Origin of the sequence: Citrobacter braakii (assembly GCF_002075345.1) — a bacterium.
Lineage (GTDB): Bacteria > Pseudomonadota > Gammaproteobacteria > Enterobacterales > Enterobacteriaceae > Citrobacter > Citrobacter braakii.
This window is the reverse complement of record NZ_NAEW01000020.1, coordinates 1-57,671: the sequence shown is the minus strand read 5'-3', so window position 1 is coordinate 57,671 and position 57,671 is coordinate 1. Positions and strand designations below refer to the sequence as shown.

The window sequence follows — 57,671 nt, the reverse complement described above, 5'->3', positions numbered from 1 at the left end:
CGTAAGCTGATGGCGAAAGCCGAAGGTTTTACATCCCGTTTTGATTTTTCCATACATGTGGCGTTTATGCGATCGCTGGGTAAGCGGCAGCGTATGCCGCCGGTACTGCGTCGTCGGGCCATCGATGCGCTGATGCAGGGGTTATGCTTCCACTACGACCCCCTGGCTAATCGCGTTCAGCGCTCCATTACCAATCTGGCCATCGAGTGCGGCCTGGCCACGGAATCGAAAAGCGGTAATCTGTCCATCACCCGTGCCACACGCGCACTGAAGTTTATGTCGGAGCTGGGGCTGATAACGTACCAGACAGAATATGACCCGCAGATTGGCTGCAATATTCCGACCGATATCACCTTTACGCCGGCGTTGTTTTCCGCGCTCGATGTTTCTGACGTGGCTGTACTGGCCGCACGCCGCAGCCGCGTTGAGTGGGAAAACAAGCTGCGTAAAAAGCAGAGCCTGGAACCGCTGCAGATGGATGAACTGATAGCGAAGGCCTGGCGGTTTGTACGCGAGCGATTCCGCTGCTATCAGTCGGAACGTAAACAGCACGGACTTAAACGTGCCCGTGCTCGACGTGATGTCGACAGAACCCGCAAGGATATTGAAACTCTGGTGAAGCAGCAACTGACGCGAGAACTCGCCAGTGGTCGCTTTACCGGAGGCGGCGATGCGATAAAACGGGAACTTGAGCGGCGTGTCACAGAGCGCATGCTGATGTCACGCGGCAATAACTACACGCGACTGGCCACCGTTCCCATATAACACTTCCTGACCGAAAAATCCGGCTGACGCCGGAGGATTTCTCACGTCTGTACCTCTCTCCTGCCTGTTAATCTACCCAATCCGCGATGTTTTAACTTCAAAAATGCACTGAAATTCACCTGCAGTGGCCCGAGATTCATCCGTCGACTCTGTTTTCGGTCGCAAGATTGAGTTATCAACATATAACTGCAAGGGAAATTTCCATTGGGCTACAACCGTTATGCTTACAGAGCGCCAGCCGCTGTGATTTCAATGTGCGTGGTTTCCTTTAAAAACCTGCTCTGTACTTCTTTTAAATACATAATCTTTCTCTCTTATAAATATATAACCTGTTCGTCGCCCGCCCTGTGGACAGGCTCATGAGAATGACCGCCCTTGCAGCGGACTTACGTCCGCGCCGGTTCGGAAAAAACAGAGGTACCTCCCGCCAGCAAGTGGCGGGCAAAAAACATCATAAATTAGTTACAACATCCAAAATATTTAGCCAAAAACCCGTGCCCACCCAACCATCCAGCCCCTCCCCACCACTGAAAAGCGCCGCCGCCCCGGCCGAAGGCCGGGAACAACATCGCTTTTAATGCTGGATGATGTAACTAAACTTTTGAGTCGCTGTTAGTAGTCATCGCTGGAAGTTTTATATAACACGCCCGTAAGCGGTCCTAACGGCCCGCTAACGCGGAGATACGCCCCGACTGCGGCTACGCCTTGTCGTGACCACTCCGACGACGCATAAATACTTCTTCGCTGCGATTAGCTGGTTAAGGCTTAACAGGATGGTGGGGGATTGGTGGTACCTGTTTAAATCGTACCCGCTACGCGGGGCTTCGGCGGTTCTACTAATGTGCCATATGCATACAACCGTATGCCGCCTTATATGCGCTGACGCGCATAACTACCTGTCATCGTCTCTGCCTGACCGTCCACAACAACGTTCTGTGAACCGCTTACCCGCTCTGTAAACGAGCGGGTGTGAGAATCGTCGGGGTCTGACACAATGCCCTGACTGGCAGGGCTTAAATTAGTAGGGGTGACCTTATAACAATACCGATGAATATGAGAGATAGTGAAGGTAAAGGGCCACAATGTTCTGGCTTAGCGACTGTATCTCTTCAATTTTTCTCGAAAAGTTGCCGGGGTCGATATCATACTTAGTGCATGCTTCACGCCGGGTTTTACCTTCGACAAAAAAAGCCTGTAGTGCGGAGGTGATTTTCTTTCCGCGGATACTGGAGATGTTCATCAGCAGGTGGAAATGTTCCTCACTGACTTCTCCGGAATTTAAGTGGCTGATGCTCTGGTAGCGTTTATTCTCTAACTTTAAGAATCTTTTGAACTTCCCTTGTGGACTGACCCCATAACAGTAGACATTTCCTGTCCTCACGACGAGGCCTGTCCGAAGGCCTCCGGACTGACGCTGCCGAGGTGATTGTGGCGCCGGGCCCGGTTGTAGGACACTTCAATGTAATCGAAGATATCCGCCCGGGCCAGATCCCGGGTTTTGTATATTATCTTCATGATGCGTTCTTTTTTCAGTGAACTGAAGAACGATTCGGCCACCGCATTATCCCAGCAGTTACCACGCCGGCTCATGCTCGGTGCCAGGTTACTGGCCCGGCAGAAGCGCTGCCAGGTGCGGATATAAGTAATATCGGTGACCCAGACCTGGTTTGCCCGGACAACGGTGAGCTGCCGCTGCACACGATTAGGAGCAACGACTGAAGGCCTGCCAGCGATACGACGTGGTGCTTTATAGCCGCGCACAGCTTTAATCCGGTTCAGTTGCATGATCCGCCCCACCCGATTTTTACCGCAAGTTTCCCCGATTTCGTTCAGATCGCCATGAACCCGCCGGTAACCGTATACGCCTCCGCTAAGGGAATATGAGTCGCGGATAAGCATCAGCAGGCGCTGGTTATCTTTATCACGCGCCGAGACAGGGTTATGCAACCACGCATAGAACCCGGCCCGGGCGACATTCAGTACCCGACACATCGTCATCACACCCCATACAGTGCGGTGCTCATTGATAAAGCGGTACTTCAGTCGGGCTTCCTTGTAAAGTACCGCGCGGCCTTTTTCAGGATATCCCGTTCTTCTTCAGTGCGTTTTAGCTGCGCCCGGAGTTTCAGGATCTCACTTTTAGCTCTGGGCATGCTGCTCGCTGTTATCAGGTTTGATAGCCCGTAGCCACTTGTAGAGGATGTGTGTAGAGATGTCCAGCCGGTCAGATACTTCAGCGACGGAATAACCGCCTTCCGTTATCTGACGGACGGCTTCTTCCTTAAATTCAGGTGTAAATCGTGGTGTACCCATACGCTCCTCCTTGTATCTTGAAAGTGGATTACTATGTTCTGGCTTAGATTTTAGTCCGATTCCTCCTGGGGTTATTGAAGCCCGCAGCATAGCGACTGACGCACAGGCTGAGTCGTTCATCTGAAGCCCGAACAGTTGTCTGAACTTCAAATCGTATTTGCAAGGAGAGGTATAGATGAGCGTGTCAAATCAACGTTGTGCAAGCATTGATGTTTCGAAAAGCACTCTGGATATTGCAATCAGCAATATTGCCCAGTCATTCACTGTGCCAAATGAAGATGGCGGTTTTAATCAGATACTCAAAGAGTTAAAGCGAAATGAAACTCAACTGATCCTAATGGAAGCCACCGGGGGAATTGAGTCTGGTGTGGCTGGCTATCTTCAGTCTGAAGGTTTTGATGTGGTTGTTATCAATCCCCGACAGGCGCGAGATTTTGTCCGCGCAATGGACTATCTGGCTAAGACCGACCAAATAGATGCCAGAGTCCTGCTACAAATGGCAAAAGTTATTAACCAGCATCCTGAGCGGGAAAAATATATTCGTCCCTGACCTGATGCTCACAGGCAGTTGCTGGCAGCAATGGTGGTCAGACGCCGACAATTAACGATAATGCTTACAGCTGAGCGAAACAGATTGCATCCATCGCATCCTCAGAATAATGAAAGTATCAGATTTATTATATAGAAGCTGAAATGTCAGCCTATATTTCGAAAAATTTCAGTGAATTGTCTGCATTATTGAGCGCCGTTAAAGGTGTTGGTACAACGACTGTTGCCGTGCTGCTGGCTGAGGTTCCGGAACTTGGAACGTTGTCACGACGTGAAATTAGTGCGCTTATTGGGGTTGCTCCAATAAACAGAGATTCCGGCACAATGCGCGGTCGCCGAACGGTATTTGGAGGGCGAGCCTCCGTCCGAACAGCTTTCTATATGTCCGCACTGGTCGGGACGAGGCACAACCCAGTAATTAAAGAATTCTATACACGCCTCGTTGCCGCAGGAAAACCAAAAAAGGTTGCACTGACCGCCTGCATCAGAAAACTACTGACCATCCTGAACGCAATGCTGAAAAATAATGAAGCATGGGAGCCGTTGTATCACCAACATGCTTCGTAATCGGGTTCGAAGACAGTTGCTATGCTCAAACTATAGGGCAGGATCGTCTACCGGGGTGGGGTCAGTCCAGTTATCAGCCGTGATAGCCACTGAAGATCCGAGGCAGCCTATTCCCCGGCTGCTCACGGAACCGTACATAACACTCTCAAGATATACAGTCCTTGATTACTCATACAATGCTCGTACTAAATTCCAGTGAACAAACCGTCTGGAATATATCACTTGGATACTGGATATCAGAAATTTAACGCTCACGTAAACTTTCTGTTACTGATTCTTCCAAAGGACTAAGAAGATAGCTTATTACACTTCGCATGCCTGTTTTAATTTCAGCCGTTACGGCCATACCTGAGCTTAATGGAATATTTCTATTTGAAGTTGATAAATTATTCTCTTCAATAGAAATAATGACATTAAAAACAAGTCCTGATTTAGAGTCTTCTATTGCATCCAAGTTAATATTTTTTACCTTTCCACTCAAATAGCCATATCGTGTATAAGGAAAAGCTTCTACTTTAATAATGGCATTTTGCCCAACATTAATAAAGCCAATGTCTTTATTTTGTACCAATGCGGTGATTTCCAGCGTATCATTTTCTGGCACAATTATCATTAATGTCTCTGCTGTTGTAACAACACCACCTTTAGTATGGACTTTCAATTGCTGGACTTTTCCTGAAACCGGGGACCTGATTACCGAAGCCTGTTGACGTTCTTCATTTTTTTCCAACTCGAGTGTTAATAACTTAATATTATCTGTTGTCTGACGTATTTTATCTAAAATTTCATTTTTAAATGCCTGGGTGACAAATTTATACTCTTCTTTGGCTAAAAGAATTTCACTGTCAACTTGCTCTAATTGTGTTTTAAGGACATGTAACTCATTCTCAGCCTCAAGATACTTATTCTCTTGATCAAGTACGGTGTGTTTTGGAATTGCTCGCTTTTGTAATAAATTCATGAAATCATCTAAACGACTTTTCTCAAGTCTCGATAATTTTTCATAACGTTTTATACGCGTAAGTATAGTTAATCGTTCTGCTCTCTTCTTGTCCAGATTCAGTTCTTTATGATACTTTTGATTTTGCCACGTAGAAAATTGCTCTTCTACCAAAGAGGTAAAGCGAGAAATTTCATCTTCAGAAATATTCTGAAAATGAGGATCATCAGACAATTTTAGTTCAGGCAGTCTATTTTGCTCAATTGATTTGTTAAGTATTTGATAGCGAACTTGCTCTAACTTTGCCTGTGACAATGATGACTGCGTCTTTAAAGTATCGGCTTCAACCCCTAATGCCGCAAGCTTTAATAGTACCTGACCTTTCTTAACTAACTCACCCTCTGTTACCAAAATATCTTTAACTATTGAGTTTTCAATAGGTTTAATTTCCTTACTGCGTCCGCTTAGTGTTAACTTCCCATTTGCAGTGGCGACGATTTCAACTTTGCCTAAAACAGATAAAACAATAGCAATGACTAAAAAAGCCATAATTAAATAAGCAACTAATCGTGGAAGCTTAGATACAGGTGTTTCAATTAGTTCAAGATGAGCTGGTAAAAATTCATTTTCATCCTTTTCACGTGCTGGCACATCTAATTGCTTACGAACTTTCCATGTTTCGCTCCAGACAACTTTATAACGCAAAAAAAATTCATAAAACCCTGTTAACCATATTTTCATATTATTCTTTTCTTTCTCTTAGTTTGACTGTAACTGATATAAGTAATTGTATAACCCTTCTGAATTAGAGAGAAGTTCCTTATGTTTACCTTCCTCAACAATCTTTCCTTTTTCCAATACAATTATGCGATCTGCATTTTTTACTGTAGACAGACGATGAGCAATAATAATAACTGTTCTGCCTTGACAAATTTTATGCATATTACGCATGATAACATGCTCAGATTCATAATCTAAAGCACTGGTAGCTTCATCAAAAATCAATATTTTAGGGTTGTTAACTAACGCCCTGGCAATTGCAATTCGTTGACGTTGGCCACCTGATAAGCCTGCACCTTGTTCTCCCACGATAGTGTTATAGCCCTCACGCAACTCAGAAATAAAATCATGAGCACCAGCCAACTTCGCAGCATGAATAACTTTTTCAACAGGCATTCCAGGATCAGTCAATGCAATATTGTCAATAATACTGCGGTTAAGTAGTACATTATCCTGTAATACAACCCCCACCTGGCGACGCAACCAATTAGGATCAGCCAGTGCAAGATCATGGCCATCAATTAACACCTGACCATTTTCTGGAATATAAAAACGTTGTATTAATTTAGTTAATGTACTTTTTCCTGAACCTGAACGCCCCACAATACCAATGATTTCACCTTGTTTAATATTAATATTTATATCATTTAAAATTATTGGGGCATCAGGTTTATAACGAAATCGAATATTGCGAAATATAATATTCCCTTTAATTTCAGGCAATGCCAACTTTCCCTGATAGCTTTCAGTAGGAGTATTCAGAACATCGCCAAGGCGAGTTACAGATATACTTACTTGTTGAAAATCTTGCCAAAGTTGAGCAAGGCGAATGACTGGTGCGACAATTTGTCCAGCAAGCATATTAAAGGCAATTAACTGACCAATGCTTAATCCCCCTGAAATAACCAAGTGAGCCCCTAACCACAGGTTAATTATCATCACGATTTTTTGTATTAATTGTATTCCTTGTTGGCCTACAGTTGCTAATACTGTCACTTTAAACCCTGCAGCGACATAACCAGCTAATAACTTATCCCATATATTTGTCATTTGGGGTGTTACAGCCATTGCTTTAATGGTATTAATAGCCGTTACTGATTCTACCAGAAAAGATTGATTGTCTGCATTTCTGGCAAATTTATCATCTAAACGACTACGTAATACGGGACTAACAAAATAAGACCATGCAGCATAACAAGGCAATGAAAATAAAATAACTAAAGTAAGTTTAGGGCTATAATGCCACATAACAACGAAAAATATAAACGAAAATAATAAATCCAATACAGAAGTTAATGCTTGCCCTGTCAGGAAATTACGAATTTGTTCTAATTCTCTAACTCTGGCAACAGTATCACCAACACGGCGACATTCAAAATAAGAAACAGGTAATGCTAATAAATGACGAAAAACTTTTGCCCCAAGCTCAACATCAATACGGCTAGTGCTATGTGCAAAAATATAAGTTCGCAAACCACTGAGTATAATTTCAAACACCACCACAACAGACAACGCAATAGTAATAATATTAAGAGTTGAAAAACCTCTGTGTACTAATACCTTGTCCATAACCACTTGAAAAAAAAGTGGTGTCATTAAGGCAAGTAATTGTAAAAACACAGACAAAACCAGTGTTTCAATGAATATCTTTCTATATTTAACAATAGCAGGAATAAACCATGTGAAATCAAATTTTGATAATTTACCTATAACAGTAGCACGAGAAGTAATTAGAATGACATTACCCTGATATAACTTTTCAAACTCGCATTGTTGAAGAATACGGGGATTACGCTGTTCTAAATCATAAATAAGATAATTGTTTGACTCTTTGCTCACTTTAGTAAGAATAAAATGATGGCCATCCTCTCGCCAAACTAATGCAGGAAGATAAATAAAATTTAATCTTTCAATTGTTTTTTTTACTGGTTTTACTTTTAGTTCCAGAGATTTAGCGGCAAGCAACCATGAAGTTAAATCCAACCCACTCCCATTTAGGTCAAACTTATGTTTAATTTCTTCGGGATTAATAGAAACATTATGGTATTGGGCTAATATCTCCAGTGCATATAACCCATAATCATTTTTATGAATAAAATCCATCGTGACTCCCAAAAAAATAGCAATCCTATATAAAGCATTCCTATAAGATTGCTATTAAGTGAATTAACATATTATACCGACGAGGTTAAACTTGGTAAGTTATTACCATGCAAAAAATTACTGACATTATCGGCTGCCTGCAGTAAAGATGCCGCCGATCTTTCCTCATTAACATCAAAATTACCAGCTGAGGAAATTATCTTACTAATATCATTTATTAATGTCGCAAGATTTTCTTTATTTGTATGAGTTGATGCATGATGCCCATACACAAAGCTGGACTGGTTATTTTGTTGTTGGTACTCAAATGCTTTATTAAGAGACTCTGGTGTAATTACTCTACCATTCTTATCAAAAATCTGCTCTATCTGGTGATTAGAACTATCATTTGACTGTTTTTCAAACCAATTCTTAAAAGTAATACCATTTTTATGATTAAGTGACAGAAGATTATCTTCGACTTTATACATAATGAGATCATTATCTTCTCGCTTAAATGCTACGTCCTTAAAATCAATATCCGCTAAACTGAGCTTATCATTTTTCCCTCCATCATCATCAATAATATGATGACCATACTTGGAAAGGTAGCGATAAATATCGTCGCCATATCCACCTTTCAAAGTGTCATTTCCTTCACCGCCATCAAGCAGATCCATTCCCTCACTACCGTACAGCATATCATTCCCTTTTCCACCCAATAACACATTTTTAGTAAATGAATTACCCTGAACCTGAAGCTCATCATCACCATCACCACCGTTAAGGTAGTTATTACCAATTCCACCAATTAACTTATCGTTACCTTCACCTCCATAAAGTTGATCATCCCCACCGCCGCCAATTAAAACATCATTACCTTTATCACCATATAAGCGGTCATTACCATCATTACCTTCTATATGATCATCACCATCCGCGCCATGGAAGATGTCACTGAATTTACTACCTAAAAATTTATCAGCTCGATCAGTACCGATAATTTCCTCCACTGAATTTAAATTATCAATCGCGGTTAACCCCTCACCATTAATATGTTTAAAATCATAATCGCGATATTTTATTTTTTCAGTTCTTTTTCCGACAGAAACCTCTTGCTCCTTCACAACCTCCTGTAAAATTTTAACATCACCACCAAGCACACGCGTAACCGTGTAATTACCCGCTTCTGCTGCTTTTGTTCCATCAATTGTCAAATAACCGACATCTGCCTTATCATAATAAACAACATCATGGCCGCCCCCCGCATAAACATTAGAAGAACCTGCTGCTAAAAATATTTTATCATCACCGTCTCCTAGTTGTGACTCAATGTGAATTTCACGATACTGGTTATGACCAACTAATGCATGCTGAATTAAATTAGAGTAATCATATACAGCCCCCTTATTCTTAACACCTTTTACAGTCCATTTATCAACACCTTTAACTAATAATTCAGTCATATACTCATATTTTCCAGACTGCTTCCTGTTACGTATTTCCTCACCAGGCGTAAACAATGGTGTAATAAACTTTAGTAATACAGATGATTTACTTTCAGAAAGGTCAACATTACCTTTCAATGGCTCAAAAACTTGCTGTTGAAATTCATTTGGTTTTTTCTCCAGACGTTTGCCTTCTTCATAGTAGTCAATATAGCTTTTACCACTAAGTGTTTTGTCTCCATTTTTAGTGATTCCAGCTAATTCACCAATCAGATTATCCCAATGTTGTTGTGTAATAATGACCGCTCTCTCAACTGAATACTCTTTATTATATTGTGATAATAATTTAAGATTATCCTCTAAAAATGCAGAATGGCGCGCATCATATCCATTTTCAAAATAGTTTTTGCCGTATTTTTTCTCCCACTCAGCAATTGTAGTAGCCATTTTATTGGCTATATGTTCAAATATTGATTGATTTGAAGCCTCCAGAATACCTGAAATAATCCCTGTAACAGCACCAACTAATGCACTTACAGGAGCACCAACCAGGGATGCTGTTGCTGCTGCACTAATACCTGAAGATACAGTGGATAATACGGTATTAAGCGTTTTTAAAGAGGCATCAATAGCCCCTGTTTCTTTATGGAAAGCTGCAAGCAAGCTGTCGCCGTCGTATCCAAATTTTTTGAAACGTTGCGAATACTCTTCTATTTCATTTGCACGTTTAAACTGATCAGCAATGGACAAAAATGACAGCGGGCTAATTGCTAATGCCACTGTAGAAGTAATTAAACCAGCAGCTGCAGCTGAAGTAGATAAACCCTGTGCAGCACGCTGTGCGATTATATATTGAGAAATTCCTTTTCCCACATTACCCAATACTTTTGTTGTTAATTCAACCCCTGCAGCAACTTTGGTTCCAGTATCGGTATCTGTATTGTTTAAAATAAAACTTGCTGAAATTGCTGATAAAATGCCAGAAACAGCATCTAATCCTGCCCCAAGATTATCAAGATTAGGTAAATTCTGTAATTTATTACCAACATTGTTTAGATGTTTTGTATTAGATAAAACATTTCCTAATTTATTGAGTTGTTCAGAAAAGGAACTTATATTCTTGTTCAAACCAGAAACAGTATTAACGAGTTGATTGATGAGATCAATACTCGCCTTCGCTAATTCATCAGAACTAACACCACCATTATTTTGTTTTATTTTAATTAATTCATTAATCTTCATTGAAGAAAGAGCGGAACCTAAAAATTTTTGAACGGTTGATAATACACCGCCAGCCTTCCCTAAAGTATTTCCTATATTTTCAGCACCCCCTCCTAATTTATTACCTGCCTTCTGATATTTTTGTATAAGTTTGTCTAATTGCGGTGCGAATATAGCCACACCTCGCTCAGTGAGCCCAATTAATTTCTCTGCAGTACCGAATACCTGTTGAGTAATAGCAGTACCATTTCTTTGGTCATATTGAACTTCAATTCCCAATTCATCAGCCGTTTTAACAAGCTCATTCAGGTCAGAACCCTGTCCGATATAATCATTAGGAATCAATAGGATAAGTTTAGTTCCAGCATGTTGTGTCTTCTCAGCAGCTTTTTTTAACACATCTTTGGTGGATTTATCCGCAGATTGCAATTTATTTGCAGCTGTTTCTTTTGCAGACTTGAATGAGTTTTTAAGTTGTGTTGTGGTTAATGTAGGCATGCAATCCACCCTTTAATCTGTTAATGAAAAATTGAAATCTGATTTCTTTTTTACTTCAGTTATTAGCTCATGGTGATATTGCTTAAAGATTTTATTTGCTAATTGTTTATCGATTTTACCTCCGTGAAATTCAGACACTTTGCCAACTTTAGTTTTTAGATCTACTCTGATAGCTCTAAATAAATCATTAGGATAGTTTTTTCTCATATATTTATACAGAGCACCGTTATCCCCGAAAGGGGCTATCCAATCAATAAACCACTTACGATTTCCAGAGTTCCAGTCATCCTTAATTAAAGAGGTTACATCATTAAGATATTTTATTTCATTATCTAAATTTAGATTTGCCCAACTACAAAAAGCCACTGGGAAATCACCCTTTGTTAAAAGCACATACTGATTTAACTCAATAGCTGGTAATGTATTAATCGCTAATAAAGATACGGGCCAATTTCTATGCAAAGGAGAACTGGCCCATAACCATGACACTTTACCAAGAACCTGAAAATGATCCTGCATTCTTATAAGATACCTGAATTAATCATTCCAAACTTCCAATGTTTATTTTTAGACATTTATTTGGTCATGTATTCTTTAAATAACTATATCATTTACTCCCCGTTCATCGGTTAAATTCATTTTATTAAAATTCATCCATTTATCTTACAATGATATTTCTCAGTGCAAACTTAAGCTCACTCATGCTAACTCCTCTCGGATACAATCCCTGCTCACTTTTTTGCTTTACCTTAAATATCTCCTCAAACACATCTTAAAACATAATTATTCCGAGTTATCTATCATGATTTGGCTATCTCATTTTTACGCAGTTCTACGTAATCGCATACATCTTCCTATAGTAAAGCCTTACATTCAGAGAAGGAGCCATATCCTCCCACCAATTGCACTTGCGGACTCAAAACCAACCAAGGCACGCTCCCTACTGATAACTCATTTAGTGAAATATTTAACGGATGCCTACGAAAAAAATCTTAAACTCACATAGGTTTCAGAGCGCATAACAAACTCAACAAGTAACGCAGAACTATAATTATGAAAGAGCACGCCCAACATCAAATGGCATGGCTTCTGCTGAGTTCATCCGAAGCGAAATGATTTTAAGCAGGGATTAAAATCAGTTATGAGAATAACAGTTCTAAATTAGTTATAACTAACATCCCTTAGCTTTCACCATTAGTTGTGCGCCAAAACATGCTCCAGCAACTCCATCTCTACTACCTAAAAAACCTTTCTTGCAATTCTCTTTAGCAATTTGTCTGTATTTGATGATGGAAAATTTAATTGGAGCAGTGCATAACGATTAAAAGCAATAGTCGATGCAACTACAATTGTGATTTAAATATACTTATTCATATATTAACTCCTCTCACTCTCTTATCAGTCATTTATTTTATAACAGCGTGATATTTTCTCAGTCAACACGTTTATTGTGATCTACATACCATTTTTTGAGAAAACAATTTATTATAAAAGCATCAAAAAGTAGCTTGCTATTTAATAATAACCAATGAAAGTAGTTCACGATATTCGAGATCATTAAGGAATCGACTGGAAAATCAAATCTATGCCCCCCATTTATTTCAACCCCCGAGTTTCGACGATATCATTTTATTATCTTTTAAACTTAAGAAACGAACATCTGCTGTAACGTTGTAAGTACCCGATTACTCTTCCTGGCTTGTTTTTAATGCACATACCTAACAAAGTTACTTTTCCTGCGCAGCAATTCCTAACTCAGTCTAAAATTTACCTTTCTGATATCCTGTGCGGGTTACAGGTGAAACCGCATCTATGGGATTTACTGGCAGAAGGCCTGAGCAGCGTCGAACCTGTGGCGTGGGAAAAAGGATGTGTTCCTGAAACAAGTTAAAGCTGGCACGAGAGCAGTCGGTGAAAGCCGTTAAACTCACACCCAAAGCTAGTCAGAATCTGGAGGATATCTGACATTTTTCTGGTTATAAGCAACCATAATATCGGAACTCCCCGTCCTGAACCGGGGGAATACACATTCTCATTACCCGTTGAACAGCATATGCTTTATTTTCTGCAGACTGATACTGAAATTATTATTATCCGTATATTAAGTCAGCATCAGGATGACGGTCGTCATCTCAACTGGCAGTAGTCATCAACCACATTGCGCTGCGTGAAAACTGTCAGGGTTACAGGGGTGTACCAGGCCAGAATTCACGTAGCGCATCCCTCTTCTTCCCCGTTTCCTTTCCTTTTGGTGCGATCCTGTCTGTCCTGGCATTACCCCATTTCTCCCAAATGCCCAGTACTGGACGCGCTGTTAAGTATCTAATAAACTGATTGTAAGATTTAAACTTACAACCTTGAGGCTTGAATATGGCCAGAACAATGACAGTGGATCTCGGGGATGAACTCCGGGAGTTCATAGAATCCCTCATCGAATCAGGTGATTACCGTACACAGAGTGAAGTAATTCGCGAGTCACTTCGTCTCCTGCGCGAAAAACAGGCAGAGTCACGTCTCCTGGCCCTGCGGGATTTACTGGCAGAAGGCCTGAGCAGCGGCGAACCTGTGGCGTGGGAAAAGGACGCGTTCCTGAAAAAAGTTAAAGCTGGTAAGTGGGGGGTTGGTGAAAACCGTTAAACTCACGCCGAAAGCCAGTCAGGATCTGGAGGATATCTGGTATTACGGGCAGCACCATTTCGGTGAACAGCAGACCGACAGATATATTAATCAGCTATCCGACATTTTTCAGGTTATGAGTGCTCATAGTTCCGGATCTTCTTCAGATGCACCGGCGCGCAGCGACCCGATAACACAAGATGTAGCGGTATCGGCATCTGAATAAGACGCTAATATGTTGTGCCCCTCCCCTGCCCCGTGACCGCCCGCTCGCTACCGGAAAAGGGCGGTGTGGTTATTCCGTGTGCGTGGCACACTTCCGGAAACTTTGTTATACGTGAAAAGTCGGATCCGGCCGGAACAGCCGTCCGGTAGCCGCGAAGAAAAAGCTGCGTCGTCCAGACGTCAGGCTGAGCTGTATTTTATTTCTACGGAGCTGGTCTTTTGTCTCGAGCGTTTCGCTCAAGAATGTGCTGATGTCGTCAAAGACGAAGGTCAGGAAGATGATAAGGGATACACAAGGACGACCATAAGCGCAGAGGCATTTTCTGCCGATGATATTGACGGCGACTGGCGGGTGCTACCGGCCAGAATCATGTACCGCATCCGGGAACTGACAGTACTGATTCCTGAAGCCAACCGGTATATAAGCGTTATCTACGAGTTTGATGCCCCACCTGACTGGCAAATGACATTCAGGGAACGCAGATATCAGTATTCACGGCTTGGGATGCGTGCCGTTTTACTGGCCAAACGATTGAGGAAACTTAATGGTATGCCTTCCTCACATCTTGATAATGGCAGTTGCTGGTCTGTAAAACATGTATTGTGGACTGAGTGGCGGAAACAACGAAAATCCAGAGCCAGAATGGCATGCCCGGACAACAACATCGCAGAGAACGCCTTACGGGGTGTGGGCGTAGGCCGAAAAAACTGGTTGTTCGCGGGTTCCGACAGTGGTGGAGAACATGCAGCGGTGCTGTACTCGCTGATCGGCACATGCTGTCTGAACAATGTGGAACCAGAAAAATGGCTGCGCTACGTCATCGAATATATCCAAGACTGGCCGGCAAACCGGGTACGCGATCTGTTGCCCTGGAAAGTTGATCTGACCCCTCAGTAAATATCAATACGGTTCTGGCGAACCGCTTACGGAAGGTATTCCGTCACCGTTCATCTCTGAATGCTCCATCGACTGGGATTTTATTGCCACCTACAAACGCTCATAAGAAGAGGGCAAGGAGGCTGCTTTCATCGCCTGGCGGAGTATACCGGCGAGTGTGACTATGACTCGTTTGACGATGCGTACCGTGGTGAGGCGGAAAGCGAGGAAGCCTACGCACAGGAGATGGTGGAGGACAACGGTCTGTTAAATGAGGTGCCGGAGCCGCTGCGCGCGACCTGTTCAGCAGCGGCTAAGTACGACGTACCACGCCAGCAAAGTCGTGTACTGCCTGAATCAGAACAGGCTGTGTACGGCCCTGGCAAAAAACGAGGCTTGAGGGGCAAGGCGGTATGCACACTCTGTGTCTATCCGTCCCTTCTTATTTGCGGGACTCTGCCTGTAATTCACTGATAAACGGGACCAACTGCCGGTTAAATTCGCTGCATTTTATTTGCTCCAGTGTGCTGTCCCTGTTCAGACGTTCAGAAATTACGTCGCTGTGTTTACGTATCCCCTCACGAGTTAAGGAGATCCACCCTTTCTCAATGGCGACACGGGTTGCGACGTTGAGGATCACCTGCTCATCAGGCAAATCGCTGCGGTTGCATCCGGATTTAAGATACCTGGTCGCCGCTACCAGAGAAGCCGTCTGTTCCAGCTGAGCGCTCAGGGAAACGGCTGTCTGTTTACTGGGTGAGGGAGACTGCTGGCAACCGGCGATGGCCAGCATTAGCAGTAAGGAAGTGATACGCTTCACTCTGTTTAACTTATTAATCATCGTAATTCTAACCCCGGGTTGTTTAACCCGATTTAAGTTCACTACTGTCCCGTTTTCACCTGAGCTGTTTTTATTTACGGCTCCGGTAACTGGACCCTACAACAATAAAAAATGACACACCCCGCCCAAGGCGAGCCACGGACCAAAAGGCAATGGCCGGGTAAGGTCCGTGGCTGCCAAAGAACGCATCAGGACCGTAATAACGAACCCGCTCACTGAGGCTAATAGGAGAACGGAGGGTAATGCCTGCCATCCAAGCCAGGCGCCCAGTGCCGCTGATAATTTAAAATCACCGTAACCGAGCCCTTCCCTGCCGGTGGCGAAACGAAAAAGCCAGTATAGTCCCCACAGAAAGAGATATCCTGAGACCGCCCCCATCACAGCCTCCTCTAGGGGGACAATCCCTCCTTGTAAACTGAATAACAGGCCAAGCCAGAGCAGCGGTAACGTCAGCACATCCGGCATTAGCGCCGTTCGGTAGTCAATGACCGCCAGGGCCAATAACATGGAAAAAAAAAGCCAAGCAGCAGTTAATGACAGCCCCGGCGCAAACCTGCCCGCGGCCAGAATAAATAACACTGAACAAGCTATCTCGACCAGCGGGTAGTGACAGGGAATACGTTCACCACAGCAGCGTGATCTTCCCTTTAAAAGGAGATAGCTGACTAAGGGTATGTTATCCCGGATCCTGAGCGGATAAGAGCAGCTGGGACAATGTGACCGCGGTAATATCAGATTAAAGGTCTGCGCATACACAGGCAAAGGTTGTGCCAGCTGTAGCAAAGCTTCACGCTGCCAGCGTCTTTCCAGTATGACCGGTAAACGGTAAATCACGACGTTAAGAAAACTGCCGATAATGCCCCCCAGCATTCCAGTACAGATGAACCATAACAACGGAAAATCAGCCGCAAATTCCGGCAACCTGCTCACACATCCTCCTACTTATCAGTCCGTATTCAGGCGTTAACCTGTCAAATCGCAACGTCAGTACCCCGGCGAAGCATTCCTCTTTGTGTCATCCCGGGACAGAAGCAACCGGTTAACCGTTACCTGTCCGGAAGGGTTACTTTGTGCCGACACATCAAATACTACGGTACGGATACGGTGCCGGCGCTCCAGTTGCGTAAGCCACTGCATCAGCGCATTAAATTCAACGGGAGCTAGGGTGACGGCCAGACGCTCTCCCTGAGGCTGCAGTCGGGAGACCGACACACCGTATGCGGTTGAAGTACGTGTCACAGCCGCAGATAAACTTAACGGCTCCCCTTGTTGTGGTATACCGGGCTCCTGTCTCTTTATGTTGGGGGCCTGCTGTTTCATCCACTCCACAGTGCTTTTTTCACGGGCAGCCGTAGCCCGCCACTTATCTTCCCGTAACAGCCAGGGCTGCCAGAGGCCATAATAGATAAAAATGACAGTAAGTAAGGCAACACATCCGGTAAGCAGACTTCCCTCAAGGAATCTGATTTGCTGCAGTCGTTTTCTAAGCTCGTTCATTGTTCACTCTCAGGATCAGACGACTTTCCACACCGTGCGGCTGCTGCCGTATCTCGCTAGGCTGGAGAAGGTATACTTCCTCGGCGCGTTGCTGAAATTGTTCCAGCGCCTGAAAAGAGGCTGCCTGCAGATCAATTTTCAGTGTCTGGCTGCTGCTGTCCCAGGCCAGTGCCTGTACACGAACAGTTGAGTTTTCTGACAGCAATTGCTGAAGCTGGCGCACTACACTGCCGAGTTCCGGCGTATTATCTCCCGGTGACTGTTGCAGATGTTTCAGCAACTGCCGACGGGGATCCTGCGCCGCCTTTTCGCCCGGAAACAGGTGCTGATAAACGCGTACACTCTCCTGCCGCCAGAATTCAGCCTGCTGCCAGAGCCGGTAATGAGCCAGGCTCGCGTTGGCTCCTGCCAGAAGCACGCAGACCATCATTACCCCTGCGACATACCGCCACGGACGGAATCCCGCGTACCATGTTCCCTGGCGGGCAAATTCTCCCTGCCGCAGATCTGCACCATCATACCCGTCACCTTCGGCTGCCAGCTGCAGCAGATCACGCTCTTCCTGACTTCGCCACTCAGTGATATCCGTCCCCGGGTATTGCGCTGGCGGCACGGAGTAAGACTCAATCACCGGTGGCGCAGTAAGAGACAGGAACAAGTCTAGCCACGACGACTCTACCACCATACCGGCATAACGGTCCCGGCGAAACAGCCACTGATCGGCAAACCTTACGGCACTCCATCCTTCAGCAACCAGTGGCAGCATCAGCACGTCAGGCAGCAGCCTCGCGTTCCGGACCCCCAACTGGTCACAGTACGCCAGCCAGCGCTGCATAACCGATTTTTCGACCACCGCCACGTCACACATATCAACCGTTTGATGCAGAATAGCGAAGTGCAGCTTGTCAATGTCTGTCGCTAGGTGTTCTTCCAGAAGAAAGGGAAGTACATGCAGACGCTGACGCCGCGTACGCTGTGGCAGCCTCACATGATGGAAGGCAATTTTGCCTGCAGGTACTAGGACCCTAGCGGGATACCGGGACAGTAAACCGGCCAACCGTGGATCCGTTGCTCCGGCCGCTACGCTGCCGGAGCCTTTCTCCTCCGACGAAGCCAGCCGCCACCATACAGGCTGTGTCTCATCCTCCGGCAAACGCAGAAAAAGCAGGCCGGCCTCGTCGTGCTTTTTATCCCTTTTCAAGCTCCCTCACTCACCGTTAATCCATGCTGTCGCTGAACGCTCCAGAAACGCTCCTCCCTCCACTGCATTAAATTCTGCTGACTGAATAGGTGTTCTCCGGAATGCACACGTAGCCGTACCAGAAAATAGTTGCTGTTGACTGCCAGTACAGGTATGGCCGCCGCAGTGTCGGTATCCTTAAGTTGTGGCACCGCCAGAAATGCCGCCACGCTGTCCCACCCGGTACGGGGCCGCTGCTGCAGTAATTTCGTCACCGGGAGGCTGCCCGGATCCGTCAGAAAGAGAGCCGCCATCAGCGGTGCCTGTGAATCACGCAAGGTATTCACGTTCACTGACAGGTCCGATACGGGCAGTACACAAACATACGGCAAAAGTTTACGGTAAAGCCCGGCATCAATACCTCGGATGAGGCGTAACTCACTGACGTCCTGCATCGGCTGATTGGCAGCAAGATAGGGGGGGGCCATGCCCATATATGCCTCGTCTTCAGCGCCTCCCCTCACCGGTTTATCATCACGATCGATCCAGTCACGAAGGGCAGCCGTTACTTTCCCGGCCTGTAACGTCTCCACTTGCAGGTTTATTAACAGCTGCTGAAAAATTCTGGCGGCGTAAGGCATACTGGCCTGATCCACTGCGCCATAATTAATAGCATTAAGATTAAAACAGGCCTGCGCATCCACAATTTGCCCCCGCACATCTCCCCTTCCGGCCTGAAACTGCCGTTCAGACTGCGCCCAGTTTTGCGCCAGATGCGTTTTCCGGGGTGAGTCCTGCTTGTCCCTCTGTAAGAGCTGTTTTGCCATCGTTTCTGCCGCATAGGCATCCCACTTTGCCTGCAGTTGATCCAACTGCGCCACTGCACGTAAAAATGTCCGGCCGTTGCGCTCCGCGATCGCCGCCGCTGTTGTTACCATCAACGATAGGATCAACAACACCACTAGAAGCGCCACGCCCTGCTCCCGCGACGACATTCTCCCCTCTCCTGGCTTAAAAGAAACTGACGAGTCAGTTCAACGAATTCATCCACCGCCAGCGTCACTTCAACAGCCTGTGGCAGGATGCTGGTATTGTCCCAGTGGTCTTGCCAGGCGCCGTTAACAAAAAAACGCAGACGAAATGTGTTAACACCATCCAGAACTACCTTTACATCCGGAGAAACACCGGCTGGGTGATCGACATGAAAGTAGCTCAGGCGTTCTAACTTTTGCTGCTGCAACCGATAGCCTACCCGCTGTAATTCCGGGCGTGGCAGCATCCCGCCGGGATTCAGCCAGCTGTTACGCGTAAAGGAAATCCCCCAGTCATCGCTTTTCAGCAAATGAGGTGCAGCGAGTAGCAGGCTTTCACTCTCCCGGTTGAACCTTGGGATCATCTGCGTAAAATCCCGCTCCATCTGGCTGAATCCCTTCTGCAGCTCAGCCAGACGTTGTACTTTATTCCGGGAAAGCTCGTCCGCCCGTATTACACCCTGCAGCACCTGAAATGCGCTGATACTTAGCGCGGCAAAAACAGCCAGCGCCAGTAGCATTTCCAGTAGCGTAAAGCCCTTTACCCGTTGCTGAAACATTCACGATCCACATAGGCACACAACGAAACCAGCGCGAACGCCTCCTCTCTGGTACGCCGTACCTCAACCTCCAAGCTGCACAGCTGTGGTATGTCGCTGCCCAGCCCACGCCAGCGTAAATACCATTCGCTGCCTGCGAAGCTGACCGTCTTCTCAACCCAACCTTTTTCCGGACAACTCCTCTCCAACTGCAGCTGGACTATCTGGTTATCGGCCAGCCAGCCTGCCAGCACCTTCTCTTCCATCCGCCCGATCCCCACGGTCTGCTGAGTCGTGGTCTGCATCAGTGCCATTCCTGCCAGCGCAAACACCGCAAGCGCCACCATGACTTCCAGTAATGTCATTCCTTCCTGCTCCTTCACAACGCGACTTCACCTTCAAAAGTGGTCATCAGGCCACTCTCATCAACCTGAAGCCCCACAACGGCCTCGCCTCCGTCCTGTCTGAACAGAAGGCAGAACGGTGTCACCTCGCCTCCAGGCAGCAGAAAAATATCGGGTTCGGCCCTATCGCCATGCTCAGACATCCACTGCTGACCTCTCAGATATTTCAGTTCAAGATACATATCTTCCGGTAGTTTGCCCCCGATGGCAGCACGGCGCGGTTGCCAGGTTTGCCAGACATATCCCTGCCAGATCTCCCCCCCTGTTGACAAAGGGGAAGATTCTGCAGCCCCTTGCTGCAGAATCATAAAACTCCATCCGTCAGACCGGAACTTAATCCCCATCAGCAAGCCGTCCTGCAGGCTTCTGTCCAGGGCATAATCAAGTTGCGCCTGCAGACGTTCCCGCTGTTGCTGCAGTTGATTCTGCGCAGCATCAGGAAATGACATCAGCACCAGGCCGGCGGTGACGCCAGTCAGCAGAAGCACCAGCATCATTTCCAGTATTGTGAAGCCGCGCTGGTTCACGGCTGCACGTTACCAAGCGTCCAGCTACCAATATCGTCTTCCGTGTTTGGTACACCGTCCGGGCCGGGAGAGAAAATATCAATATCGCTGTACTGACCAGGATTTAACAGCTGATAATCGCCCCCCCATGGATCCTGAGGCAAACGGCGGATATAACCATCCTGCCGGTAGTTGCGGGGCTCAGGCTGTACGCTGGGTTTACTGACCAGTGCCTGCAGACCCTGCTCCGTTGTCGGATAACGGTTGTTATCTAACCGGTACATATCCAGTGCGCTTTCCAGCGCAACCAGATCGCTTATCACTTTCTGTCGATCGGCCTTATCCTTGTTCCCCATAAGATTGGGCACCACCAGACTTGCCAAAACCCCCAGAATCACAATCACCACCATTATTTCCAGCAGGGTAAAACCGCGCTGACGCTGTTTACGCATGTTTATCTCCGTTGTGTGTTAATCAATGACTCACATACTCATCATGTTGTTGAGCTGCAGGATCGGCTGCAGAATTGCCAGAACAATAAACAAGACTACGCCGGCCATACTTACCACCAGCAAAGGCTCAAACAGTCCCAGCGCCAGCTGCATCTGTGCGCTGAACTCACGATCCTGATTGTCGGCCGCCCGCTCCAGCATGCTGTCGAGTTCGCCACTGTTTTCACCGCTGGCTATCATGTGCCGCATCATGGGCGGAAACAGCGCGGTCTGCTCAAGCGCGTGATGCAGACTGACGCCTTCCCGCACCGATTCTGCGGCGGCGGCTAACTGACGACGAGCCCAGTCATTACTCAGCACGTCGCCACTGATGTGCATGGCTTGGAGCATCGGCACTGCGCTGGCATTAAGAATGCTCAGCGTTCGGGCATAGCGTGCGGTATTTAGCCCACGCGATATACGGCCCACGACCGGCAACCGCAGCAGCAGATGATGAAAAACCAGACGCCGTGAGGGCTGGCGTAACATTATGCGAAATGCTATCCCGCCTAGTACCGCGGCCAGCAGCAGCCATGGACCATAGATCTGCGCGCCCTCACTAAGCCCCATCAGTACGCGGGTGGAGAGGGGTAATGCCTGTTTCATGTGCATAAACTGCTCTACCACTTTCGGCACAACCGTAGTAAGCAGAATAGAAATCACCCCGATCGCCACCAACGTCAGAACACAGGGATAAATCAGTGCCTGAAGCAGACGGTTCCGCATTAGCTGGCGTTGCTCGGTGTAATCAGCCAGACGACTAAGTACCATATCCAGGTGACCGGACGTTTCACCCGCCGCTACCATCGCGCAATACAGACGCTCAAACGTACCGGGAAACCTGCCCATCGACGCAGCTAGTGAATGGCCCTCAAGAACCTTAGTGCGAACTGCAGCGATTAATTCCCGCTGACGCTGTTTTTCACTCTGCCTCGCCAGCGTATCCAGCGCCTCTTCGAGCGGTAGTGAGGCAGCAACCAGAGTGGCTAACTGCCGGGTCAGTAACGTAAGTTCGGCGCTGCTCACCCCCTGCGGCCGAAAGAGCCTAATACTCCACGTTGAGTGCCGGTGATTAACCTGTCGCTCATTCAGCCTGAGCGGAATAAGCGCCTGTTCACGCAGCAGCTGGCGGGCATGTCGAGCCGAATCCGCCTCCAGTACGCCACGGCGTCTTTTGCCGTGAATATCTGTCGCCTGATAATGAAATAACGCCATGTCATTCTTCTTCCTGCAGCCTGCTTTCAGTGACGCGAATTACCTCCTCCCAACTGGTCTCACCGGCAAGCACCTTATGTCGCCCGTCGCCACGCAGCGTCTGATAGCTGCTCCCTGCCAGGCGAGTAATACCCAGCTCACCTTCCCCCTGACAGATTGCCGTCCGGATGCGATCGTTAATCAGCAATAGTTCGTGGATCCCGGTTCGTCCGTGATAGCCACTAAAATTACACTGCTGACACCCGGCAGGCTGCCAGATCGTCGTTCCCGGGGAAATGTCCATGTCCCTCGCCAGCTCAGTACCGACCTGACAGGGCTGACGACAGTGCGGGCACAGCGTGCGAACCAGGCGCTGGGCCAGAACAGCCAGTAATGACGTGGAAAGGAGAAAGGGAGCGATACCCATGTCCTGGAGACGCGACAGCGCCCCTGCTGCACTGTTGGTATGTAATGTTGACAACACAAGATGCCCAGTCAGCGAGGCCTGCACGGCAATCCGGGCGGTTTCACTGTCACGGATCTCCCCCACCAGCACCACGTCCGGATCCTGACGTAAAATTGCGCGCAGGCTCCGGGCGAAGGTCATATCCACCTTCGGGTTGACCTGGGTCTGACTAACACCGTCAAGTTCGTATTCGACAGGATCCTCGACTGTCATGATGTTGCGATCCCGGGCATTCAGCCGGCTTAATGCGGCATACAGCGTCGTGCTTTTGCCCGACCCGGTAGGACCGGCCACCAGAATAATGCCGTGGGGCCGGCGGATCAGCGCATCGATGTGCCGCTGGTTTTGCGGCGACATGCCAAGGGTGGCAAGATCGAGACTGACGCTGTTTTTATCCAGCAAACGCAGTACAATGCGTTCGCCATAGTTCGAAGGCAGCGTTGAAACACGCACGTCCACCGCCCGACCGCCAATACGTAGCACCATACGGCCATCCTGGGGGATGCGTTTTTCAGCAATATCCAGCCTAGCCATGACTTTGATGCGTGAAATCAGTAACGAAGCCAGATGTCGGTGTAAACTGAGGATCTCCCGCAGAACGCCGTCGATGCGAAAGCGAACCTGCAGATGGCGTTCGTACGTTTCAATATGAATATCGGAGGCTTTCTCTTTAATTGCCTCCGTCAACATGGCGTTAATCAGGCGGATGACCGGCGCATCGTCATTCGCATCCAGTAAGTCCTCACTGTCAGGTAACCCCCCGGCCAGGGTATAAAAATCCATTTCATTACCAATCTCCGCCATCATCTGTCGCGCTTCATCAGAATCACGCTGATAACTGCTCACCAGTTTTTTTTCAAATTCTTCCGCCGACAGAGTGGTGACGGTCATAGGTCCTTCAGCTACCCTGCGCACTTCCAGCAGGGCACTGGCAGGCGTGTCCGCTATGCAGAACACCCGGTCTCCCTCCTGGTCACGCAACAACAAGATTCGCTGCGTTCGGGAAAAGGGAAAAGGCAGCAGAGGACGGGATTCACTGACGTTCTGTACTGCTCTGCTCATTGAGTTTCCTGCAGATAAAACGCAGCTATCGCAGCCTTCGCCTTCCGGAAAGCTGTATCGTCCCGATCGGGCGATAACCTGAGCTGTTCCTCTTTCAGCGTCAGCGAAGTTATGTCTTTGCCGCGCGACTGCACCTGCTCCTGATTAAATGACTGGTATTTTTCGGCCGACGCACGGCGGAATCCGTCGCGCTCGCGAATAATGGTAGGCCGGATGAACAACATCAGGTTACGTTTGGCTGTCAGTTCACTTTTCGCGCGAAAAAGATGCCCCAGTAGTGGGATATCCCCTAGCAGCGGCAGTTTACTCTCACTCCCCCTTATCGACTTATCCAGTAACCCGCCGACAACCACCGTTTCGCCATTCCCTACCAGCATGGCATTAGTCACCGTCCGAGTATTGAAGGTTGCCCCCAGATCAGCTGTAGTGCCTGCAGCGCTATCCGCCACACCGGACACTTCCTGTTCTATTTCCAGTAATACGGAATCGCCCTCGTTGATTTGAGGTTTAACCCTGAGTTTGATCCCCACCGTTTTACGCTCAACCGTGTTAAAAATGTTGTCTCCGGAGGTGGTCTGTGAGCCCGAAAGGACCGGGACCTCCTGACCAACGTTAAATGTCGCCTCCATATTGTCCAGCGTGACAATACTGGGGGTTGCAAGGATATCGTTCTTGCTGCTTGTAGAGAGTGCCGTCAGCAGCATCGCCCAGTTACCTTGGTAAAATCCCGCAGCAATACCGTTAAAAGCACTCAGAGCGTTGCTCTTATCGTTGTCAACGGTGCCGTTCTGACGAGCCTGTCCTATCGTGGTGATGGGCAATCCGGTACCGGTGAACTGTGTCACGCCTGCATGTTTATTCGCCCACTGGATGCCTAAATTCAGCCCATCAGCATCTTGCACTTCAGCAATGATGGCTTCCACCAAGACCTGAGAACGACGAATATCCAGCTGCGAAATGACATTTTCCAGGTCACGGATGACGTCAGGTGCCCCCGTCAGGATCAGGGCATTGGTTTGTTCATGGGATTTAATCGTCACCCCTTTGCGCAGGGCTTCCGCTGACGGGCTCTTTTTGGCATCGTTTTCAATACTGCTGCTGATCCCCGTGAGGACTTCTACTAAATCCTTCGCTTTCGCATATTTCAGGTATATTACTTTCGTATTACCCTGAACCTCCTCCTCTCGATCCAGCTGCTTAATCATGGCGATGATACGCTGGCGGGAGACTGGTTCGCTGCTGACGAGGACTGAGTTTGTCCGCTCGTCGGCAACCAGCTTCGCCGTCATCCAAGCGGGCATGGCAGTCTTATCGCTTTCTTTAGTCAGTTCCGTGACGAGTCTGGCCACGTCCGTTGCGGAAGCGTAGGTGAGCGGTACACTGACAACGCTACGGTTGCCCACTTTATCCACCCGTTCGACAATCTCCATCAGTCGTTTGATCACGGCAGCGCGGCCTGTCATCAACAGAACATTAGAGGGTTCATAATGCACCACGCTTCCTGCGCCGGCATTATCATTGAGTTGGCGCAGCAGGGGGGCTAGGTCCCTTGCCGCCACGTTACTGACGGGTACAACCCGGGTGACAACCTCATCGCCGGTCCCAGGGCTGGCATCACTGGCTACCGGCACCGCCGCCGTTTTGGCATCTTTTGAGCGCACCACTTTTAGTATGCCGTTGTGCATATCGACCACGGCAAAACCATACACATCCAGTACGCTGAGAAAGAACTGATAATATTGTTCCTCGCTCAGCTTATCGTAGCTGCGTACGGTGATGGTCCCCTGAACGTCGGGATCAATAATGACCGTTTTGTGCAGATTTTTGCTGACGGTGTTAATAAACTCCTGAATATCGGTATCTTTAAAACTGGCAGAAAATTCAGCCCCCCATCCCGGAATGGCTCCCAGAATTGTTGTTGTGAGCACAAATACAGGTAAGCACCCATTCAACCATTTCCTGAACAATCAGATCTCTCCCACAGCAATAAAAGCATCATACAGCTGACCATCCCGCTCGACGGTTATTTTTATTTCATTAAGTTCTGGCAATTGTTTCATTATTTGCTGCGCCTGCCTGTCATCACGTAGATCTGAACCATTAAGTGATACGGCCAGATCGTTATCCTGCAACCCGGCATTATAAAATAACGAACTGTCCTTACCTGGATTCAGGCGAAAGCCGTTTAATGTATTATTCACCGTAACGGGTGAAATACTCATAATATCCAAAACATTTTTGGGCTGGGAGTCACCTCGGGCCGTCACTATTCCAGCCGTTAAATTATTATCGTCCTGTGCTTTCTTTCTTACCGGATTATCATATCGCAGCGGCAGCGTGGTATTTTTTCCCTGGTAGTTAATAACAATATGATCGCCAAAAATAGCACTAATCGTGGCATCGTAACCGGGTACTTTTTCACCGACGCCCAGACTGTACTGCCTGCTATTCTGTATAATAATGGCAATCGAATTCTCGGCAACCGAACTGCAAAGGATACCTGTCACGTCGAGATCAAGCACTGAAAGTGGAAGATCAGACAGTGAAGAAGTCGTTTCCTGCGCTCCCCGCTCCGGTATCGACGAGGATGCTGTACCAAATACAGTAAACACAAAATTTTCCTCAGTGTGGCTACCGGTTACCGCCGTTTCTGCCGCGGCTACACGGGATAAATCGGACGCCGGTGGTACCTGTGGCGGCCATAAGTGGCGTATGAGGGTAACCAGTTGATACCCAGTAATGAATAAAACCACGCACAACAGCCGGTTCGGTGTCAGCATTCTGCGTGCGATATCTTTCATGAATAACACCCAGTCTCCCCGAGATGGACGAAGTAACGACATACAACGTTGAGAGCCACTTTCGGTTTTGATTAACGGGACGAATGTGTTACCGGAGCGGCCAAGATGGCCGCTCCGTCTGCAGGATTACTTACTGACCACCCTCATCGATCTGGGTCGGCTGAAATCCAGGTACTCGCCGCTCCAGGCTTTGACTTTTTTCATATCAGCAGGATTCACGTTACCCACAAACTCACCAATCCTGTTATAGGACAGGTTGTCCCAGTCAGACAAAAGGACTTTCGCTTTAGCCCCGCTGTCGACATAGACCTCCTGGCCAACAATCCAGTCAGGCAGGCTGTATCCTGACCGCTGGCCAACCGGCAGACAGTAACGCTTACCTGAATTTACGGAAACGATACATCCCTCATTTTCTTTTGCTGGAAGAGCCCGTCCATTTACGGTATAGGTCAGACCTTCTGGCGCAGGTGTGAGCGATTTAGTATCCAGTACCTTGTTATTACAGACCAACGTTGCCTGAGTGGGCTGGCTTTCTGTTGGCACGTTAATGTGGAACTTGTTCATTACATTGCTGTTAGCCCGGTGATTAGCCAGTCTGAATCGCAACTGCCCTTCTTTCGTATCTACCTGCAACTGGCAGTCGTTGCCGGACAGCTTCTGACTGTCATCAGGATAAGTGAAGCCATAAGCACCATGCATCGCAGGATAGATGTAGCTTGACAGGGTGCCTTTTGGATCGTAATAACCCACCAGGGTCGTCACCGGAACGCCAAACTGCTCTGGCTTACGCGCTTCGCGGGTATCAACCACGTCATGTTCTTTCCAGATCTGACCATCGGAAACAAAGCTCTTCTTATAACCCTGGGAAACTATCTTTTCGCCGCCGTTTATAAACAGATGACTGTTATAACCGGCCTCATGGTTGATGCTCAGGATACGGCCTTTATTCTCTGCAGATGCCGCAGGGATATGGATATTCCTGGTCCAATTGCCGTTCCACATATGTACTTTGACGACGGCGTACTCCGCCATCAGCTCAGCCATTTTGTTTTCACTCAGATCCCTGACGGGAGCCGTAATCTGCTCAGCCCTGTCAATGGTGTGTTTATACGGTTCCATTTTCTGCGTGTCTGCATTCCACTTGCTGAAACCGGTGAAGGAACGGGTATCGAACACAGCTTTATTTTCAAAGAAGCGCTGGATTATTGCCGATGAATTAGGGGTATACATCGTGAAACGGTTCGCGTCGGAGAAGGGACTGCCTCCCGCCATGGAGTCAAAACCAAACTTGCGGCCTTCGAACGGCTCCTGACACTGTCCGTCAAGACAACTTTTCTGGTTCGTCCGGGTCGGATAAAAGTTAGGCATAAAGCGTTTTTTATCGCTGTCCCAGCCCCATGCCGAGTTGATCTGGTCAGCGCTACGATGAACGGAGCCCCTGAAACCATCCACATAATGACCCAAGCCGAAGTTATGCCCGACTTCGTGGCTGAACTCATTACCCAGCGTAGAGTCCAGGGTAACGATTCCCCCGCCCCCGGAACCACCGTGCACCTGTATCCCATTGGCGTAGTTACCGCGGCTTGTATGCGCGGCCAGCTGTGCAGTCGTATAAGGATGGCTGCCCTCCCCTGAACCGGCTGTGCTGTTAATACCGTAGTTGGCATTATCGATACCGTGAGAGACCAGCTCCTTACCAATACTCTGACGCATAGTACCTGAATGCCACCCCCCGTTACCCGGATCCGCGTCTGTCAGCAATGTACCTGTGGGTAACATAACTTCCTTCAGATGAAGCGGCGCATATTTGTTGACGATCATGCGACTGACCGGGATGGTCTGGAAATATTCCCGGTGTGCCTCTTTGTCTTTGGCAAAATCAAAGCGATCCCGGGGAGAAGTCAGCATCCCGATATCAATGGTATGCAACAGCAACTCACCCGGTGCACCAACCTTAATATCATTCAGGCGGCCGCTCAGGTTGCCCTGCTTAACCACCAAGTTAAGCCCAGGCGCGATCCAGTGCGCAGGCAGTTCAGCACTCCATGTATCCGGCGCATAAGCTATACGGTTATTCTCCAGCTCACCCTCGCGGAACCACTGACCGTTTACATACTTAAACTGCAGGGTATTACCCACCGAGAGCGTGACCTTACGGCCGCCATAGAACACCGTTGAGTTATAGCCTGCATACGAAACAAAGCGCACCATCTTGCCTTCCAGCCCAGCACCCTGCGGCAGATAAATATCTTTTACCCAGCGACCATTTGCAGTCTGAATCTCCACTAGGGCATTATTTGCCAGATAGGTTTTAATGGAACTCCCGCTGGTGTCACTGAGTTTTTTGACTTCAGCAACCGTATTAATGAGCTTTTTTGTTCCATCGAGAGGGACAAAATCGATACCTCCAGCCGGAACGCCCTGCAGATGGTAGACGGTATCCGGTAGTGATGAAGGAGGAGAAAGTGTTAACGTACCGAGAAGTTTGTCATTATCATCACGGGCTTCCACCTGTACAGGAGTTTTATTATCGGCTTTCACCGGACGTACAAGCAGCAGACTTTTCCGCAGGCTGGTCAAGTGCGGCTGACTTTCCCCTTCCTTAGGATGGGCGGGTATAATCTGGCTCTGTGCAAACTTCACCTCGGCGGCCAGCGAACCCTGCAGATCATTTACGGGTTGAGTGGTATTGAAATAAATAGCTGATTTATTATCAGCAGCTACAGAAAATGAACCCATGGCCAGAGAGGCAAGGATTATACAGGATAGATGCTTTAATTTCATAAGGGTACTCCATCACTCATTCATATTAATTTTGTCAACCGCCTCTTCTGCCAGTCCGCCTATAAACAGCGTTCTGCGATGACCTTTCACTTTTGAAAGGTAAGTAAGTAAACTCAGTTTCCTGTCGTCAGTATAAAGGAACATCCGGATACCGGATATACCCTGAAAGACACTGGACTGCAAATTGTTATAATTTTATCATCTCGTGCATAATTTATTTTAGGACGAAATAAAAGTTATTTTTCAACACTATAAGTGTGTTAAAACACGCATCCGATATGGAGACAAAAAACATTCATTGTCAATTGCTTTATTAATTTCAGAAAAGGATCTAGCAAGAAAACGTAACAGAAGAAAACTACTCTTACGATAAATTTATAAATTCCAGAACATGCTTCTTATTTAGAAGGATATTAACATGGCACTTTTTCCTTGAAAATATTGCATTCACAATTTTGCATATACAATAAGGATCGTCGTGAGATATCTGTATATTATTCTTTTTCTGAACTGTTCTTTTTTCAGTGAACTGAAGAACGATTCGGCCCCCGCATTGACGCTCCTATGTCAAGAGCGGGCGATTGGCATCGGCGAGATCCGATAAAATCAATGGATAGAACTGCCCGAGCTGCATTTTCTGCATCCAGGGGATCTGACTTTCCTTCAAGGTGACGTTTTAAGCGATCTGGCCGTTTAACTTCAACCACATAAATTCTATTCTTAATAAGATAAAGTGTTAATGCCGCTCCATAAGTATCGGTTCTTTCGATGCCTGCTCGTTCGAGGATCCCAAAAGTACGTGCCTAATCAAGTAGTTCCAGATAACCAGATTGATTTGTTTGAATAATGTAAGTTCCAAGCTGTTTCCCTGCCTGACTGATAATAGCACCGACATGAATATCAAGGTGTGTATCAACACCCAGGCTCACGCTTTCAGAAGATTGGTGGTCGTTTTGCATGGTTTGCCCCTAGATATTGGTAGAACAACCATCCCCATCGAAGGACAGGACACGCGGGATGCAGCACAAAGCTCCTATCAGGTCACAAACGCTGGGCCCGTTTATGCCCGGGAAATACCAGAATCAGACGACAGGTCAACACAAATGCATCTGAGCCAATCCCTGCACGGGTCAGTCCGATCCGGTACTTGAAAGTATAGTTGCCGCGCCGACTCATACTGGGTGTCAGATTATTGACCCGACAGAACCGTTGCCAGTCGTCGCTGCCGTACTGGCTGCCCTGGACGCCCTTCTAAGAGTCAAGCCGTTATCGGGATGCTGTTGGCCAGCCTTTTTTGATTTCGCAGTAATGTATAAACTTCGCGTGAGATATAGCGCTTCAGGCAGCGTATTACTTCCGTTTTTGTGTATCCTTCTGCTACTCGCCTACCGACATATTCCTTCGTCTTATCGTCAGCTCGTAAACGTCCGATAGCGATGATGTGAAGTGCACTATTTGCAGCACGATCCCTACCCCGGTTGAGCCTGTAGCGATTAGTTTTCCCAGAAGATACGGGGACAGGGCTGACACCACACAGTGCCGCTAAACCTGATTCTGATCTTAATCGTTGGGGATTGTCTCCGGCAGTTATCAGCAATTGTGAAGCGCTTTCGTATCCAAAAACATTATGTTTGATCAGTTCAGGCGCCAGCTCATCAACAATTGCCGCAATCATGACATCCAAATCAGCAATTTTATCATGTAACTCGAGATGACGTCGGGCAAGGGACTTCAATGAAATGCGATAAAAGTTGGTAACATTGCGTTATTCACTGACATCAGGCCTCCAGGATCCCAGAGTCCTGATGAGTTGCATGCGTATCATATTTCTGAGCTGTTCGCGTAATTCATCCGGGGCAGAGATAATTTCTGAATGGATAATCTGGGAGCGCCCCTGCGGGCTGATACCGCTGTTTTACGGCAAGTTTTTAACCCCCGAAGAAACTCAATCATGCCATCGCGAGTTTTGGGGGTGACTGTTCTGATTCCAGAGAATGCGGCATGAGCAGCACATTCAGCATCAATCGTGTCACTTTTTCCCCGCTTGCGTCGTTCCATTCGGTCTGGCGCAGTTACTTCAAGGACTTCTAACCCGGCATTCTGGAAATAACGAAGCAGCCCGGAACCATAGGTACCGGTGCACTTGTAAATAGACCCGTTTTAGTTCCATGCATTTTTTGAGATCCCGGCCAAATTGACCCAGGCCCAAAATCAATGCAGTGCTAAATCAGAGCTCTTCGTCTTTTTGCAGGCTCCGGATAAATTCAGCCGTAGTCATGTCATTTAATGATGAATGTGTCCTCTCATGATTATATTCTCTGCGCCACTTCTCGAGTTTATCCTGCGCATCTTCCCGCGACAGGAACCAGTGAATATTCAGGCATTCATCCCGCAGTGCTTCCATTACCCGGACCACATCTTCACCCTTCAATGATTTTCCTGCATGGATCGCCAGCATTCCCGATTAAAATTATCCACTACAGTCAGTGCCCGGAAGCGCCGTCCACTAAACAGACTATCCGACACGAAATCCATACTCCAGTACTGATCGATGTACGTCAGGGTCGGCCCCTGCTGACGTTGTGCCGCACTGATATGCCTGCGGGGACGTTTCCTGCGCAAATCCAGGCCTTCCAGACAATAAATCCGGTTTGTTTTTATTTAGTTAATTAGCCAACCTTCTCGTCGCAGCAGGACGTGAATGCGCGGACAGCCGTGGCGTATTCGTGTTTCCGCAATTTCCCTGATGCGCAGTGTTATTGCCCGATCGTCATGCCGACTCTGCCAGTGGTAGACAGAGTTCTGCTCTGCATCAGCAACCCACATCCCCGACGGACGCTGATACGATATACCTCTCGCAAGAAATGTACCGCCTGGCGCTTCTGAGCCGGCCTCAGAACTTTTGCTTCAGTGCCTCCTGCAGCATCTCCTTGTCCAGACTCAGATCAGCCACCAGTTTCTTCAGCCGCTGATTTTCATCCTCCAACTGCCGTAGACACCGCAGTTCGGTCACGCCCAGACAGGCAATTTTTTCTTCCATTTGTAAAAAATGGCCTCAGAAATACCCATCTTTCTGCAAACTTCCCCGACGTGAGTGCCGGTTTCGGCCTGTTTCAGTGCAAACGCAATCTGTTCTTCGGTATAACGGGGCTTTTTCATGGCAATGCGCCTCTCAGTGAGATGGAAGAAAGACCGAATACTTCAGTTTAGCCTAGTACTGTTTTCAGGGAGAAGATCACTACCACAACACCCCGTAAGGCGTTTTCGGCAATGTTAGTGTCGAAACTTCAGGGTTCTCTGCGTGAGGTTCTGACTGTACGGCAGTGGAATCAAGAGTAACAGCAATTAGCAGAGTACTGTAATGGCAGTTTTCTCTCGCTCCACTGCAGGCACTATTTGAACAGCGGATTGGCGTTGATACCATTTTCGAGCGCCAGTTTTAAGATGGATATATCTCTCAGGAAGCCGCAACGGACTGTTGCTTAAATTAGGGAGGATAATTAGAGCAGCTATTTCGCCTGCGGGGAGTCACATTTTTCTGCATATCTGACACACTGAACTCGCCACCTAAGCTAAGCAACACGATTCAGCAGGTATCATCATAGGGAATTGATTCGGAAAACGGTTTGGATTGCCCCCCTGTATTTCCACACAATTTTTTATCACTTAACCCATTACTAGTTCGCCGCTGCAGATATTCCCATGAAGAACGATATCTCATCGCACTGTGCGGATGCCATTCGTTGTAATGTTCGAAGGCCTCCGCAAGGTTCTTGACAATTTTTAACTCGTTTGGTCTTGGTGGATACACTTTATCGAATACATCAGATTATAACCTAACGGTTCACTTCACGCCGACAAAGTGATGCATAAATAGCACAAAACAGAACAGTGTACACTTTTTGGTAAAAAAATATCATGTATAACATTCAAAATAAAACAAAATAGAAAATAACCCACCATCAGAAGAGACAACTAATTGCAAGCACGTCATTCTGATGGCTTCAGGAGGCGAAATGAATACAGTAAATATGCGAGATAAGCTGACTATTGCTGATACTTCTATTATCACTATAGATAACATAACTACAAATAAGTACCTAATAGTTTACACAGATAACTGTGATTTGAACATACATAAAAACAATCAGGATTTGTTTTTTCCACAAGGAAGTTTTGTATTCATAGAACGAGGGATAAAATTTTCCTGCAAAATAAAAAAGATAAATCCAGGAAAAAAACCTTATAGAGCTATACGTCTTAACAAGGAAGAATTAATCATGCTTAAAGAAATATTTAAATCAACACACAGTTACTATCTTGACGAAAAGATAAATGAAAGAAAACCGCGTAATAAAATAGTTAAGGGTGAGGGATACCCTGACTATGCCAGGATATTCGATCGCATCGTGTCTACCAACGATAGAACGCTTAAAATACTTAAACTAGCCTATATAATATCACGAATGGGGATAGCGAAAGATATAATTCACTCATTAATTGCTTCGGCTGCTATAGGTTTTACTGATAAAGTCAGAAGTATGATTGAAAAAGACACATCGAGAAAATGGCGTATTAACATGATAGCAGATGAATTCAATATTTCAGAGATATCAGTCAGAAAAAGACTTGATTCAGAGGGGATATCATTTAATAATTTATTAGTTGAGGTAAGAATGAACAGAGCAATGCAATTGTTACTTGAAAATGAACAACAAATACACCAAATATCAAAAGCTGTTGGAATCCTTAGTCCATCATACTTTATAAAGAGTTTTAAAAATCACTTTGGAATTACACCAAAACAATTTATCATCTATTTTAGAGAATAAAATATCTATTCACCTACCAGTGTGTAAAACTGATTCATATACATTAACCAACTAAGAATCGCCCTCTATATTATATGGGATGGGCAGGCATATTTTAACGTGATATAATTGCTGCCCATCTCCTGTCTTACCATTCAAATGTATCATCTCCATAATCAATAAATCAAATTTGACATCAATAAAAAAAACAAATAAACGGCCAAATCTAATATAATCTTCCCATACACCATTATATTCAATCTCCCAATAAGCTCCCTCATCAGTTACGTAGTTATAATTAGTTACGTCGCTATAACCAATCTTAGCCACCAAATCAATCTCAAACTTGAACGAGCTATTTGGCTGCAAGAACGTAACAATTACAGCTTTTTCTCGTCTGGATAGAATCGACCTAACCCCTTCCAGCCTTAACCTATTACCTTTGGAATAAGGCTTACTTAATAAGCTGTCACGATATTTATATTCTTTAACTTTTAACTTTAAGGGTTTAATTATTTTCCTAACCGGATTATTAAAATGTATGTTATTAGCATATCCTAAAAACAAACGGGAGCAATCAAAACCTATTTCATTTCGATATACCAAAGGTGTAACTTTAAACTCTCGTAGAAAAGCGCGAGTAAATGTTTGTTGCGTTGAAAAATTCAAATCCATCGAAATATGATTTATTTTTTTCTTAGTAAGCTTTAAAAGAATAGCCGCCTGAGTTAATTTCCTTTTTTTTATATATGTACTTATATTCATTCCTGTAATATTTTTAAATATTCTTTGTATATATCTTTTACTATAGCCTGATATTTTTTCCACATCAGAAATCCTTATATTGCTTTTGTTGTCAAGCATTATCTCCATCCTATTTATAACACTATCCACAACCTCTTTAGCTTTCATATAAAAATCTCGCAGTGTTAATATTTTATCTATAATACCATTTATATCGTAATATGGCTAATGATATAATAACAACCTAGTTAAAATAAATTCAATAAGCATCTGATGAACAGTAGAAAGGGAATAGCATCATGCCACCTAAAAAATCATCCAACAAAACTAGGCATTTAGCACATCTCGCTTCTAATGCCGAAAGAAAGAAAAAATACGATATTGCCGCTCAATTATGGGAGAAGGTATTACAGCATGCTTTAAGCAATGAAAATATTGAATGGGCTTTCCGTAGAAAAAACTTTTGTTTAAAGCAAATTTCGTCATACAAGAAAAATCAATATATCTAATACTAGCAATACGCTTTGCATATGCGATACTAGCGACAATTCATTATAGCAAGTCGTTTATAAATCATCATGAGTATAAACACTGAAATAATTTATTTCAGTTGTTTTAGATATAGAGAATGATACCATCCAGATTTAACTAAGAAAAGGTCAGTGTAGTGGACTGGTTATGCTCCATTCATCGAAAACCTTCAGCAATCTGGGTGAAAACAGAATAGAATAAAAAGCGGGCAAATTCCAGTGATATAGAACAGGAGTAAAGTGCCTTTCTGCAAAGTGATCAATGTTTAGAAAGGCACTTTACTCAGCAACTCTTTAACGATTAGTTGTGCCAAGTATTAAACTGACATCATGGCAGAGAAATTTCCATTACAGCTGAACCGCTTAAATTACCTGGTTGACTACTTGTAGTCTTTTTTAATACTGATTGAATAGTTAAATTACCTTGTTTTGATATAGTGATATCTGCAGAAGGTGATGACGCGGAAATATTTGTGTTTTCTACCGTCAAAACAGAATCCCAACCATTTCCTAATCCAACCCCCACACCATCATAGTATTCAGTTGTTGGAGAAGTTAGAGATTTTAGGGTTAATTTAAGCTTAACATCACTAGGAAGTTGACATTCAATTTTTATAGTACTTTTAGCAGTATGACCATTTGCAGATGTAATTGAATGCCCTCCATGTGACAGTTCTATTTCACTTGGAGACACCTCACACTTATTATTGATCATAATATCGAAAGAAAGTGAACCTATATTAGTTGTAACCTTATCTATAGCCGCCATCGTCCATCTTTCCATTGCATTCGGTAAGTATCTATCGGCGTGGTATGAAGCATACCCGACTCTCATCGGTATGGATCCAGTATAATGACCTACATCAAGATGTCGTACATCAAAAAGTAGGGAGGTATCAAATGACACAGCGGGATAATTATAAGTCGTCCCATAGTCCCAACATTTTCCTGGTTCTGAGGAGATGCGCTGATCTGCTACTTTTTTATATAAAGCATAATACGATCCATTATCAAAATCAGTAACACCTGATGGTTTCTGACCAATACTAATTGGAATCTCAACACCATTATTACTCATTGCTTTTTTCGGAAAAAAAAGATAGTGATCATAACCCACTATGCCATATGGTGCATGGTTAAAGGTTCTACAATACTTATTTTCAAGAGATAGCTGTAGAGGAGCAATTGTATTTAACTTTACAGGAATGCTTGATATAGAATTCCCATTGTAATTTATCCCACCTATATTAACATTATGGGGTATTGTCCAAACATAAGCGTACAAAGTCCCACTAACCGGTGGCATCGTACCTTGAGTTTTAGCAGCATATACTTGAGTCGAAAATTGACTAGTAATGAATGCACACAGAAATAAAAATCGCATATATACCTCTGGTTTAGGCAGTGTTTAATAGTGGTTTTATATAACACTACATAACAAAGTAATAAAACAAATCTAATTAGACATAGTAAATATTCATGATGGCAGTTGCACTAAATGTACCAGCAGTAAGTGCATCGTTCCCATACTTATAAGGTGCAGCAGTAAAGGTAAAATAACTTCTTTCAGTATTTATTTGAGATAACCCTTTTTTTATTTCATCCTTATCTACATTGACTTTCAAAGGAAAACGATTGTCAACAGAATCTCCCTGGTACAGGGCAATCCCTAAAGATGAGGCGTTTACCCCTGTAGTCTTTAATATATTATCACCTTGCACACCGGAACTTGATGTAAAACTTATATAGGGCACTCCCGAATTATTCACACACAGAACTTCAACTGTTTTTGTCTGACTGAATTTCTTACCATCAACTTCTTGAATTGATACCTTTCCAAAATCAATATTAACGCTCGCGTCGTTGTTTATTTTGCACGGCTCATTATAAATTTCCCCTGTTATTTTTATTTGAACATCTTCAGCCATTGCACTGCCTATAGTTAATGGAAAAAATGTAATTAGAATCTGAATTCCATTTTTCACTTTCATTTTCATTAAAAATATTTTTCTATTTATATTGATAGCATTAATGTTATTCATACGTAAGCTCAAACTTGACCAGGGATTCGTACTCTCCCGGTTGTACACTTTTATTCGAAATGGCATCTGGCGTTGCTTGGGTAAATGCAAAAAAATAAAAATTCATACTACCATCTGTTAAAGGCGTACCATTAGAATGATTATGGCTCTCACCTAATTTAAGTGGAGTTTTCCCATCCGTATCAAGTAACCCTATAGCCAGTTTTCCTTCATTTCCTGAACCAGTGACACTAAGAAAATAATCACTCCTTTCCTTCATTTGAGACTCCTTATTACCGGAAAATCTAAACTTTACTATTTTCCATGAAGAGTTCGCATCACAGTCACGCAAACGAATACTAAATTTCTGAGGAGGCGTATTGCCTGGGCTTATATGAAAAATTTTTACAGGATATTTCAAAAAATGAACTGTTTGATTATCACTACCAGTGTCAATCTTACAAGGGTAGTCTGTTAAATCACCCTTGAATGAGATGTCTACTGCTTTTGCTGAAAAAACAACACTACCAATCAAATGCAAAACAGCAATTCCAAAGAGCAATTTTTTCATATTCCTCCTTTTTATTCATATCCCAGTAGTAGGTGCAATAATGAGTTACTCGCAAGTGGTGCCATATGCGTGTGGTCTGATCTATGCTGGCTGATTAGAGCTTTCCGTTGATTTTTGTTCATGTAATATATGAGGTGGTTTCGCCCATTCTCCAGTGCAACTCTTCCATTACTGAGCATCTTTTGCTCTGCTGGCTGCCCTCCCTTTCGCTTGTATAAAAGGGCACTTTGCGTAGCTATAGTCTTATCATGACTTGCCTGCATTTTTGCATCACCGTCACCACACCCTACAAGCTTTAGCTTAAACACGTACCGTTCAAGCATTCCCTGGGGTTGCATGTCCTTATGCAAATCAATTTCATTTGTTTCCAAGGTACAGGGAGAAGACAACAACGCGCCACTGACTATCAGTATGCCGGTGCGACCATTCCTTTCATTCACCCATTGATGACGCGTCTCGTTCACATGCAAAAATTCTTCTTGCTTCACCCACTCATCTGCATATACAATATTATTGTCAATATAGCATGCCATTAGAACTGACAAAAAAACTCTGACCGCGATCAGCTTCATCATTCCGCTCCGGGCTATTGCCATTACTTTTTCACCGCCGTACAACGATCCCCACTGCAGCTAAATTGTAAGACTGGGCGCCCACCGTAATCGTTTATGAAGCTTAGATACGGTGTAGTGTAGCTACCTGATTTAACTGTTTTTGAAGACTTAGGAGCCAGCATCACCGGTTCAAACTCTCCTTCTTCTGCCTGTTTTTTGCTGCCCCCCAGACCTATTACTGTTACATAGTATGGTGTTGGATTATCAATTGTGTAACCACCACTGGTTTTATTGAGTACTAACTGATCCTGCCATACAGCATTAGGTTTCGCTCTAATAGAATCAGGTCGATAAAAAAGTTTTATCTTCGTTTGTAGTGCTATTTGTAAAACATTCGCTTTGTCACTCTTAGGCGGAATCTCGCGAAGATTGAAATAGAAAATAGACTCTCTATCCTGAGGGAGCTTATTTATTTCCGGGGTGCTGGAAAGGCGTACCATACTTTTTTCGCCAGGTTCAAGGCGTTGTACTGGTGGTGTAACGACAATCGGTCCTGTTGTGATTTTTTCTTGCTTTTCATTTTCTATCCATGCTTGAGCAAGGTATGGTAATTGATTGTTGTCATTGGAAATATTAAGAGTCATTGTTTTTTCCCCACCGTCAAAAACGGCTCGGGTACGGTCAAGGGAAACGGCTGCATTAACAATAGGTGCTACAGCCAAACATGCTGTAGTTATCAATATATTCTTAAATACAGGTCTTACTTTCAACATATTAAATCTCTCTCATTTTATGGTCTAATAAACCGCACATAAATAATCGTATGGAGAAAATATCTCCATACTCCGAGTGAATAACGGAATTCTATACCTTTCTACATGGCAACAGTAATTGTTGGTCCGGATTTAGCTTCTCCGTAATATCTACGACGCACTGTATTTTACCCCCCCAACTCACATTCAATCTTTCTCCTGGGGTTACCCCACTTAACCATGAAAGTCCACTGTCTGCGACTATTCCCAGTTCACGACCTTTAGCATTCATCACGCTTGCACCAAAGGGTGGATAACTGCTATCAGCCATACGCAACACGGCAAACAAGCGATTCCCCTTTAGAACTTCAAATTTACGATATCCTATTGCCCCCTCGGTCAGGACTGATTCCACCACAGAACGACGAGCCTCGATATCTGCTGGTAACTTCTTCATATCAACTGAGGTAGTATTACGATAATAACTGCTCACATTTGTCACAACACCAACACCCCAATCGTTGGTCAAAACTCGACCACCATCGACGGGAACTCCTCCAACACCGTCAGTATCGACAAGTAAGCGGGTGCTACCATTCATACCTCCCGCATGCAAGGCTGCCCCCTGTGTTGTAATCGTTGCACCACCTGAAGCACTCACCCCAAATGAGGTATAACCGTTCTGCACTGTTGAAAAATTAGCTGCAATATTAGCCAGTGGGCTATTATGGCTAAAGAACCCACTCATCTGTGTTTGAGAAGGTAAGCTGTTACCATTGCTTATACCTGCGTTCAACGAGTAGCTACTTAACCCACCATCCAGGGTACCGCTGTACCCTAAGGTGTTAGTGTAACGGTCGTTACTCATACTGCTGCCATAATTAAATGTTGTGCTTCCCCAAGGAATGGACAACCGTAGAAATACCGAATCGTTGTCGTAGTTCTGGTATTTCGAACGGGAGGCGGACAGTCCCAAAGAAACATTTTTTAATCCTGCAGCATCGAAATATCTGTTTATTGACACCATATAATAATCAGACATTTTCTGATCCCAGTATGTCTGATGGCTGTACTGCAGGTTAACGGATGTATTTGAGTCTACGAAGTTCTTATTAAACGTAACGGTATACATCTCCTTTTCACGTCTCGTGAAATCATTACGATAACGGGCGTCAAGGTATTGTTCCATGGTCATATAGTTACGCTCAGAGAAACGATACCCTGCAAATGTGATATCTGAATTTATATCATCAAAACGTTTTGAATAACTTAAACGCCAAGACTTACCTTGTTTTGTTTCATCCTCCAGTCGAGCCACGGATTGGGTAACATCCGTAGATAGAGTACCAAATTCATTAAGATCACGACCGAGACCAACAGCTAGGGAGTTATAATCTTCCGAAAAAATGCTGCCGCCATAGAGAGACCATTTATTACCGATTCCCCATGATGCTTCGCCGGATATAAAAACAGGGCCTTCCATAGTGTGTTCATAATTACGCGAACGCCCTGATACAAGTTTATAGCGAATTTGACCTGGTCGGGTAAGATAGGGCACATACGCCGTATCTACCTGAAATGTTTGCTTTCGACCATCCTGCTCAATAACTTCTACATCAAGGCGTCCACGAACAGAACTATCCAAATCTTGGATCGAAAATGGTCCAGCCGGGACAGTTGAATCATAAATAATTCGATTCTGTTGCGAGATCACAACACGGGCATTCGTATTGGCAACCCCCGTAATCTGTGGTGCATAGCCACGTAGTTTTGGCGGTAACATGCGATCATCGCTTTCCAGACTGGCACCGATATATCGCCAAGGACTGAAGATATCTGAATTAATGTAATTTTCACCCAGCGTCAAGTTAGCACGCCAGCGTGGGAGTGCACGGTACATGTAAAATCGAGTCCAGGTGAACTGACTCTCCGTCCCTCCTGCATTACCGGTAGTATGGTTAAGATTACCCTGGTAATCCCCGCGTAAACGCCATGCCCCAGCGTTGATGCCTGTTGTTCCGTAATAACTGAGTGACTGAGATTGCCCCCCTTGGTGTGGCTTGTTTACTGTCCCGTTAATGTTATAGTCAAACAACAATCCAGGAATACCATCATCCCATTGTGATGGCGGTAACCAAGACGCATCAGTGTACTCCAGCCACGCCTGTGGCATGTTAATGTGAAGCATACCTTGTGCCGTATTTGGGCGAATTTCGACCCCCAGCAAAAGGCTCAAATCAGCACACTGTTCATTGTTCCAGTAGGTAACTTTCTCCTGAGATTCTTCAGTTAACCCCATTCTGTTAACCATTTCAGGCGTCAAGCATGGTTGAGGTAATGACTGCTCTGCGTCTTTTCCTTGTGTTGGACGCTCCAGAAATGTTACAGAAAACGCTGTGGGTGAAACGCCTCGCCCATTTACGATTAATTCCATTTGATACTGCCCGGGCATAATATATCCAACTTGCGAGAACCGAGAAATATCAATATTTTTTCTGTCTACCGCATCCAAAACATCAGTATTAAAGTCTACAGCGTAAGTCGGCACACTCGATAGTGAAAACATCAACGCACAGGTAATGTTATTAACGGTAAAATAATTATTCTTCGCCATTATCAATCATCACTTTTAACACGAATCAGAGTAATTCCGACAAACGAAAGCCATACTCCTCCAACACCGAGGAAATAAAACATGGATATGCTAAATGAAATACAATTAAGCCATTATTCGTAATCGACCTTAAACCGCAATACGGAATAATAACTCCCTGGTTTTAGTGGATATTCGTTACGGACAAGTCGTAAGGTATAATCAAATTCATCCTCATTCCCATTCAATAATAACGGGGGCATTACCTTTCCAGATTTAGCCGGATAACCTTGCTTGTCCAGTATTTGTAAGCTTACGCCCTGAGCACTTCCTAGTAATAAGAATTTATCGGGAGTTTCACCATGCCCCCCCTCAAAAGTTACACGCACACGACTAGCCGTATAAACTCGCTTTCCAGTACCTGCCAGTTCGCAATTACGTAACCTCAGGCGAAAATTTTTTTCCACTCCAAGACTACTGTTCTGTAAATCCCGTACAGGCGTTTCTCCCATTTCGATTACCTGATACGTATCCTCCATCGCTAACGTACAGGCAGGCATAATGACCTGACCTTTAAAATTTGCACGACCATGCCACCACACATGCTCTTCTCCCCAATATTCTGGTAATGTCATCCCCGATGGAGGGAAAGGTAATGAGGAGGTAGCATGCAATACTGAACTCCAGAATATCGTTACAATAAAAGCAAAGCGCCAGTTCATTTTGATATTCCATTTCTAATAAAAGCAGAACTATAAATAGCTCTGCTTTTTATTATATAAGAAGCGATCGCTAATTATTATTGGTAGGTCAGGTTAAAGTTAGCAACGGCGGAGAAATCACCTTCACTCAGTGTACCACCGGTAGCTTTTTTGACCCAAGTACTATAGCGCAGAGTGGTATCACCTTCCTTAAGATTGCTGGGATCACCGGCAGTTCCGTCAAATTTAACCAACTTGCCACCTGCCTCAGACACAACAATGGCTGTACCAGTGTTACCAGAAGTACCTAATTCATCTTTCTGAGCACCTACAGTCGTACCAGTGAACGCAACTTGCACGGTTTTAAAAGCTCCTGGGTTACCACCCGGCGCACCCGGCTTGGCCAGAGTGCAGTTAACAAGTTTAATATCCAGATCTTTCTTGACCGAAATACCATTGGCCTCCAGATGTGCTTTAGAAATCTGACCAAAATCAATAGTTTGATCTGCTGATTCAGATGCAATGCCGCATGGAGCATCAATTACAGTGCCTTTGAAGTTAACAACACCCTGACCGTTAGCTTGGGCACCAAAAGAAAACATCGCCATAGCTACAACACCAGCTACTAAACTTTTCTTCATAAAATAAAACCTCAATCCATCTTTTTTAACTAACACATAACATAAAACGCATAAAGCTAAGGTACGGCAGAAATAAAACCAATAACTCTGCGCCCTTCACATTATTATTTAACTGATTATAGGTAACAATACTTATACTTGATATAGTTATAATTATATCGTTAAATGCCTTTTGTAAAAAGAACCCAGAGCTAATAACCAACAAACCAAAACTAAAAAGTTACTTTTATATCATCTTTTTTGTCAAATCCTTATGAAGCATTACCAGCTATATAAAAGATAGTTTTCCGTTATCCAAACAGAACAATATAAATAAATTCAAATCATTTGTTCATAACTCTAACGGCTTTGTTGAATAAATGCTCAAGTTTTTCTCTCTTCGGGAGAAGATACACCATGAAGTTGCTGATAAAATAGAAATTGTCACATATATCCTATGTAACGGATTCTGAGATAAGAATTCCTCGCTGTCTTATCTCAATAAAATGTGACAGGACAGATAATTCTCATCACCTCAAAATGCAAGCTGTAATTTACAACACAAGTAATAAATCCTAAATAGAAGCATCTGGAGGTACGGACTCCTGTTATTACCAGACCTGAAAAACTCCTTGGTCATAAAATCTTCTGCTCAATTGTTCACGAAAACTCGACGAGTACCACTATCCATATAGTATATAGTTCTGAAATATTGTATGGCCTGAAATTTGAGAAATATCACATTTTGGCGAAGATATTGCTTACAACAGGAAGGTGTATATATTGCTACTGCACAGAGATTCGGTGATGTACAATGTAATAAAAGACAACAAGGTTAACAGGGGCTGAAGGAAAAGCCCCTAAGTTGTATTGAGATTATGCAGTAGAATTATAATTTCTGCATAGTCCATTGACATTATCGTAGAACTTCCAGTTTAACTCTACAACGAAAGTAATTCTGGTATACTGTACTGTTACAACACCCCATAAATTCTTGTCATAACTAAGCCAGCTACATTTGGGGATAGTACCATTTAGGACACGATTGAGCATAAATAACGAATAACTTCATCAAACCTATAAATAGAACAGACATTATGCAGAGTATAATAATGGAAAAAGTTACCAAGAGAAATAAATATCTGTAACTCAGGACAAGTTTGATATTACTTTAACTCCTTCATGATACAGTACTTTACTATTAAAATTCACATCGTAAACACCTTTTAAGTGGATTAATTAATAACGAAAGAGTCACCAGATCCCTCATAATGGAAAAGTCAGAACTTCCAAGAAAGATGGGCTGTAAGTTGTAATCCACTGTATTCACTGGTTGGTGTATCGTACCAACTTTTACCTGCCGTCAATCCCAGATTAAGATACTCTGTAAGTGGCTGGATACGTTGGAGGCTTATGTTTTTCATATTTCCGTTTAGGGTCTCAGGAGACCAGTCATAGACATAAGCCCCTGTGCCACGACTCAACCATAATTGAGTATAACCATCACCACGTGAGTCTTTCAGACGAAGGGAGACCATATTATTATAACTGCCTCCCGTATGACTTGAATCATAATGAGTGTAACGATAGCTAGCTATAAATTGACCAACATAGAGGCCAATCCCTCCCTGCCATGAATTAACCTCAGCATCATCATAATATTTTGTATAACGATATCCAGTGGTGAACACTGTTTTTGGTAGCAGCCTCAGATTAATATCCTGACGAAAATCCTTTCGCGCAAAGACAGGGGTATTATCAGCAAAGGCTATACCTGTACGTGTTGTCAGCCAGTTATTCCATTTATACCATACAGCGCTTTGGCCCCTCGTCGCATTGAAACGTTCAGCTCCATAATCGCGTTGGCCCTGAGAAATATTTAAAAGCAATGTTGATCTTTCAATATTTGCGACCATTTCAGCATATGCTATATTGCGCTTGCCATGGTTACCAGAATAATCGATAAAGTCATAACCTGTAGTAATTGATGTTACTCCGGCATACGCTGGTAATGAACTAAAAATACTTACCATCAAAAAGACTTGTTTTCTCATTTTAATCACCTGTACGAATAAGCTCTTGCCGGAGAGAATAATTTCCGGAAGCTAAGTTACGTTCCACTATAATGCGTGGGCCAAGTTGAGTATCCGGAGCAATGATTCGACCCGGTAAAATAACTACCTGTACTCCAAGTCGTGAGCGCTGACCGATATAGCACCCCAGTTTATAGCACCCAGTGATTATAGTATCTTCCCTAATGCGAACAGATACTACCTGCTCATCCAAACGATGATTACTGGTACGTACCTGTGCACCTAAATAAGCATGTTCTCCAACAACCGAGTCAGCAATAAAGCATTGCGGCCCAATTGTCACTTCGGATTCAATAACCGAGTTTTTAATTTCTGTTGCAAACCCGACTTTTACACTATTGCTAATCACTGTACCTGGGCGAATGAATGAATAATTACCAATCAGACAGTTAGCACCAATCACAACAGGTCCTTGAATAACAGCCCCGTGGCAAATTCGTGTATTGGCACCAATAACAACATATCCTGCACTTTCATCGATAATGACATTATCAACAATTTGAATATTCTTCTCTTTGGTATCAATTTTCAGAAAACTTTTCACTTCTTGGGGAAGTTGATTGGGAATTAATTTCTTTCGTTTCCACCAAGGCTGAATAGCGTGTGGGCTTATCTCTTTGGGGTTCACGTCCAGTAAAAAAGGCAATAAATCCATAAATAATCCAGATAGAGTAGGCTAATAGTACATATAAAACAGAGAGTGGTGCTAATGGTACTAATAACCAACAACGATGAAACCAAGCACTAAAGGTACCAATTAGGCAAACCACACCAATCCAAATAAATGGAAATATAGCTTTTATGATTCCATATGCTCCAGCAACTTGAAACTCATTAATCCAGGTAACCAGATAAATTCCAACGCCATAAAGCACTACCATAACCATAGGAAAAATACTGAATATACCGAAGCGGCTAAATAATAGTGATTTATGCAACCTCATGCATACAGCATAACCAATAATCCAGCGCCTCCAACGGCGCCACTCATCACCTATGTTGTTGCACTCTTGCGGATATACAACACAGCGATTAACCTGACGTACACAATAGCCATTGGCAACGAGCGTCCAGGTGAGATCTAGATCCTCTACTTTTGTCCGATCAGAGAAGCCAAACTTACGCAAAACATCCGTTCGGAACATGCCGCATGCACCACTTATAATAAATGGAGCTCCTCCAAGAATCTGCTGTAATGTTCGCTTCATGACAATCATTGGTAACTTAACAGTGGCTCTGATATGGGGTAGAAAACCCGCACCTTTTAATGCCGTAGAAGGAACACCACCTACAGCATCTGCGCCGCGCTCAATTTCTGCCAGCATATACCCTATACCATTGCTATCAGGCGGAACGTAAGTATCTGCATCACTAAAAAAAACCTGCTCGCAAGTAACATAATTAAGACCATTCATCAACGCCCCACCTTTACCTGTATTTTTTTGTGTAATAGCAATAAAACGCTCCCCCCATTTTTGCTTTACGGTTTTCATTACTTCTGCGGTATTATCAGTGGAGCCATCATTTACACAAATCACCTTGCTAAAATAAGGATTTCGCAAAAGATTTTCTAATGTTCGCTCTAAACAAGGTCCTTCGTTATAAGCAGGGATAACAGCATCAACACATCCTTTTTTTTGACTTGGTTTTTGTCTTAATGTACTAAGAAACCATAACAATATTGCTACAGCCATTGATAAAAAAACGATAGTTTTCATTAAGAATACTCATAAGATCATTTTGTGAACAACAAAACCTTCCCCATAATTACTATTAATTTGTTGTCCACGAAATTGCGCGACAGCACGTAGACGTTCAGAACGCATATAATCACGTTTGCTCTGACTTTTATGTTTACTTAGGGCTTTAAGTTTTAAATTGAAATCATCTTCTCCTACTAACTCAAAAACTTGGGGCATAAATGACATCCATGTGCTTGGTGTTTCATAGCCGAGAATTTGTGGAATCGAGCGGCAAGCAACCATCGAAGCCTGATAAACCGCTGCGTGATCCTGATGACGATCAGCATTGTGCATAGTATATACTCGCCTAATTTCAACTTCCGATGGAATTTCATGATGAATGATGTTTTCCAGCGCACGAATCATTCCATTGAGTTCCAAATGGGCACGAGTATCAGTAAAATCAAGATGAATGGTTTGCTGGCAACCTAAAATCTTTAATGCCTCACGTGATTCCTGATGACGATCAATAATTTTATCTGCGCCTGATTTGCCGGGAGTCATTACTACAGCAGTAATGTAAACGCCATTCTTCGCAAGACGAGCAAGGGACGCACCACACCCCAGTTCGATATCATCAGGATGTGCACCAATGGCAAGAATACCTTTTCTTTTTTTGATTGATTGAGGAAGTAACACAGACTTTAACACCTTATCCAAGTAGCCTTACATCTTATAGATATTTATTGATGAGAGCAGAATGCCATAGTCACTAAACAGTAAAAAGATATAACTCCAGAATACGTTTCAATTATAATAGGGGTAGTCACTCCATAATCGATAACAAAGTATCAATTTTAAAATCAAAAATTTGAGAAGCTCTACATGACATACACTAAATATAATAAAAATAATTTGTGATATTTCATGTGAAAAATGCACTATTTAAGAGTAAATTTAAGGTATCGACTATCCGGATAATTTACTAAAAGCATTGAGTAACTACAGCGCTCTACGTGAAGACTGACAAGATTCCTATGGGATCCTCTCCAGAATTAACGTAGCGCATCCTTTCCTTCTTTGCTCCCTTCCCTTTTTTGGTTCAATCCTGTTTGTCCTGGCATTACCCCATTTCTCCCAAAAACCGTAAAACAGCCCTCAGGCCGCGTCATGACTGGCTTTAACGTGGATCTATGTTGAAAAAGGATCCTTTACGCATTTGGCTTTACCCGCAATAATGCGGGATAAGACAATAAAAGGATCCGCGCGCTGCGATTTATTGTCATGGCAGGATCGGCCGGTCAGGTGCAAAATACCTGTATCCATAGACAGTGCGTGCGCTACGTGAAAAATAACTGATGAACAACGTCATTCCCCTGCAGAATTCACCAGAACGCGTTTCGTTGTTGCCGATCGCCCCGGGCGTTGATTTTGCGACCGCCGTGGCATTACGACGCATGGCTACCTCCACCGGCGCCACCCCGGCCTACCTGCTGGCGCCGGAAGTCAGTGCCCTCCTCTGGTATATGCCCGACCAGCGGCATCACATGCTGTTTGCCACCATGTGGAACACTGGCATCCGTATCGGAGAAGCCCGAACGCTGACCCCGGAGTCATTTGATCTCGACGGGCTGCGACCCTTTGTGCGGGTGCTGTCTGAAAAAGTGCGTGCGCGACGCGGACGCCCGCCGAAAGATGAGGTCCGTCTGGTACCACTGACCGATATAAGCTATGTCAGGCAGATGGCGAGCTGGATGGTCACGACCCGCCCCCGCCGGCGCGAACCGCTGTGGGCCGTCACCGATGAAACCATGCGTAACTGGTTGAAGCAGGCCGTGAAGCGGGCCGAAGCTGACGGGGTCCATTTTTCAATTCCGGTGACCCCCCATACTTTCCGGCACAGCTATATCATGCACATGCTCTATCATCGCCAGCCCCGGAAGGTTATTCAGGCACTGGCCGGTCACAAGGATCCGCGCTCCATGGAGGTTTATACCCGGGTGTTCGCGCTGGATATGGCGGCCACACTGGCCGTGCCGTTCACCGGTGACGGGCATGATGCCGCGCAAATCCTCCGGACACTTCCCCCTCTTACGTGACAACGTCACTCACCACAGTTTATATAAGCTGTGGTGAGTAAATCGTCCCGAAGATAAGCTGTAGTGAGTGAAATAAACTGTAGCAAGCAACATAAGCTATAGTGAGCAGATGCAGGTTTATGGTGGGCACGACAGGCCCGCAGGACTCGGAAGTAACAGGCATGTCATTCTGACTGAGATTGTGGATCAGGAAGGATATGCTTCCGGTATGGGTTTCTCTCATCACAGCTTATGTTCAGCGGGATTTGAAGAGTTTTTCCAGGTCATCAAGCGTAATGCCCAGCTTCTCGAGGAGTTTCAGTTTCTCAGCCATCTCCGGACTGACATCACCCGGAGTGGCAGGCAGCTGCGGGTTCTCCGCACTCTCATCATGAGGAGGCTTTAACTTGGGCCGGCGGTAGTGAATGCAGAAGAGTTTTGTACGTCCCCGCTGGATTTCAGTGTAATCCAGATAGCCAATCTCCCGGAGCTGCTCCATGGCACGCCTCACCGTCTGGTTCTGTGAGAATACAGGGGATTTCAGGTTCAGACGGGCCCGCAGACGCGCCAGTGATATCGGCGCCGGATCCCGCGGCAGACTCTCTATAAAAGTATAAAGGGCCTGAGCGGACTCCCGGCGCTTTAGGGCGTTGATGGCCTTGAGCTGCAGCAGGACTTTCCGGTCAAACTGGTAAAGTTCAAACAGGCGTGGATCGGCCTGCAGCTGAACGATATCTTTTTCCGTATCATAGTAAGCAGACTGCACCAGATGCGTGATGTACTCTTTAGTGTGCTTCTCAGTTGTGCGGGAAAACGAAATCACTGTACCCGCAATACGCTTGAGTGAAGGGCTGATACGCTCCCGAAGCTTACGTGATGACTGACTGGAGGGGATGCCGCAAAGTTTGGCAAATTCGACAAACGGCAGCTCAACTTTATCGCCGATAACTTTATGCCGGGCAAAGGAATGGATCACCCCTACCCAGGTCTTGAAGTCATTATCCATATCCAGGCGGGGGCCAGTGATCTCGACCTTATCAAACCCTTCGGCCCTGGCGAGAGACAGACGCGTCAGTTCTTCCGTCGCATCAGTACGTGAAAGTGTGTTCTTTTTGCTGTTTTTCAGTGATTTAAGCGTGGGAACAAACACCCCAAGCCGCATCAGTGCCACAGGCTGCACTGTATTAGCTGCATTTGGCGTAAGGGTAACCACTTCACCCGAGGATTTATCCACCTCTTCAAACAGCTTTTTAATGTCCAGATTGTCCTTGTCCAGAGCGCCTCCGATCGGTGGATAGTTTCAGATTAAAATCAGCCACTGTTCTCATGTTATGGCCTGTAAAGCGCCAGACAACTGGCTTCAGTTTATGCACAGCCCTGATGAATTTTCAGGAGATATACTCACTGTAGTTTATATCACTGGCTCATTACAGCATATCCGGTACATGATACAGCTTATTCTATACCAGTTACAGCTTATGATTAACCTGCTACAGCTTATGTGATCATGCTCCAGGCTCAATGCTGACGCGGCCTTCAGAGGTGTCGGGATCTTCTTTGGATCTTACAGGGATCGCTTTAAGGATCTTATTTCTGGATCGAATGACTGTATATGTGGATAACCTGCTGAGCAGCAAGGCAATTCAGATGGTTCTACAATGTTCACCTGCTGTAACTCCAGTGCGTACCTGCTTCCTTCAGCTTCTGTATTATTGCGCTTCCTCGCCGGTTCGCGGGCTTACACCCGGTCACCGGACTGCGGCGAGCACTGATGTATTCACAGCAATATTTATATACAGAAGTCTTCATACCGCTAATTTGTTACAACGACACTAACCAACTATAGCGAACAAATTCCTACTGGCTCTTTAAGGATAAGGATGGTCTGTGTACTGTTGTGGATCTTCTTTCCATCAGGCACCTGCAAGAAACGCTATAAAAAGATGCCCTATATAGGCAAAGTAAAAAAAACGAGCAGGCATAAATCGCGAGCGGTTAGCGGAGCTTACACTGGCTGCCAGTGATATCACCATCAGGGGTAAGAATACTGTCGGGAGTGTGGCAAACAAAAGGATGTCAGCTGGCTGACCAAGTATATGTGAAATATCATTCAGGCTGCAAAGTGACAGCAGGGATACGATAATACCGAGCCGGTACATCCAGTAACCCTGCCCGGAGTAAACTAATACCAGCCCTGTTGCCAGCATAATTCCGGCAAGGCCGTAACTTGCCGGTTGTAATGGCCACACCATTAAAGCAAGAAGCAGTACACCACTGATTATACCTTTTTCCCCATACTTGTACTTCAGGGCAAGCATCTGTGTAACGCCCGCGAAAACGAACAGAATGTTCAGCGCATACCACGGCTCGTGATGGCGGAAAGCCAGACTGAAGACTGGCTGAGTGATAAACGCCCACAGCCATAACCTGTTTGCTCTTTTCTGAAGACGTTCAGGTGTGCGTTGTACATTCATCGCCCAGATGAGTGTGAATAGTGGGAAGGCCATCCGTCCGAACGCATAAAGGAGAGGATCGGGATTTGTCAGAAACAGAGTGTTGACGTGATCCACAAACATGGCCAGCAGAGCGACCAGCTTCACTACATCCAGAGTTGCGGGATTCATTGCAACCGGAAACAGGGGCGCTGGATTTATCCTGTGATTCAACATAGGCAGGTTCACTTTGTAATTTTTCATGTTTACAGGTACTGTTAATCCAGTTTTGTACCCAGAGCCAGAAAGGCCGTCCAGTTTGTAATGTTGCTTTGACTTTGATTTTTTCCAGAATTTTACGAACGGCAAACTCTGATTTGTCCTGTAATATTCTCATGGCACCGTTCCTGTCCTTATTCTGTAGGCAGATATTTAATGTATGAAATTCATTCATCCTCTTCACTCCCTGAACTCACTACAATCAGCAGTAAGGGAATTATAATTTTCATGAATGTCATGTGTATTTTAATAAGCTCACATTATTAAAAATGTGTTTTCTAAAAATTATATTTAGAATTATTTATATATTAAGCATTGTTAATCACTAATAATAACTCATAGATATATGATCCTGAGTTTAATAATTTAATGTCAATTTATATATGTTGCACAGCTAACTGTTTTTACTTTGAGTATCTGCATGCTGAATACTGTATTTTTCACGCAATTCCTTAGCAACAGGTTTCCATTTTTTAGCCCACTCTTCATCAAGACGGCCCTCCGAGACAATCTTGAGAGCAATGGCATAAGGGGTACGCCCCTGCCTGTCAGACAGCCAGAGTATGTGATTATCGATTTCAGAATCCGGTAGTTCATCAATAATCGAATGGATCAGTGCTAAATCGTCAGCCGTCCAGATCTTTCCTGTACGAGGGAAAACCAGATCGGGTTCGCGGGGTTTCTTTTCTGCTTTTTCGGCCTTAGCTATTTTTTTCGCTTCTCTGGCCTCCGTCATCTGCCGAATTCGTTCTTCAAGACCTCCCAGAGTGGCAACCGTTCTTACCATGTTTTCTTTTTGTTCACTGTTTAACAAGTTATCATCACAAATAAGGGCATTGAGTGTATCAATTAAATTATCCAGTCGGGTTTGTGTCAGCTTCACTGTCATTTTTAACTCACTTATTCACTGTCGGATTTATTAATTATTTATCAACTTTATGTTGACCCCTACGCCATAACCAGGGTTCAGTTTGTGACGGGGAAGACCATAGTCCAGCACGACTTTTTTTAGCCTCATTTTCTATTTTTTCATATTCTGAAATACTAATCAGTCCTTTGAATCTGTAGGCCCATGCCATACCCTTCTGCAACTGGACAGCATTGATATCAGTTTGCCCTGACCAGACAGTTCCCAGAAGTCTGCCATATCGATCATATTCCTCGCCAGTGATACTGACATATTTTTGTGACACCAACTCACTCAGGGACTGCGTGAACGCTGTCCAAATGGGGGAGCATCAATACCAGCCAGTCTGACCCGACTGAGTGCTCCGCTGTTCTGCAAGACTTCAATGGTATCTCCATCCAGCACACGAACGACCCTCCCGGCAATATCTGCCTGGGCACAAAAAGTGACGAGTATCAGTGTGATAAAAGCCATAGACTTGTTATTTCTTGTACTGCACAAACAATCCATATTTTGTCTTCCTGTTCGGCAAGTCAGGTCGTGTTGTGATATATAACCGCAGTTAAATTATCACTTTTTTATCATCAGTCACGATTGCTGCCGTCGATCAGATATTTTGCCAGCGTCTGGCTGGCCAGCTCCAGCAGCTAAGCCTGCAGGGCGCGGTTTTCTTCCCTAACGCCCTTTAGTTCTGCCTTCGTTTCCTTCAGCTGTGCTGCTAGGTGCTCGCCGGTTGCCGTCAGGCGGGCTACCTGCTCGCGCAGCGGCAGCGCCTCATCCCGCAACTGCCGGATGCCCTGCTGCAGGCGGCCAGATTCTGCCTGCACTTCACGCAGCACCGCCAGCTAGCTTTCCAGTTCGGCCACTTTCGCCAGCTCCGCGTTGCGCTCCAGGTCGGCCTGTTGCAGCTCTGGTGGTAACTGGAAGGTTTCTTCCCGGGCCTGTTCGCGCTGCCGGGCGCGGAACGCGCGCATCGCCGGAGAAATAGTGGCCAGGGAGCCACCGCCGAGGTGGTCGCGTACCTAGACGTTAGTCGGCTTCGGGGGGCCGGCCGCGATGAGTGCTGCTGCGGCGTCCTCGATGCGACGGACCATTTCGGGGGCTCATGGGATATAAATTGATAAGCTCGACAGAAGTCTACACGAAGGTATTTGCACTCGATGTGGTTGCATGGCACAGGGTACAGTTCCAGATGCCAGAGACTGATGCGGTGGCCATGTTGAAAGCCAATGTATGAAATCTGTCATTCATGACTTGATGAAAAGATCTGTCCGGGGCTTTGACATCCTCCACGGCCTTGAAGGACGAGGTTTTGCGGCGCACCTGGTAAAGAACAGCAGACACCCCGGAAGGTGTCTGTTGTGTTCTGTGCTTCTTGCTTTATTTCAGTATCACGACAGGAGTAGTTTCCGCATCAGATATGTAATAATGAATCGTAACTGTCTATTCTTGTTAAGAAAAATACCGCGTTTATAATCAGCAACGTGACTGAGCCTAATGCCCATAATATGGTTGAGGTTATGCTCCAGACCCGGGTCTGTTCCTGTACTTCGGTAACCCTCAGAGAACGGTTTACAACCCTGAAGTAGGCATCGTTAAAGTAGGAGAACATGAAAGAGCCAATCGTACAGCCCAGACCGGCAATGATTGGGTCAACGCCCAGTATACCGATCATCGGAGCGGTAATGCTGGCCGCGGTACCGGACCCCTGGATAAGGCGGATAAGCGTGGACAGGAGTAAAGGCAACAGTACACCGGGAACGCCAATTTTAACGATATAACCTGCAATCATATTGGCGGCACCGGAATCCCTCAGAACCTCACCGATATGCTGAAAAGTGGCTTTCTGTAATTGCAGGTCTGACGTTTAGCTAATGGGAAAACTCTATTGTGAGTTTTCCTTGCCGTGCTGTAGTAAAGTGATTGGTTTGTGAACAACTTTGCAGTTTTGTCTTTGCTTTGCATTTTTTTGGTTGCTTTGCACAAAATTTCAAGATTTAATTAATTAATGCAAAGTTGATCACGAAGGATATTTGAAATGGGACTTATGGATACGCTTAATCAGTGCATAGCAGCTGGTCATGAGATGACAAAGGCAATAGCTATCGCACAATTCAACGATGACAGCCCTGAAGCCAGAAAAATTACACGTCGCTGGAGAATTGGCGAGGCTGCTGATTTAGTTGGTGTATCATCTCAGGCTATCAGGGATGCCGAAAAAGCAAGTCGCCTCCCCCATCCTGATATGGAGACCCGAGGCCGAGTTGAGCAGCGAGTTGGTTATACCATTGAGCAAATTAACCACATGCGAGATGTTTTTGGTACTCGTTTACGTCGCCCTGATGATTCTTTTCCCCCTGTGGTTGGTGTCGCAGCTCATAAAGGTGGAGTATATAAAACATCAGTTTCCGTACATCTTGCACAAGATCTTGCACTGAAAGGTTTACGTGTATTGTTGGTAGAAGGCAATGATCCTCAGGGTACAGCCTCTATGTATCATGGATGGGTACCAGATCTTCATATCCATGCTGAAGACACGTTACTCCCCTTCTATCTTGGCGAAAAAGATGATGCCAGCTATGCCATAAAACCAACATGCTGGCCTGGCCTTGATATCATTCCTTCCTGTCTGGCTTTACATCGAATAGAAACGGAGTTAATGGGGAAATTTGATGATGGTAAGCTTCCAACAGATCCACATCTGATGCTTCGTCTAGCTATAGAAACAGTTGCTCATGATTATGATGTTATTGTTATAGATAGTGCTCCTAACTTGGGTATTGGTACTATTAATGTTGTCTGCGCTGCAGATGTTTTAATCGTTCCCACACCGGCTGAGTTATTTGATTATACTTCAGCCCTTCAGTTCTTCGATATGCTTCGTGATTTGCTTAAAAATGTAGATCTAAAAGGTTTTGAGCCAGATTTCAGAATTCTTTTGACTAAGTACAGTAATAATAATGGCTCACAATCTCCTTGGATGGAAGAACAGATAAGAGATGCTTGGGGCAGTATGGTACTAAAAAATGTTGTCAGAGAAACCGATGAAGTCGGTAAAGGACAAATCCGGATGAGGACGGTTTTTGAACAAGCTATTGATCAGCGTTCTTCTACTGGGGCATGGAGAAATGCGCTTTCAATTTGGGAACCTGTTTGTAATGAAATTTTTGATCGCCTAATTAAGCCTCGTTGGGAGATTAAATAATGAAACGTGCGCCTATCATTCCAAAAAATGTAGTAAGTCCAACTACTCCGGTTGAAACTGATGTTTCAACTACTTCGGCCGCTCCTATGGTGGATTCTTTAATTGCTCGAGTCGGCGCCATGGCCAGAGGAAATTCAATTACACTTCCCGTTTGTGGACGAGATGTCAAATTCATACTTGAGTCTATACCAGGGGATACTGTTGAAAGTGCTTCCTATATTTGGTCGGGTAATGAACGAGATCAGGAGCTACTGACCGAGGACTCCCTAGATGATTTGATACCCTCTTTCCTTTTAACAGGTCAACAAAATCCAGCTTTTGGACGTCGGGTTGATGGACTTATAGAAGTCGCTGATGGAAGTCGCCGGCGTAAAGCAGCGATATTGACTTCCTGTGATTACAGGGTTTTGGTGGGGGATCTTGATGACGATCAGATGGAGGCTTTGTCCCGTCTTGGCAATGATTATCGTCCAACAAGTGCGTATGAGCGTGGTAAGCGTTATGCGTATCGGCTAGAACATGAGTTTGGCGGCAACATCTCATCGTTATCTGATGCTGAGAATATATCTCGTAAAATTATTACTCGTTGCATAAATACAGCTCGATTGCCTAAAACTGTTGTTGCCCTTTTCAGTCATCCAGGGGAGTTATCTGCACGAGCTGGCGATTTGTTATTTAAATCATTTACTGGTAAAGAAAAACAATTATTACAACAGACTGAATTATTACATGACCAGAAAAAATCTGGAGTTATGTTCGAATCTGATGAAGTTATATCCTTGCTAACTGAGGTCCTAAAGGAAACTTCTTCAGACAAAAGAGTACAAAGCTCTCGGCATCAGTTTGCTCCAGGAGCGTCGGCTTTGTATAAGGGGGATAAAATTGTTGTTAACCTAGATAGGTCTCGCATATCTGCAGATTGTATTGAGAAAATTGAAAGTATTCTTAGAGACTTAGAAAAACAATAGACTCAGGCAAAAGTCTTCTTCTTTATTAAATGCACCCTGCAATATCAACTTTTTCTTTCCTTATGTTGACCATTTTTAGTCTGGATGACTTATTTCATCCAGACTATTTTTCTACTGAAAAGTTAATTCTGAAAGATTTGTTTCTATAATTATTTATTAACATTATGCATAATCTTGCTAATGTTCTAAGCACTTCTGTCGTAGTCAGATGGTTATCTGGGACCATGATCCCACCCGGTCCTGCCACTGTCTGATAGCTATCTGGGACCGTGGTCTCACCCGGTCCTGCCACTGTCTGATGGTTATCTGGGACCATGGTCCCACCAGGTCCTGTCACTGTCTGATAGCTATCTGGGACCGTGGTCCCACCCGGTCCTGCCACTGTCTGATGGTTATCTGGGACCATGGTCCCATCCGGTCCTGCCACTGTCTGATAGCTATCTGGGACCGTGG

The 57,671-nt window shown here is 44.9% G+C and carries 49 protein-coding genes and 10 pseudogenes (1 of these 59 running past the window's edge); 13 read left to right on the top strand and 46 right to left on the bottom strand.

From position 1 onward, the window contains the following. A protein-coding gene (gene repA / locus BZK42_RS24130) for an incFII family plasmid replication initiator RepA (RefSeq protein WP_080860606.1) crosses the window boundary here: on the top strand, positions 1-765 show its 3' portion. The gene continues 93 nt to the left of window position 1, outside the view; the window shows 765 of its 858 coding nt (coding positions 94-858); the start codon falls outside the window, past its left edge; it ends in the stop codon at positions 763-765. A 1,033-nt stretch (positions 766-1,798) separates the two neighbouring features. Here repA and BZK42_RS29505 read toward each other — a convergent pair. Both BZK42_RS29505 and BZK42_RS24120 read right to left on the bottom strand, forming a co-directional pair. Continuing rightward, positions 1,799-2,146 (bottom strand): PapB/FocB family fimbrial expression transcriptional regulator, encoded by a 348-nt coding sequence (locus BZK42_RS29505; RefSeq protein WP_080860605.1) that lies wholly within the window; start codon positions 2,144-2,146, stop codon positions 1,799-1,801. Continuing rightward, positions 2,143-3,078, bottom strand: a pseudogene (locus tag BZK42_RS24120) (IS3 family transposase). Before BZK42_RS24120 ends, BZK42_RS29505 begins: the two are co-directional and overlap by 4 nt. A 175-nt stretch (positions 3,079-3,253) precedes the next feature. On the opposite strand from BZK42_RS24120, the pseudogene BZK42_RS24110 reads away from it, so the two are divergent. Continuing rightward, positions 3,254-4,194 (top strand): annotated as a pseudogene (locus tag BZK42_RS24110) (IS110 family transposase). A 244-nt stretch (positions 4,195-4,438) separates the two neighbouring features. Here the strand turns inward: BZK42_RS24110 and BZK42_RS24105 are convergent. The 5 genes from BZK42_RS24105 to BZK42_RS29500 all read right to left on the bottom strand — a co-directional run bounded on the left by BZK42_RS24105 (position 4,439) and on the right by BZK42_RS29500 (position 12,436). Next, positions 4,439-5,875 carry an HlyD family type I secretion periplasmic adaptor subunit gene (locus BZK42_RS24105; RefSeq protein WP_080860602.1) on the bottom strand — a complete coding sequence of 479 codons (1,437 nt, stop codon included), beginning with the start codon at positions 5,873-5,875 and terminating at the stop codon, positions 4,439-4,441. A gap of 18 nt (positions 5,876-5,893) precedes the next feature. Then, positions 5,894-8,017: a type I secretion system permease/ATPase gene (locus BZK42_RS24100; RefSeq protein WP_080860593.1), complete on the bottom strand. Its 2,124-nt coding sequence runs from the start codon at positions 8,015-8,017 to the stop codon at positions 5,894-5,896. A 71-nt stretch (positions 8,018-8,088) separates the two neighbouring features. Beyond that, a complete protein-coding gene (locus BZK42_RS24095) occupies positions 8,089-11,163 on the bottom strand; it encodes an RTX family hemolysin (RefSeq protein WP_080860590.1) in 3,075 nt (1,024 codons plus the stop codon). Between the two features lie 12 nt (positions 11,164-11,175). Then, a complete protein-coding gene (locus tag BZK42_RS24090) occupies positions 11,176-11,682 on the bottom strand; it encodes a toxin-activating lysine-acyltransferase (RefSeq protein ID WP_080860587.1) in 507 nt (168 codons plus the stop codon). 652 nt (positions 11,683-12,334) lie between these two features. Beyond that, positions 12,335-12,436, bottom strand: a complete 102-nt coding sequence (locus tag BZK42_RS29500; RefSeq protein WP_282958087.1) for a hypothetical protein — start codon at positions 12,434-12,436, stop codon at positions 12,335-12,337. Positions 12,437-13,533: 1,097 nt separating this feature from the next. On the opposite strand from BZK42_RS29500, the gene BZK42_RS24070 reads away from it, so the two are divergent. The 4 genes and pseudogenes from BZK42_RS24070 to BZK42_RS24055 all read left to right on the top strand — a co-directional run. After that, complete coding sequence (locus tag BZK42_RS24070) at positions 13,534-13,800, top strand: type II toxin-antitoxin system ParD family antitoxin (protein ID WP_080860583.1); 267 nt, start codon at positions 13,534-13,536, stop codon at positions 13,798-13,800. Beyond that, positions 13,787-13,939, top strand: a pseudogene (locus BZK42_RS24065) (type II toxin-antitoxin system RelE/ParE family toxin); the annotation flags it as partial. The gene BZK42_RS24070 and the pseudogene BZK42_RS24065, both read left to right, overlap by 14 nt. Before the next feature lie 720 nt (positions 13,940-14,659). Then, positions 14,660-14,902: pseudogene (locus BZK42_RS28505) on the top strand (transposase domain-containing protein); the annotation flags it as partial. Positions 14,903-14,933: 31 nt separating this feature from the next. Then, a pseudogene (locus BZK42_RS24055) lies at positions 14,934-15,178 on the top strand (antirestriction protein ArdA); the annotation flags it as partial. A 145-nt stretch (positions 15,179-15,323) separates the two neighbouring features. Here the strand turns inward: BZK42_RS24055 and gspS are convergent. From gspS to BZK42_RS23965, 18 genes and pseudogenes are all read right to left on the bottom strand, one after another. Next, positions 15,324-15,722: a type II secretion system pilot lipoprotein GspS gene (gspS, locus tag BZK42_RS24050; protein WP_080860581.1), complete on the bottom strand. Its 399-nt coding sequence runs from the start codon at positions 15,720-15,722 to the stop codon at positions 15,324-15,326. Positions 15,723-15,818: 96 nt separating this feature from the next. Beyond that, positions 15,819-16,592, bottom strand: coding sequence for a prepilin peptidase (locus tag BZK42_RS24045; RefSeq protein WP_080860642.1), 774 nt, complete (start codon positions 16,590-16,592; stop codon positions 15,819-15,821). Positions 16,593-16,706: 114 nt separating this feature from the next. Then, on the bottom strand, positions 16,707-17,219 hold the full coding sequence (gene gspM, locus BZK42_RS24040) for a type II secretion system protein M (RefSeq protein ID WP_080860570.1): 513 nt from the start codon (positions 17,217-17,219) through the stop codon (positions 16,707-16,709). After that, a complete protein-coding gene (gene gspL / locus BZK42_RS24035; RefSeq protein WP_249025162.1) occupies positions 17,206-18,420 on the bottom strand; it encodes a type II secretion system protein GspL in 1,215 nt (404 codons plus the stop codon). Before gspL ends, gspM begins: the two co-directional genes overlap by 14 nt. Further along, the gene (gene gspK, locus BZK42_RS24030) at positions 18,417-19,394 is read right to left on the bottom strand and encodes a type II secretion system minor pseudopilin GspK (protein WP_080860569.1); all 978 of its coding nucleotides are present in this window, start codon (positions 19,392-19,394) and stop codon (positions 18,417-18,419) included. The genes gspL and gspK overlap by 4 nt, the downstream gene beginning before the upstream one ends. Next, positions 19,361-19,990 (bottom strand): type II secretion system minor pseudopilin GspJ, encoded by a 630-nt coding sequence (gene gspJ / locus BZK42_RS24025; RefSeq protein ID WP_080860568.1) that lies wholly within the window; start codon positions 19,988-19,990, stop codon positions 19,361-19,363. Before gspJ ends, gspK begins: the two co-directional genes overlap by 34 nt. Beyond that, the gene (gene gspI / locus BZK42_RS24020; RefSeq protein WP_274660094.1) at positions 19,972-20,352 is read right to left on the bottom strand and encodes a type II secretion system minor pseudopilin GspI; all 381 of its coding nucleotides are present in this window, start codon (positions 20,350-20,352) and stop codon (positions 19,972-19,974) included. The genes gspJ and gspI overlap by 19 nt, the downstream gene beginning before the upstream one ends. Next, entirely contained in the window at positions 20,349-20,900 is a 552-nt protein-coding gene (gene gspH, locus BZK42_RS24015; RefSeq protein WP_080860567.1) for a type II secretion system minor pseudopilin GspH, read from the bottom strand. Before gspH ends, gspI begins: the two co-directional genes overlap by 4 nt. Further along, the gene (gspG, locus tag BZK42_RS24010; protein ID WP_080860566.1) at positions 20,897-21,331 is read right to left on the bottom strand and encodes a type II secretion system major pseudopilin GspG; all 435 of its coding nucleotides are present in this window, start codon (positions 21,329-21,331) and stop codon (positions 20,897-20,899) included. Before gspG ends, gspH begins: the two co-directional genes overlap by 4 nt. A 30-nt stretch (positions 21,332-21,361) precedes the next feature. Next, on the bottom strand, positions 21,362-22,585 hold the full coding sequence (gspF, locus tag BZK42_RS24005) for a type II secretion system inner membrane protein GspF (protein ID WP_080860565.1): 1,224 nt from the start codon (positions 22,583-22,585) through the stop codon (positions 21,362-21,364). A gap of 1 nt (position 22,586) precedes the next feature. After that, on the bottom strand, positions 22,587-24,092 hold the full coding sequence (gene gspE / locus BZK42_RS24000) for a type II secretion system ATPase GspE (RefSeq protein WP_080860564.1): 1,506 nt from the start codon (positions 24,090-24,092) through the stop codon (positions 22,587-22,589). Continuing rightward, on the bottom strand, positions 24,089-26,059 hold the full coding sequence (gene gspD / locus BZK42_RS23995) for a type II secretion system secretin GspD (RefSeq protein ID WP_080860563.1): 1,971 nt from the start codon (positions 26,057-26,059) through the stop codon (positions 24,089-24,091). The genes gspE and gspD overlap by 4 nt, the downstream gene beginning before the upstream one ends. Beyond that, complete coding sequence (gspC, locus tag BZK42_RS23990; RefSeq protein ID WP_080860639.1) at positions 26,060-26,872, bottom strand: type II secretion system protein GspC; 813 nt, start codon at positions 26,870-26,872, stop codon at positions 26,060-26,062. A 147-nt stretch (positions 26,873-27,019) separates the two neighbouring features. Next, complete coding sequence (stcE, locus tag BZK42_RS23985) at positions 27,020-29,677, bottom strand: M66 family glycomucinase StcE (protein ID WP_080860562.1); 2,658 nt, start codon at positions 29,675-29,677, stop codon at positions 27,020-27,022. Between the two features lie 803 nt (positions 29,678-30,480). Further along, positions 30,481-30,636: a hypothetical protein gene (locus BZK42_RS29380; protein ID WP_249025161.1), complete on the bottom strand. Its 156-nt coding sequence runs from the start codon at positions 30,634-30,636 to the stop codon at positions 30,481-30,483. Between the two features lie 299 nt (positions 30,637-30,935). Continuing rightward, positions 30,936-31,822: pseudogene (locus tag BZK42_RS23975) on the bottom strand (transposase); the annotation flags it as partial. An 82-nt stretch (positions 31,823-31,904) separates the two neighbouring features. Next, positions 31,905-32,836: pseudogene (locus BZK42_RS23970) on the bottom strand (IS3 family transposase). Between the two features lie 483 nt (positions 32,837-33,319). Next, a pseudogene (locus BZK42_RS23965) lies at positions 33,320-33,464 on the bottom strand (IS3 family transposase); the annotation flags it as partial. Between the two features lie 229 nt (positions 33,465-33,693). Between BZK42_RS23965 and BZK42_RS23960 the strand changes: the two are divergent. Beyond that, positions 33,694-34,509 (top strand): AraC family transcriptional regulator, encoded by an 816-nt coding sequence (locus BZK42_RS23960; RefSeq protein ID WP_080860560.1) that lies wholly within the window; start codon positions 33,694-33,696, stop codon positions 34,507-34,509. Between the two features lie 51 nt (positions 34,510-34,560). On the opposite strand, the gene BZK42_RS23955 is transcribed toward BZK42_RS23960, so the two are convergent. Further along, complete coding sequence (locus BZK42_RS23955; protein ID WP_080860559.1) at positions 34,561-35,400, bottom strand: helix-turn-helix domain-containing protein; 840 nt, start codon at positions 35,398-35,400, stop codon at positions 34,561-34,563. Positions 35,401-35,531: 131 nt separating this feature from the next. Here BZK42_RS23955 and BZK42_RS23950 point away from each other — a divergent pair, with 131 nt between their 5' ends. After that, on the top strand, positions 35,532-35,741 hold the full coding sequence (locus tag BZK42_RS23950) for an ANR family transcriptional regulator (RefSeq protein WP_080860558.1): 210 nt from the start codon (positions 35,532-35,534) through the stop codon (positions 35,739-35,741). Positions 35,742-36,090: 349 nt separating this feature from the next. Here BZK42_RS23950 and BZK42_RS23945 read toward each other — a convergent pair whose 3' ends face one another. From BZK42_RS23945 to BZK42_RS23890, 12 genes are all read right to left on the bottom strand, one after another. Continuing rightward, positions 36,091-37,146, bottom strand: coding sequence for a PapG chaperone-binding domain-containing protein (locus BZK42_RS23945; protein WP_080860557.1), 1,056 nt, complete (start codon positions 37,144-37,146; stop codon positions 36,091-36,093). Positions 37,147-37,222: 76 nt separating this feature from the next. Continuing rightward, positions 37,223-37,804, bottom strand: coding sequence for a fimbrial protein (locus tag BZK42_RS23940; protein WP_158083384.1), 582 nt, complete (start codon positions 37,802-37,804; stop codon positions 37,223-37,225). Then, complete coding sequence (locus BZK42_RS23935) at positions 37,797-38,354, bottom strand: fimbrial protein (protein WP_080860555.1); 558 nt, start codon at positions 38,352-38,354, stop codon at positions 37,797-37,799. The genes BZK42_RS23940 and BZK42_RS23935 overlap by 8 nt, the downstream gene beginning before the upstream one ends. Before the next feature lie 11 nt (positions 38,355-38,365). Beyond that, entirely contained in the window at positions 38,366-38,929 is a 564-nt protein-coding gene (locus BZK42_RS23930) for a pilus-assembly fibrillin subunit (RefSeq protein ID WP_158083383.1), read from the bottom strand. Positions 38,930-38,949: 20 nt separating this feature from the next. After that, positions 38,950-39,681: a fimbrial biogenesis chaperone gene (locus BZK42_RS23925; protein ID WP_080860553.1), complete on the bottom strand. Its 732-nt coding sequence runs from the start codon at positions 39,679-39,681 to the stop codon at positions 38,950-38,952. Positions 39,682-39,772: 91 nt separating this feature from the next. Then, positions 39,773-42,274 carry a fimbria/pilus outer membrane usher protein gene (locus tag BZK42_RS23920; protein WP_080860552.1) on the bottom strand — a complete coding sequence of 834 codons (2,502 nt, stop codon included), beginning with the start codon at positions 42,272-42,274 and terminating at the stop codon, positions 39,773-39,775. A 113-nt stretch (positions 42,275-42,387) separates the two neighbouring features. Then, complete coding sequence (locus BZK42_RS23915) at positions 42,388-42,975, bottom strand: fimbrial protein (RefSeq protein WP_080860550.1); 588 nt, start codon at positions 42,973-42,975, stop codon at positions 42,388-42,390. Positions 42,976-43,052: 77 nt separating this feature from the next. Then, positions 43,053-43,595, bottom strand: a complete 543-nt coding sequence (locus BZK42_RS23910; RefSeq protein ID WP_080860547.1) for a fimbrial protein — start codon at positions 43,593-43,595, stop codon at positions 43,053-43,055. Between the two features lie 1,259 nt (positions 43,596-44,854). Continuing rightward, complete coding sequence (locus BZK42_RS23905) at positions 44,855-45,628, bottom strand: YaiO family outer membrane beta-barrel protein (protein ID WP_080860545.1); 774 nt, start codon at positions 45,626-45,628, stop codon at positions 44,855-44,857. 1 nt (position 45,629) lies between these two features. Further along, on the bottom strand, positions 45,630-46,211 hold the full coding sequence (locus BZK42_RS23900; RefSeq protein WP_080860542.1) for an LbetaH domain-containing protein: 582 nt from the start codon (positions 46,209-46,211) through the stop codon (positions 45,630-45,632). Further along, on the bottom strand, positions 46,189-47,385 hold the full coding sequence (locus tag BZK42_RS23895) for a glycosyltransferase family 2 protein (RefSeq protein ID WP_080860539.1): 1,197 nt from the start codon (positions 47,383-47,385) through the stop codon (positions 46,189-46,191). Before BZK42_RS23895 ends, BZK42_RS23900 begins: the two co-directional genes overlap by 23 nt. 9 nt (positions 47,386-47,394) lie before the next feature. Further along, positions 47,395-48,069, bottom strand: a complete 675-nt coding sequence (locus tag BZK42_RS23890) for a PIG-L deacetylase family protein (protein ID WP_080860537.1) — start codon at positions 48,067-48,069, stop codon at positions 47,395-47,397. 347 nt (positions 48,070-48,416) lie between these two features. Between BZK42_RS23890 and BZK42_RS29775 the strand changes: the two genes are divergently transcribed. Both BZK42_RS29775 and BZK42_RS23885 read left to right on the top strand, forming a co-directional pair. Then, positions 48,417-48,533 (top strand): hypothetical protein, encoded by a 117-nt coding sequence (locus BZK42_RS29775; protein ID WP_428839385.1) that lies wholly within the window; start codon positions 48,417-48,419, stop codon positions 48,531-48,533. Positions 48,534-48,707: 174 nt separating this feature from the next. Next, positions 48,708-49,448: a tyrosine-type recombinase/integrase gene (locus BZK42_RS23885; RefSeq protein ID WP_022652310.1), complete on the top strand. Its 741-nt coding sequence runs from the start codon at positions 48,708-48,710 to the stop codon at positions 49,446-49,448. Positions 49,449-49,683: 235 nt separating this feature from the next. Here the strand turns inward: BZK42_RS23885 and BZK42_RS23880 are convergent, their stop codons facing one another. The 7 genes and pseudogenes from BZK42_RS23880 to BZK42_RS29370 all read right to left on the bottom strand — a co-directional run. Continuing rightward, a complete protein-coding gene (locus BZK42_RS23880; protein WP_143329737.1) occupies positions 49,684-50,673 on the bottom strand; it encodes a RepB family plasmid replication initiator protein in 990 nt (329 codons plus the stop codon). A 667-nt stretch (positions 50,674-51,340) separates the two neighbouring features. Further along, positions 51,341-52,096: a TraX family protein gene (locus BZK42_RS23875; RefSeq protein ID WP_143329742.1), complete on the bottom strand. Its 756-nt coding sequence runs from the start codon at positions 52,094-52,096 to the stop codon at positions 51,341-51,343. A gap of 436 nt (positions 52,097-52,532) precedes the next feature. Beyond that, complete coding sequence (locus BZK42_RS23870) at positions 52,533-53,027, bottom strand: hypothetical protein (protein WP_080860534.1); 495 nt, start codon at positions 53,025-53,027, stop codon at positions 52,533-52,535. A gap of 34 nt (positions 53,028-53,061) precedes the next feature. Next, positions 53,062-53,331, bottom strand: coding sequence for a thermonuclease family protein (locus BZK42_RS29770; RefSeq protein WP_428839384.1), 270 nt, complete (start codon positions 53,329-53,331; stop codon positions 53,062-53,064). An 8-nt stretch (positions 53,332-53,339) separates the two neighbouring features. Beyond that, on the bottom strand, positions 53,340-53,519 hold the full coding sequence (locus BZK42_RS29765) for a thermonuclease family protein (protein ID WP_428839383.1): 180 nt from the start codon (positions 53,517-53,519) through the stop codon (positions 53,340-53,342). A gap of 173 nt (positions 53,520-53,692) precedes the next feature. Beyond that, the gene (locus BZK42_RS29375; protein WP_249025160.1) at positions 53,693-53,884 is read right to left on the bottom strand and encodes a hypothetical protein; all 192 of its coding nucleotides are present in this window, start codon (positions 53,882-53,884) and stop codon (positions 53,693-53,695) included. Positions 53,885-53,890: 6 nt separating this feature from the next. After that, a pseudogene (locus BZK42_RS29370) lies at positions 53,891-54,055 on the bottom strand (DNA-binding protein); the annotation flags it as partial. Positions 54,056-54,141: 86 nt separating this feature from the next. On the opposite strand from BZK42_RS29370, the pseudogene BZK42_RS28980 reads away from it, so the two are divergent. Further along, positions 54,142-54,282, top strand: a pseudogene (locus BZK42_RS28980) (phage integrase family protein); the annotation flags it as partial. A 177-nt stretch (positions 54,283-54,459) separates the two neighbouring features. Here BZK42_RS28980 and BZK42_RS23850 read toward each other — a convergent pair. Then, a complete protein-coding gene (locus BZK42_RS23850) occupies positions 54,460-54,861 on the bottom strand; it encodes a GntT/GntP/DsdX family permease (protein ID WP_282958086.1) in 402 nt (133 codons plus the stop codon). A 222-nt stretch (positions 54,862-55,083) separates the two neighbouring features. Between BZK42_RS23850 and sopA the strand changes: the two genes are divergently transcribed. Together sopA and BZK42_RS23840 are read left to right on the top strand one after the other, a co-directional pair. Continuing rightward, positions 55,084-56,250: a plasmid-partitioning protein SopA gene (gene sopA / locus BZK42_RS23845; RefSeq protein WP_080860532.1), complete on the top strand. Its 1,167-nt coding sequence runs from the start codon at positions 55,084-55,086 to the stop codon at positions 56,248-56,250. After that, complete coding sequence (locus BZK42_RS23840) at positions 56,250-57,218, top strand: ParB/RepB/Spo0J family plasmid partition protein (protein ID WP_080860531.1); 969 nt, start codon at positions 56,250-56,252, stop codon at positions 57,216-57,218. Before sopA ends, BZK42_RS23840 begins: the two co-directional genes overlap by 1 nt. Positions 57,219-57,671: the final 453 nt, after the last annotated feature.

What these genes read in the sequence shown, in the direction of transcription:
- BZK42_RS24105 (WP_080860602.1), bottom strand. Translation starts at nt 5,875, where the DNA reads ATGAAAATATGGTTAACAGGGTTTTATGAATTTTTTTTGCGTTATAAA.
- BZK42_RS24100 (WP_080860593.1), bottom strand. Translation starts at nt 8,017, where the DNA reads ATGGATTTTATTCATAAAAATGATTATGGGTTATATGCACTGGAGATA.
- BZK42_RS24095 (WP_080860590.1), bottom strand. Translation starts at nt 11,163, where the DNA reads ATGCCTACATTAACCACAACACAACTTAAAAACTCATTCAAGTCTGCA.
- BZK42_RS24090 (WP_080860587.1), bottom strand. Translation starts at nt 11,682, where the DNA reads ATGCAGGATCATTTTCAGGTTCTTGGTAAAGTGTCATGGTTATGGGCC.
- BZK42_RS24070 (WP_080860583.1), top strand. Translation starts at nt 13,534, where the DNA reads ATGGCCAGAACAATGACAGTGGATCTCGGGGATGAACTCCGGGAGTTC.
- gspS (WP_080860581.1), bottom strand. Translation starts at nt 15,722, where the DNA reads ATGATTAATAAGTTAAACAGAGTGAAGCGTATCACTTCCTTACTGCTA.
- BZK42_RS24045 (WP_080860642.1), bottom strand. Translation starts at nt 16,592, where the DNA reads ATGCTGGGGGGCATTATCGGCAGTTTTCTTAACGTCGTGATTTACCGT.
- gspM (WP_080860570.1), bottom strand. Translation starts at nt 17,219, where the DNA reads ATGAACGAGCTTAGAAAACGACTGCAGCAAATCAGATTCCTTGAGGGA.
- gspK (WP_080860569.1), bottom strand. Translation starts at nt 19,394, where the DNA reads ATGTCGTCGCGGGAGCAGGGCGTGGCGCTTCTAGTGGTGTTGTTGATC.
- gspJ (WP_080860568.1), bottom strand. Translation starts at nt 19,990, where the DNA reads ATGTTTCAGCAACGGGTAAAGGGCTTTACGCTACTGGAAATGCTACTG.
- gspG (WP_080860566.1), bottom strand. Translation starts at nt 21,331, where the DNA reads ATGCGTAAACAGCGTCAGCGCGGTTTTACCCTGCTGGAAATAATGGTG.
- gspF (WP_080860565.1), bottom strand. Translation starts at nt 22,585, where the DNA reads ATGGCGTTATTTCATTATCAGGCGACAGATATTCACGGCAAAAGACGC.
- gspE (WP_080860564.1), bottom strand. Translation starts at nt 24,092, where the DNA reads ATGAGCAGAGCAGTACAGAACGTCAGTGAATCCCGTCCTCTGCTGCCT.
- gspC (WP_080860639.1), bottom strand. Translation starts at nt 26,872, where the DNA reads ATGCTGACACCGAACCGGCTGTTGTGCGTGGTTTTATTCATTACTGGG.
- stcE (WP_080860562.1), bottom strand. Translation starts at nt 29,677, where the DNA reads ATGAAATTAAAGCATCTATCCTGTATAATCCTTGCCTCTCTGGCCATG.
- BZK42_RS29380 (WP_249025161.1), bottom strand. Translation starts at nt 30,636, where the DNA reads ATGCAAAACGACCACCAATCTTCTGAAAGCGTGAGCCTGGGTGTTGAT.
- BZK42_RS23960 (WP_080860560.1), top strand. Translation starts at nt 33,694, where the DNA reads ATGAATACAGTAAATATGCGAGATAAGCTGACTATTGCTGATACTTCT.
- BZK42_RS23955 (WP_080860559.1), bottom strand. Translation starts at nt 35,400, where the DNA reads ATGAAAGCTAAAGAGGTTGTGGATAGTGTTATAAATAGGATGGAGATA.
- BZK42_RS23950 (WP_080860558.1), top strand. Translation starts at nt 35,532, where the DNA reads ATGCCACCTAAAAAATCATCCAACAAAACTAGGCATTTAGCACATCTC.
- BZK42_RS23945 (WP_080860557.1), bottom strand. Translation starts at nt 37,146, where the DNA reads ATGCGATTTTTATTTCTGTGTGCATTCATTACTAGTCAATTTTCGACT.
- BZK42_RS23940 (WP_158083384.1), bottom strand. Translation starts at nt 37,804, where the DNA reads ATGAATAACATTAATGCTATCAATATAAATAGAAAAATATTTTTAATG.
- BZK42_RS23935 (WP_080860555.1), bottom strand. Translation starts at nt 38,354, where the DNA reads ATGAAAAAATTGCTCTTTGGAATTGCTGTTTTGCATTTGATTGGTAGT.
- BZK42_RS23930 (WP_158083383.1), bottom strand. Translation starts at nt 38,929, where the DNA reads ATGATGAAGCTGATCGCGGTCAGAGTTTTTTTGTCAGTTCTAATGGCA.
- BZK42_RS23925 (WP_080860553.1), bottom strand. Translation starts at nt 39,681, where the DNA reads ATGTTGAAAGTAAGACCTGTATTTAAGAATATATTGATAACTACAGCA.
- BZK42_RS23920 (WP_080860552.1), bottom strand. Translation starts at nt 42,274, where the DNA reads ATGGCGAAGAATAATTATTTTACCGTTAATAACATTACCTGTGCGTTG.
- BZK42_RS23915 (WP_080860550.1), bottom strand. Translation starts at nt 42,975, where the DNA reads ATGAACTGGCGCTTTGCTTTTATTGTAACGATATTCTGGAGTTCAGTA.
- BZK42_RS23910 (WP_080860547.1), bottom strand. Translation starts at nt 43,595, where the DNA reads ATGAAGAAAAGTTTAGTAGCTGGTGTTGTAGCTATGGCGATGTTTTCT.
- BZK42_RS23905 (WP_080860545.1), bottom strand. Translation starts at nt 45,628, where the DNA reads ATGAGAAAACAAGTCTTTTTGATGGTAAGTATTTTTAGTTCATTACCA.
- BZK42_RS23895 (WP_080860539.1), bottom strand. Translation starts at nt 47,385, where the DNA reads ATGAAAACTATCGTTTTTTTATCAATGGCTGTAGCAATATTGTTATGG.
- BZK42_RS23885 (WP_022652310.1), top strand. Translation starts at nt 48,708, where the DNA reads ATGAACAACGTCATTCCCCTGCAGAATTCACCAGAACGCGTTTCGTTG.
- BZK42_RS23875 (WP_143329742.1), bottom strand. Translation starts at nt 52,096, where the DNA reads ATGTTGAATCACAGGATAAATCCAGCGCCCCTGTTTCCGGTTGCAATG.
- BZK42_RS23870 (WP_080860534.1), bottom strand. Translation starts at nt 53,027, where the DNA reads ATGACAGTGAAGCTGACACAAACCCGACTGGATAATTTAATTGATACA.
- BZK42_RS29765 (WP_428839383.1), bottom strand. Translation starts at nt 53,519, where the DNA reads ATGGCTTTTATCACACTGATACTCGTCACTTTTTGTGCCCAGGCAGAT.
- sopA (WP_080860532.1), top strand. Translation starts at nt 55,084, where the DNA reads ATGGGACTTATGGATACGCTTAATCAGTGCATAGCAGCTGGTCATGAG.
- BZK42_RS23840 (WP_080860531.1), top strand. Translation starts at nt 56,250, where the DNA reads ATGAAACGTGCGCCTATCATTCCAAAAAATGTAGTAAGTCCAACTACT.